The sequence below is a fragment of the Sulfitobacter sp. 1A15106 genome, assembly GCF_043556995.1.
In the GTDB taxonomy this organism is placed as follows: Bacteria; Pseudomonadota; Alphaproteobacteria; order Rhodobacterales; family Rhodobacteraceae; genus Sulfitobacter; species Sulfitobacter faviae.
In genome coordinates, this window is record NZ_JBIFFM010000016.1 from 1 (window position 1) to 42,128 (window position 42,128).

The 42,128-nt window shown below is 56.3% G+C and carries 44 protein-coding genes and 3 pseudogenes; 20 read left to right on the plus strand and 27 right to left on the minus strand.

Translation table 11 applies throughout. From position 1 onward, the window contains the following. Nucleotides 1-620 precede the first annotated feature (620 nt). Nucleotides 621-2,222 (minus strand): ATP-binding protein, encoded by a 1,602-nt coding sequence (locus ACGYKA_RS18480; RefSeq protein ID WP_394439565.1) that lies wholly within the window; start codon nt 2,220-2,222, stop codon nt 621-623. Between the two features lie 794 nt (nt 2,223-3,016). Between ACGYKA_RS18480 and ACGYKA_RS18485 the strand changes: the two genes are divergently transcribed. From ACGYKA_RS18485 to ACGYKA_RS18500, 4 genes are all read left to right on the plus strand, one after another. Continuing rightward, nucleotides 3,017-3,505, plus strand: coding sequence for an acyloxyacyl hydrolase (locus tag ACGYKA_RS18485; RefSeq protein WP_304951534.1), 489 nt, complete (start codon nt 3,017-3,019; stop codon nt 3,503-3,505). 927 nt (nt 3,506-4,432) lie between these two features. Next, nucleotides 4,433-5,272, plus strand: a complete 840-nt coding sequence (locus ACGYKA_RS18490) for a hypothetical protein (protein WP_394439568.1) — start codon at nt 4,433-4,435, stop codon at nt 5,270-5,272. Between the two features lie 230 nt (nt 5,273-5,502). Continuing rightward, a complete protein-coding gene (locus ACGYKA_RS18495; protein ID WP_276155224.1) occupies nt 5,503-5,802 on the plus strand; it encodes a hypothetical protein in 300 nt (99 codons plus the stop codon). A gap of 85 nt (nt 5,803-5,887) precedes the next feature. Continuing rightward, on the plus strand, nt 5,888-6,157 hold the full coding sequence (locus tag ACGYKA_RS18500) for a hypothetical protein (protein WP_304951533.1): 270 nt from the start codon (nt 5,888-5,890) through the stop codon (nt 6,155-6,157). Between the two features lie 359 nt (nt 6,158-6,516). Here ACGYKA_RS18500 and ACGYKA_RS18505 read toward each other — a convergent pair whose 3' ends face one another. Next, complete coding sequence (locus ACGYKA_RS18505) at nt 6,517-7,182, minus strand: 5-formyltetrahydrofolate cyclo-ligase (protein ID WP_304951532.1); 666 nt, start codon at nt 7,180-7,182, stop codon at nt 6,517-6,519. A 288-nt stretch (nt 7,183-7,470) separates the two neighbouring features. Here ACGYKA_RS18505 and ACGYKA_RS18510 point away from each other — a divergent pair, with 288 nt between their 5' ends. Continuing rightward, nucleotides 7,471-7,869, plus strand: coding sequence for a hypothetical protein (locus tag ACGYKA_RS18510; protein WP_394439570.1), 399 nt, complete (start codon nt 7,471-7,473; stop codon nt 7,867-7,869). Nucleotides 7,870-8,232: 363 nt separating this feature from the next. On the opposite strand, the gene ACGYKA_RS18515 is transcribed toward ACGYKA_RS18510, so the two are convergent. Together ACGYKA_RS18515 and ACGYKA_RS18520 are read right to left on the minus strand one after the other, a co-directional pair. Continuing rightward, a complete protein-coding gene (locus ACGYKA_RS18515; RefSeq protein ID WP_346348377.1) occupies nt 8,233-8,406 on the minus strand; it encodes a ribbon-helix-helix protein, CopG family in 174 nt (57 codons plus the stop codon). A 326-nt stretch (nt 8,407-8,732) separates the two neighbouring features. Further along, on the minus strand, nt 8,733-9,413 hold the full coding sequence (locus ACGYKA_RS18520) for a hypothetical protein (protein ID WP_276155059.1): 681 nt from the start codon (nt 9,411-9,413) through the stop codon (nt 8,733-8,735). Nucleotides 9,414-9,910: 497 nt separating this feature from the next. Between ACGYKA_RS18520 and ACGYKA_RS18525 the strand changes: the two genes are divergently transcribed. The 4 genes and pseudogenes from ACGYKA_RS18525 (at nt 9,911) to ACGYKA_RS18540 (ending at nt 13,277) form a co-directional block, all read left to right on the plus strand. Beyond that, nucleotides 9,911-11,206 (plus strand): AAA family ATPase, encoded by a 1,296-nt coding sequence (locus tag ACGYKA_RS18525; RefSeq protein WP_304951530.1) that lies wholly within the window; start codon nt 9,911-9,913, stop codon nt 11,204-11,206. 3 nt (nt 11,207-11,209) lie between these two features. Continuing rightward, nucleotides 11,210-12,337 carry a ParB/RepB/Spo0J family partition protein gene (locus tag ACGYKA_RS18530; protein WP_394439573.1) on the plus strand — a complete coding sequence of 376 codons (1,128 nt, stop codon included), beginning with the start codon at nt 11,210-11,212 and terminating at the stop codon, nt 12,335-12,337. 167 nt (nt 12,338-12,504) lie between these two features. Continuing rightward, nucleotides 12,505-12,680 (plus strand): annotated as a pseudogene (locus ACGYKA_RS18535) (S-(hydroxymethyl)glutathione dehydrogenase); the annotation flags it as partial. 417 nt (nt 12,681-13,097) lie between these two features. Further along, the gene (locus ACGYKA_RS18540) at nt 13,098-13,277 is read left to right on the plus strand and encodes an alpha/beta hydrolase-fold protein (protein ID WP_394387861.1); all 180 of its coding nucleotides are present in this window, start codon (nt 13,098-13,100) and stop codon (nt 13,275-13,277) included. 317 nt (nt 13,278-13,594) lie between these two features. Here ACGYKA_RS18540 and ACGYKA_RS18545 read toward each other — a convergent pair whose 3' ends face one another. Beyond that, nucleotides 13,595-14,704 carry a tyrosine-type recombinase/integrase gene (locus tag ACGYKA_RS18545; protein ID WP_304951528.1) on the minus strand — a complete coding sequence of 370 codons (1,110 nt, stop codon included), beginning with the start codon at nt 14,702-14,704 and terminating at the stop codon, nt 13,595-13,597. A gap of 156 nt (nt 14,705-14,860) precedes the next feature. On the opposite strand from ACGYKA_RS18545, the gene ACGYKA_RS18550 reads away from it, so the two are divergent. The 4 genes from ACGYKA_RS18550 (at nt 14,861) to ACGYKA_RS18565 (ending at nt 18,181) form a co-directional block, all read left to right on the plus strand. Further along, nucleotides 14,861-15,742, plus strand: coding sequence for a DUF1403 family protein (locus tag ACGYKA_RS18550; protein ID WP_304951527.1), 882 nt, complete (start codon nt 14,861-14,863; stop codon nt 15,740-15,742). A 1-nt stretch (nt 15,743) separates the two neighbouring features. Further along, nucleotides 15,744-16,352, plus strand: coding sequence for an SMC-Scp complex subunit ScpB (locus ACGYKA_RS18555; protein ID WP_304951526.1), 609 nt, complete (start codon nt 15,744-15,746; stop codon nt 16,350-16,352). Nucleotides 16,353-16,889: 537 nt separating this feature from the next. Beyond that, complete coding sequence (locus ACGYKA_RS18560; RefSeq protein WP_304951525.1) at nt 16,890-17,243, plus strand: H-NS histone family protein; 354 nt, start codon at nt 16,890-16,892, stop codon at nt 17,241-17,243. 62 nt (nt 17,244-17,305) lie between these two features. Then, entirely contained in the window at nt 17,306-18,181 is an 876-nt protein-coding gene (locus tag ACGYKA_RS18565) for a DMT family transporter (RefSeq protein ID WP_304951524.1), read from the plus strand. A gap of 241 nt (nt 18,182-18,422) precedes the next feature. On the opposite strand, the gene ACGYKA_RS18570 is transcribed toward ACGYKA_RS18565, so the two are convergent. Further along, nucleotides 18,423-19,418, minus strand: a complete 996-nt coding sequence (locus ACGYKA_RS18570) for an HPP family protein (protein ID WP_394387862.1) — start codon at nt 19,416-19,418, stop codon at nt 18,423-18,425. Nucleotides 19,419-19,837: 419 nt separating this feature from the next. Continuing rightward, the gene (locus tag ACGYKA_RS18575) at nt 19,838-20,584 is read right to left on the minus strand and encodes a 16S rRNA pseudouridine(516) synthase (protein ID WP_304951522.1); all 747 of its coding nucleotides are present in this window, start codon (nt 20,582-20,584) and stop codon (nt 19,838-19,840) included. Between the two features lie 190 nt (nt 20,585-20,774). Between ACGYKA_RS18575 and ACGYKA_RS18580 the strand changes: the two genes are divergently transcribed. After that, nucleotides 20,775-21,476: an IS6 family transposase gene (locus ACGYKA_RS18580; protein ID WP_304951521.1), complete on the plus strand. Its 702-nt coding sequence runs from the start codon at nt 20,775-20,777 to the stop codon at nt 21,474-21,476. 65 nt (nt 21,477-21,541) lie between these two features. Next, complete coding sequence (locus tag ACGYKA_RS18585) at nt 21,542-21,826, plus strand: OsmC family protein (RefSeq protein WP_394387863.1); 285 nt, start codon at nt 21,542-21,544, stop codon at nt 21,824-21,826. A 181-nt stretch (nt 21,827-22,007) separates the two neighbouring features. On the opposite strand, the gene ACGYKA_RS18590 is transcribed toward ACGYKA_RS18585, so the two are convergent. From ACGYKA_RS18590 to ACGYKA_RS18625, 8 genes are all read right to left on the minus strand, one after another. Continuing rightward, on the minus strand, nt 22,008-22,736 hold the full coding sequence (locus ACGYKA_RS18590) for a GNAT family N-acetyltransferase (protein WP_394439576.1): 729 nt from the start codon (nt 22,734-22,736) through the stop codon (nt 22,008-22,010). Next, on the minus strand, nt 22,733-23,881 hold the full coding sequence (menC, locus tag ACGYKA_RS18595; protein WP_304951519.1) for an o-succinylbenzoate synthase: 1,149 nt from the start codon (nt 23,879-23,881) through the stop codon (nt 22,733-22,735). The genes ACGYKA_RS18590 and menC overlap by 4 nt, the downstream gene beginning before the upstream one ends. Nucleotides 23,882-23,911: 30 nt before the next feature. Continuing rightward, nucleotides 23,912-24,670: an ABC transporter ATP-binding protein gene (locus tag ACGYKA_RS18600; protein ID WP_304951518.1), complete on the minus strand. Its 759-nt coding sequence runs from the start codon at nt 24,668-24,670 to the stop codon at nt 23,912-23,914. Then, a complete protein-coding gene (locus ACGYKA_RS18605) occupies nt 24,667-25,401 on the minus strand; it encodes an ABC transporter permease (RefSeq protein ID WP_304951517.1) in 735 nt (244 codons plus the stop codon). Before ACGYKA_RS18605 ends, ACGYKA_RS18600 begins: the two co-directional genes overlap by 4 nt. Nucleotide 25,402: 1 nt before the next feature. Beyond that, a complete protein-coding gene (locus ACGYKA_RS18610; RefSeq protein WP_304951516.1) occupies nt 25,403-26,110 on the minus strand; it encodes an ABC transporter permease in 708 nt (235 codons plus the stop codon). 30 nt (nt 26,111-26,140) lie between these two features. Further along, entirely contained in the window at nt 26,141-26,926 is a 786-nt protein-coding gene (locus ACGYKA_RS18615) for an ABC transporter substrate-binding protein (RefSeq protein ID WP_304951515.1), read from the minus strand. Beyond that, nucleotides 26,916-27,842 carry a MurR/RpiR family transcriptional regulator gene (locus ACGYKA_RS18620; RefSeq protein ID WP_304951514.1) on the minus strand — a complete coding sequence of 309 codons (927 nt, stop codon included), beginning with the start codon at nt 27,840-27,842 and terminating at the stop codon, nt 26,916-26,918. The genes ACGYKA_RS18615 and ACGYKA_RS18620 overlap by 11 nt, the downstream gene beginning before the upstream one ends. Before the next feature lie 196 nt (nt 27,843-28,038). Next, complete coding sequence (locus ACGYKA_RS18625) at nt 28,039-28,185, minus strand: hypothetical protein (protein WP_394380203.1); 147 nt, start codon at nt 28,183-28,185, stop codon at nt 28,039-28,041. Between the two features lie 664 nt (nt 28,186-28,849). Between ACGYKA_RS18625 and ACGYKA_RS18630 the strand changes: the two genes are divergently transcribed. Further along, nucleotides 28,850-29,830: an ABC transporter substrate-binding protein gene (locus ACGYKA_RS18630; protein ID WP_394386379.1), complete on the plus strand. Its 981-nt coding sequence runs from the start codon at nt 28,850-28,852 to the stop codon at nt 29,828-29,830. An 86-nt stretch (nt 29,831-29,916) separates the two neighbouring features. Here the strand turns inward: ACGYKA_RS18630 and ACGYKA_RS18635 are convergent, their stop codons facing one another. The 6 genes from ACGYKA_RS18635 to ACGYKA_RS18660 all read right to left on the minus strand — a co-directional run bounded on the left by ACGYKA_RS18635 (nt 29,917) and on the right by ACGYKA_RS18660 (nt 35,268). Then, nucleotides 29,917-30,423 carry a RidA family protein gene (locus ACGYKA_RS18635; protein WP_394380208.1) on the minus strand — a complete coding sequence of 169 codons (507 nt, stop codon included), beginning with the start codon at nt 30,421-30,423 and terminating at the stop codon, nt 29,917-29,919. Beyond that, nucleotides 30,420-30,950 carry a c-type cytochrome gene (locus tag ACGYKA_RS18640; protein ID WP_394387864.1) on the minus strand — a complete coding sequence of 177 codons (531 nt, stop codon included), beginning with the start codon at nt 30,948-30,950 and terminating at the stop codon, nt 30,420-30,422. Before ACGYKA_RS18640 ends, ACGYKA_RS18635 begins: the two co-directional genes overlap by 4 nt. A gap of 4 nt (nt 30,951-30,954) precedes the next feature. Beyond that, complete coding sequence (locus tag ACGYKA_RS18645; RefSeq protein ID WP_394387865.1) at nt 30,955-32,526, minus strand: NAD(P)/FAD-dependent oxidoreductase; 1,572 nt, start codon at nt 32,524-32,526, stop codon at nt 30,955-30,957. A 240-nt stretch (nt 32,527-32,766) separates the two neighbouring features. Then, on the minus strand, nt 32,767-33,639 hold the full coding sequence (locus ACGYKA_RS18650; protein WP_394387866.1) for a LysR substrate-binding domain-containing protein: 873 nt from the start codon (nt 33,637-33,639) through the stop codon (nt 32,767-32,769). Further along, on the minus strand, nt 33,636-34,682 hold the full coding sequence (locus ACGYKA_RS18655; protein ID WP_394387867.1) for a YeiH family protein: 1,047 nt from the start codon (nt 34,680-34,682) through the stop codon (nt 33,636-33,638). The genes ACGYKA_RS18650 and ACGYKA_RS18655 overlap by 4 nt, the downstream gene beginning before the upstream one ends. A gap of 133 nt (nt 34,683-34,815) precedes the next feature. Next, nucleotides 34,816-35,268, minus strand: coding sequence for an Lrp/AsnC family transcriptional regulator (locus tag ACGYKA_RS18660; RefSeq protein ID WP_394387868.1), 453 nt, complete (start codon nt 35,266-35,268; stop codon nt 34,816-34,818). A 99-nt stretch (nt 35,269-35,367) separates the two neighbouring features. Here ACGYKA_RS18660 and ACGYKA_RS18665 point away from each other — a divergent pair, with 99 nt between their 5' ends. The 3 genes from ACGYKA_RS18665 (at nt 35,368) to rnk (ending at nt 38,154) form a co-directional block, all read left to right on the plus strand. Further along, complete coding sequence (locus ACGYKA_RS18665; RefSeq protein WP_394387869.1) at nt 35,368-36,375, plus strand: nucleoside recognition domain-containing protein; 1,008 nt, start codon at nt 35,368-35,370, stop codon at nt 36,373-36,375. Nucleotides 36,376-37,338: 963 nt separating this feature from the next. Next, nucleotides 37,339-37,665, plus strand: coding sequence for a hypothetical protein (locus ACGYKA_RS18670; RefSeq protein WP_394387870.1), 327 nt, complete (start codon nt 37,339-37,341; stop codon nt 37,663-37,665). 51 nt (nt 37,666-37,716) lie between these two features. Next, on the plus strand, nt 37,717-38,154 hold the full coding sequence (rnk, locus tag ACGYKA_RS18675; protein ID WP_394387871.1) for a nucleoside diphosphate kinase regulator: 438 nt from the start codon (nt 37,717-37,719) through the stop codon (nt 38,152-38,154). 61 nt (nt 38,155-38,215) lie between these two features. On the opposite strand, the gene ACGYKA_RS18680 is transcribed toward rnk, so the two are convergent. From ACGYKA_RS18680 to ACGYKA_RS18695, 4 genes and pseudogenes are all read right to left on the minus strand, one after another. Next, nucleotides 38,216-38,452 (minus strand): transposase, encoded by a 237-nt coding sequence (locus ACGYKA_RS18680; protein ID WP_394387872.1) that lies wholly within the window; start codon nt 38,450-38,452, stop codon nt 38,216-38,218. A 61-nt stretch (nt 38,453-38,513) separates the two neighbouring features. Next, nucleotides 38,514-39,118 (minus strand): annotated as a pseudogene (locus tag ACGYKA_RS18685) (transposase); the annotation flags it as partial. 98 nt (nt 39,119-39,216) lie between these two features. After that, nucleotides 39,217-39,780, minus strand: coding sequence for a hypothetical protein (locus tag ACGYKA_RS18690; protein WP_394387873.1), 564 nt, complete (start codon nt 39,778-39,780; stop codon nt 39,217-39,219). Further along, nucleotides 39,773-40,042 (minus strand): hypothetical protein, encoded by a 270-nt coding sequence (locus ACGYKA_RS18695; protein ID WP_394387874.1) that lies wholly within the window; start codon nt 40,040-40,042, stop codon nt 39,773-39,775. The genes ACGYKA_RS18690 and ACGYKA_RS18695 overlap by 8 nt, the downstream gene beginning before the upstream one ends. 546 nt (nt 40,043-40,588) lie before the next feature. On the opposite strand from ACGYKA_RS18695, the pseudogene ACGYKA_RS18700 reads away from it, so the two are divergent. Then, nucleotides 40,589-41,104 (plus strand): annotated as a pseudogene (locus tag ACGYKA_RS18700) (IS6 family transposase); the annotation flags it as partial. Nucleotides 41,105-41,184: 80 nt separating this feature from the next. Here ACGYKA_RS18700 and otnC read toward each other — a convergent pair. Together otnC and ACGYKA_RS18710 are read right to left on the minus strand one after the other, a co-directional pair. Next, entirely contained in the window at nt 41,185-41,823 is a 639-nt protein-coding gene (gene otnC, locus ACGYKA_RS18705; RefSeq protein WP_271689068.1) for a 3-oxo-tetronate 4-phosphate decarboxylase, read from the minus strand. Next, nucleotides 41,820-42,128 (minus strand): nucleotide-binding domain containing protein (locus ACGYKA_RS18710; protein ID WP_394439580.1); only part of this gene is annotated, 309 nt, incomplete at its 5' end. The genes otnC and ACGYKA_RS18710, both read right to left, overlap by 4 nt.

Below are 42,128 nucleotides of genomic sequence, written 5' to 3' on the forward strand. Positions count from 1 at the left end.
TTTATTCAGGACGGAAAGCGCCAAAATGGTCATTTTACACCCCCTGTTACAAACATATTGAATGATTTCAATAACTTGGACTTTGTAACGCATTACGCCCACATATGTCTTTATATTGGCGCACAATGATCAATAGACCTGTCTGTCTCGTATGTACACTTTTTCTATATTTCTGTAACATAGATAGATATATGTATAAATGAGATAGATTTCAGATACTTACGGGTGTTACTTAAAGTGTTACAGAGCCGTAACAGCGTTACATCGTTGTTTTTAAAAGGAAATTTTCTATCTGACCCCCTTCAGAGGCCAGATCTGCCCCTTCGCCGGTCGCAAATGGACGTTTTGCTTCCAACACCTCCGCCCTCGGCGCCATGAACTCGGCGCGTCAGTTGAGGTCCCCGATAGATGTCAGGCCCCTCTCTTGAGAGCTTGGGTTCAGCAGGCCGGACAGCCGGCGGGAGGGAAATCCTAGGGGTCCGGCATTCCCATTGACGAATTCCGCGGACCTCCGCGACCACGAAATCAGGAATTTCAAGGAGGGACTGCCCGCGCACTGGAGGTGCGTGGAAAACAAAAGCGCGCAGTCAAGCCGGGCAGAGCATGGCCCCAAAGCGGCGTTACTCCGAAAGGCCCTCGGAAAGCACCGCCGTTTCAGAAGAATTCAGGGCAGGGAAATCCACGAGGAAGGTCGTCCCCTCCCCTTCGGCAGTCTCAAATGTGATTTCACCGAGGTGCTGGTCAACGATCGCTTTCACAATGCTCATTCCCAGCCCATAGCCCTCATTGACCCGATAAGTGTCCCCCCGCGCAAAGGGCTTGAAAAGGGCCTTCTGAATATCGTGCGGCAATCCTGCCCCCTCGTCTTTTACATAGAAGCCCCGCCCCCTGGTGGCAAGACCCAACTCTACCGTCCCACCCTGTGCGGATGCTTTGATCGCATTTGTCACAAGGTTGGATACCAGCCGTTCCACCCTGCCTTCATGCAATCGCAAAAGCTGGTTCGGTACATCTGAAGGCTTCAATTTGAGACCTACGCCATGGTCTTCGGCATAGGAGGTAAGGGCCTCGATCACCCGAGCGAGCAAAGGCGCAAGGGGGGCGACAGCGAAACCTGATGGCTCCTCCGCACGGAGCTGTTCGACGTCGAGTATGTCAGCAACCATCTCGTCGATACGCTGCGCATTGCGCAACGCGAGACGTAGCAGTTTGGTTTTTGCGTCGTCCAGTCCCGGCTTTTGCGCATCCAGTACCTCTAATGCACCGCAGAGCGCCGTCAGCGGGTTTTTTATGTCGTGGCTTACCGTAGCGATCATCTGATCCTTGGCATGTTCAAAAGCACGCTGTTCAGTGACATCTCTGATAACAGCCAGAAATCCAAGTGTCTCGCCCGCCTCAGTTTCCACTTTGGCAGTAGAAGCAAGACCCTCAAATGTGGATCCATCAGCCCTTCGACAGGAAATCTCAAACTCACGTTGCTTGCTTGAAGTCTGAGGGTTAAACCTTTCCTCTCCCGCGCGCTCATACCCCTCAAGTGAGCCATAAAGCACTGCTGTCTGTCGCCCCCGAATTTGGTGGGGTGCATAGCCAAACAGCGCCTCCACAGCTGGGTTGACCATCGCGACACGGCGGTTGAGATCAGCCAAAACGATTGCTTCGGGCACCGCATCAATCATCGCACTGAGCAACCCACGTTGTTCGCGCAATTCCCGCCGCTCGGCATGCAGCTTGAGTTCATTGCCCAACCAGCGCGCCAAAAAGGCGACGAACTCATACTCCTTCGTGCTGAAGGGTGCATGACGCGGAGCACGGTCAGAAAAGTTCAACGTGCCGAAGAATTCGTCTCCGCGCCGCAATGGCGCCCCGATGTAGCTCTCCAACCCGAAGTTTTGATAGCAGGGATGGGCAGATATCTCTTGCCGCCCCGCATGATGGAATGCGGTCACGTCATCATTGCTCAATGTGTGAAGGCAATAGGTACCACCTACATCAAAGGTGGCCCCAGGCACCGGGGCCCAGTCAGGGCCATGGACAAAAAGGCACTCGTAGATCGGCCTCTCTATCCGACTAACAATTCCAAGTTCGAGGCCCAGGGCATCGGTACTTAAGGCGAGCAACTGCGCAACCTTATCCTCAAAAGCAAGCTCTGGCTCTACTGCGAGCTTATAGAGTTCACGCAGCGGATCATCAAAATTTGCAGGAGCGTTTGGGAACTGGTTCATTGGGAGCTTTACCTGTCCTTCTGTTCTACTGTGAACCACTTCAGTAGTATCACCCCGCGTTCCATCTTACGTAAAGCAAGTCTTTTGGACGAGCAGCGTGATTGACGCAAGGTCAGAAAGCTTGGCCATAATGTGGCTTAGAAGATCAAGGCTTTAGCTGCACCCCACCGATGCCCATGCCGTGTCGATCCTTAAGACGTTGCATGCCTCTTACAGTCGTCGCGTGGAAATCATGCAGGCCCTGGCAATCGCAGGGGGGCGCTGGACCCCTTCGGGCCCTTCCTTCGGGGGTTTGCACCTATCTGTAAGCGCCCGATTGTTAACACCAGCCGCGTGAAGCCATACTCACTTAACTATTGTCGTTATTGTCGTCGTTATTGACGCCGTATGAGATGGGACCAGATATGCATCCTGAAGTGAATGTCAGCGTTGAGCAAAGACGCCGTTGGCGCGAAGATGAAAAGTTATCGATCCTCGGAAAGGTCGGCTTAAATGGCACAGCCTTAAGAGTGCGACCGATCTCACTGAATGAGTTCAGAGCTCAAAGGCTGGCGAGAAAATTGAGTAAAGAGAGGCATGGCCCGCTGAAGTGGAGAAGCTCAACGTCGATGCATTTGATCAAAGCTCTCTGTGTAACAACGCCAGTCAGCTTCCCGTCACAGCAGCGGGGACATAAAGTGTCGCATAAAAACAACTATATCTAGGTCTTTGTACGAAGCGCACAGGTTTATCTATATCATCGAGCTACTTATCCGTAGCTGTCGCCTTGCACCCCTTCGAACCTAGGCCCTTTCATGCAGCATCTGACCACCGCCCTATTCTTTGTGCTTTCGACGTCTGCTGCATACAGCGGCGAAGTGGTACTGGGCTTGGGCGTGGACGACGTGCTCGATCATACCGACACTTCAGCCCCTGCTGTTGTCGCGGAGTATCACTTTTCGCCCTTCTTTGAAGGACGCCAAGCCGCTTATTCTTATGCGGTATCTGCACAGTTCGACAACGATCGGGACATCTTCATTGGCGCAGGGCTATCTGCTCAATGGAGATTGATCGATAGCCCTTGGTTCATTGAAGGCAGCTTCATGCCGGGATTTTATACCAAAGGCACCAATGGGACGCCCCTCAATGGGAAAGTACAGTTCCGCACGCTGATCGGACTGGGGTACGAACTGAATGATACCAGCCGCGTATCATTGGCACTCGACCACAAATCCAACGCCCGCCTTAGAAGCCCGAACCCCGGATCAGAAACCTTAGCGATCCGCTATCATCATAGCTTTTAACATAGCGGGGTCTCAGCCCTTGCCTGTAAATCCAAGCCCCGTTCTTTAGCCACGCCGCTTTACGTGGCACATTCTCCGTAGCGCTTAACCACGCTTCACAGCCCACCATGAGATCTTGTCTGACGTCGCATCGCCAGCTTGAGAACGCCGCACTTATGGGTGCAACGGTCGTTTGGGTTCAATGTAAAGCGATACCGATCAGGAATATGGGCGCGGGTAAGAAACAACCGGGCATTCAACCCATTCCGCTGCGATTAGTTGGCAAAGCACTGTTCCCAGAGGCACGGTGCGCACAGAAGTACAACGAAAGCAACGCCTTACCGAGCGGAGCAAGCAATCCAACGGATTGACAAAAAATCGACGGCGGTCATGTAGCGTCCTCGGGTCCCGTCTCGCGCGCAGTGATAGGCAGACCAAAATAGCGATCGGCAGCGCAAACACTCGATCTCCATCATTCATCGACGGGCGACATTGAACTTCCATGCTGGCGACCTGCGGCCATTCGGTCTTGGCCTGCAGACGAGCCGTGTGTGGCAAGACCCCAAGTGTCGGAAGCGATGCTGCATCCATGCATAAGCTGCATCACCCGAGCAGGAGCCCCGCACGCTATGCGTTCAAACACTCTCTGCGCGGCTCCCTCCCCCAACCCGACGAGCGGACCCTGCCCGCCCAGAGTGTTCGGGTTCCCCATATCCTTACTAAAGAATGACACGGGGGGCGTGGCCCGCCCTTCGCGGGCTCATTCACCACTTTTAAGATCCCCTCTTAAAAACAGAGGCTTAGATGACCTCCGCCAAGGTTATCCACATTAATTAGGGCCCCAAAATTTGCGCCATGCAGATCCGGCGCGCATCTTCGCCTTACCAAGGGCGCCCTACAGCGCTTTCACCGCAAACGCCAAATCGGCAACAAGAAAGAAGAACGACAATGCAGAAACTTAATATGCTCGCCACCGGCGAAAACCTCTCTGATATCAAAGCTGCGGCAAAAAAGGCGGCAGCCCAGGGCGTCACCACCAAGGCCGCAGCGCTTGCCGACGCGGCCGCCAAACACGGCGCTGCCAGTTGGACCGAGCTCAAATCCCGCGGCTGGTCGCTCGACGAGGACGGCGATATCGGCGCGGCTGCGGCCTGCGAGATGCCAGGGAGCAACGTCAAAATCCAGGCCTACTCCGCCCTTATTGATCTCGACGACGAATATATCGATCTCGATGAAGCTTGGAGTGTGAACGTCAGTCTTTCGACGCGCTACACCCCACACCTCTACGTGAGCTTCGTCTCCGCTTATGAAGGCACCAATTTCGATCTGAGCCCGGAGCAGAAAGCGGCCTTCGAAAAAGCCATTGAGACCGGATCAAAGGCCGATGCCATCGTGGCCCAAGCCGCCCTGATCGAAGATGTGATGGGGTGGTTTGACAAAGATTGGGTTGAGATGACCACCAAAGATATCTGCAATCTGCAGCGCCTCGAGCTGGGCATCAAAGATGAAGACCTCTTTTGGCGCCGTCCTGACATTGGCGGCTATGGCAACGGTGAGCAATGTCTCAAGGTCTATGACGCCGGTGACGGCACAATGTTGGTGTGCATCGAAGATTCCTATCTTTTTGAAGAGGAAGAGGCCCCATACGGCTACATCACTTACAAAGAGTACGATGACGTTGAGCACACGCCGGACGATTATGCCAAGATGGAAAAGGCCTTTCTGGCCGCGGCGGGCATCCAGGCCCCCTTTGCGGGCAGCCGCTCGCATATGGATCAGCCCTGGTAAACAGGGGCATTCTACGCTCCTGCCGCGCCCCCTGCCCCCGCTCTTTCTTTTTTAGGCAGAGCGGGGTTTGCCCCAAGCCCCCCCTGCCCCGATGCATCAGCACTGCGCGCACAGACCGTGACGTTATCCACATAAGAAGCCCCCTCCAAACCTATTCATCTCAAAACCAGCGCGTAGCTCCACCCCTTAGAGACCCCAATAAGGAGCCGGCGCACCAGCCGAACATGCCTATGCCCGATCAGATCAAACCCAAACGCCGCCGCTCAAAAGCGGAACGCCAGGAAAGCGCCGCGACCTCCCGCACCTATGATGCGAAGAAACGCGCACAGGGCCTGGTGCGCACCAGTCACTGGGTGGCCAAAGACGACCTTGCTGCCGTCAAATCCTTCGTTGCCACCCGCGCGCAGCTGCGGGCCGACCGCCTGGCGCAGACACAGGCTTTTGCGCAGCTTGAAGCCTTGAAGCCCTTCAAAAAACCCCCGCGCAACCCAAAACACGATCCCCGCCAGGCAAGCTTCGATTTCGACTAGGAAAGCCCGCTACCTTCCCCGAGAACAGTCTGACCGTCTGCACCCATGCCATAATTTGTCCGCATTCCCTTAATAAGGGAACCAAATGACCCAGACCGAAGCGATCGACAGCAGCACCGTGAACCTGCGCCCCCCTCTTGGGCGCAGGCTGCGCATCGGTCTCTCAGGGGGGCTCTTGGCGCTCACGATGTTTCTCGCTGGAAATCACTTGGCCGCTTTAGACAAAGCCTCTGCCATGAAGTCTTCCCGTGCTCCCGCTAAAACGCCTACTCCAAACCCGGATTTGAGCGGCACGACCCAACTGGCCAACCTCGTTTGCACCGATGAGGGCGAGCCCACTCAGTACGCTCCCTGAGGGTCCCGCTTAGTTCCGAGATCTGTCCCGCTCGTGGTTAATCCCAGCACGGGGCATGACGTGTCAGCTCAGCACTGGCATCAACGCAACTGCAAAGCTGGGCGCACTCAGCGAGACCAAGATGCCAGACGAAGGGGATGAGAAACGCCCCACCCCCTTGGGTCTGGGCCAATCGTTGGGGGTATTCACAACGGAACCAGAAGGCAGCATTCCGCGACCGCGACAGCACAACTGTACACTAACCCCCCCAATTGACGGGGTTTGTGTACAGTTAGCATATCTCAATGGCTCAGATCGCAGCCCCGTCTTAAGCGAAACCATGTCAGGGGCCGCAGCTCCGGAGGTAGAGCACCCCCGGTTTATGGGCGGCGCGAGGGACGGTCCCGAACTGATCCATCAGAGAGCACGACTGTGTCCATCGGGATATCCCATGGCATTGGAAAAATAGTCGGAATGAGGCAATTGGAGAAACCGACCCCGATAACCTTCGGCACAGGATCGACCTGCGCTAAGGTCCGATCGTAATACCCACCGCCATTGCCAAGCCGAAAAAAGGCTTCGTCTACGCCCAACAAGGGCGAGATCACGACGTCGGGCACCGCTTCTGCGCCGTGCTTGGGTACCGGAATGTTCCAAACGCCGCGCACCATCGCACACCCCGGCTGCCAAGCGCGAAAGCTCAATGGCGCGTCTCGTTCCACGACGACCGGGAGTAAAACAGTTGCGCCCGCGGCATGCGCCTTGGCCATCCAGTCGCGCAGATCCGGTTCGCCTCGAATTGGCCAATAGGCCGCGATCCACATACCTTTTTGCGGAGCGACGAGGGTCTCGAGCTTTGCGGCCAAAATTTGTGTCTCCTCAGCACGCCGCGAAACCGATAAGTGCCGCCGGGCCTTCAGCAGACGGGCACGCTCAGCCGCCCGGAAACGGGCCACATCCCGCATTCTTATTGGATCGACAGGGGTGCCATCGATCAGCAAATGCGCCATGCACGGGGCCGATCCGCCTGTGTCACCATCCTCCATGATCATCCCCTTCCAGACCCAACATCAGTGATACCTATTAGAGGATCGGGTTTTATGGGCCGCCAGGCAAGAGCATCGATCCAGTCCGTTCGCGAGACAAAACCATCAAGCACCCTGCTCTGAAGCTCACCAAGTCATAGTATTCGGTGGCTGAAGCCTAGGGTGTTTCGCCGGCGCGCCGCGCAAATCAATGAAGTGCCCGAAAAACTTGACTGGTGTTGCGTTTTACAGGACCCTTCAGTTGTAACGCTTACTGGGTGGCGGCAATCCATCTAAGGGAGGTCTTACGTGAACAGCTTCTTTCTCGGCTGCGCAGCCGCGCTCGCCTTTGCGGGTTCTGCTGCAGCACAGGACATCATGGCGGTTTATGACACCCGGCTTGATCCACATGACCTCGTCAACTCAAACGGTCAGCCATTAGGCAGCGTCTGCGCTGCAGTTCAACAAGACCGAGCCAATTACCACAGGTTCAAAAAACGCGGACAGGTCGACGACCCAGACCCGATCTTTGCTAACAGTAACAGAACAATGCGCGCGCGGATCGCCGGTAGTTGCATCATCAAGCCAGGTCATGAACACCTGCACAAAGCCGTGTTCAGTGGCATTGGGTACGGAATTATTGTGCGCGTGCAGGTGCTCAACGATGCCGGGCCATTGAAAGTTCTGGTCAGTGAACGCGCCGGCTAGCTTTTACAGTACAAAGAGCTTTTGAGCATCGATTTGCGCGTGAGCTGGCTGGTCACGGCATCCCTCCGGAGCTCGGCAGCCCCATGCTTGAGGGTGCTCGCGAGATGCACCTCAAACCCAATACGATTAATTGATATCATGTAATCGTCCCGTCAATCCTTCTGCCTGTCTCGGGGAAGCGTCATCGACAAGGCCCCTCGCCCATAAGAGGCTACGCCGGTCAGACCCTAGGCCTTTTCGCCCCAGAAGACGAGGCGCGTTGGTTTTTCTCTCAGCCCCCTTCTGTAGGCCGTGCTGATGTCACCTCTCAGGTCAGCGCTGACATCAGCGCTCTCGTCAGCACTCATCCCATAAACCGCGAAGTTATCGATCCCGCCTCCCCGCAGCCCATTCCTCCAAGATACGTCGGATCAATTCCGGCCGCGTGGGCAGATCCTCCTCCGCCCGACGCGCTTCATCGAGGGCCTCTATCAGCGCTGTCGGCATCCGGACCATAACAGGAGCGGTGTCCGCTTTGGGTCTTCCACGTGATTTCATAATATTACTTATTGACAGATTGATTTCTTAGTATCATATATAAGCGCACGGGTGACGGAGACGCAACTCCAACGCCCGTGCTAACCAAACTCTGACGACGAGGACATCAGCATGGCTGCTAAACCACCTACCACCCCTGCCCGCGCGACTGAACCGCTCAATCAGACTGTTCTCGTGTCCAATCGATATAAGTTAACTCATACCCTCTGGATAAATAAAACCGCCAGTTTTACATGAACTTATAGTCTGCGTGGTGTCGTGCGATAGCGAATCGCTCAATAGGTGTCCTTAGTTAGATACAGCGAAAGCAAATCAAAAGCTTGACTTCAGACGATCACGGAGACTTCGGTCACGTCCCCATCGACTGCCTGACAAGCGCTCAGGATCTGGCGGAGGAGATGGGTCTGTACATAGCTGCCGTGAAACCTGCTCGGAGCCCGCAGGACCAGCCGGCCCCCGGCCCTCTCGACCCGGACAAGGTTACACAGCCAACTACCGTAGAGGTCCGGCGCTTCGGTATAGAGGATCGATTGCGCCAATGCCCACTCGCTCCCATCGCTAAGGTCAGGCGCCGGCACATGACCCCTCACTGGTAACGACACTACGGGGGTTTCATCGGGCTTGCCGCTCATTCGTAGGTCAAAGTCTGGCCCTACGTTGGACCACTCGGCTTCAGTCATGGCCAGGATGCGGTCGATGTCGAGACCATACTCCGTCACCCTGCCCCGCGCGCCTTGCCGCTTGACGACCAACCAACCTAAAGCGCGGAGTTTGGCCGTGTCCCGTTTCACGGTCCGCTCGTCCACCGACCAAAGTCGGGCAATCTCGCGCTGCCCGACGGCAAGTTCATCGCGGGCCCAATTGTAACGTGCCGTTATCAAGGTAACAAGCCGCAGCACCAATCGCTGGTCGTGCTTGTTGCGTGCAAGCGCGTAAGCGCCGAGTGCCGTAATAATATCGTATTTGCGGGCAGCGTCGCGTTGACCTGCCAGTTTGACCAGTTGCATGGATGCCCTCTATCTGCGGCGTGCGCAGTCGCTCTTGTCCTCGCAATGGGTCTTCGTCGGACCCATGGTCGGTTTGAATGACACAACGTCTTTCCGACCTCGGCCCTAATTTGCGTCCAAACAGTTTATTCTGTCAAGAGGTGGTTTTCCTGCGTATCCCAAAACTTGTCTAACGATAATGATTTTCTTGGTATATAGGTATTGGGGGCCATCGTGGATGTCCCACTAAGGAACAGTTCTGTCCCCCAATATGTCGGAAAGGGTGGCAATGCGTCCCCCCATATTATGTGTTTTATGCCCTTTGGAGGGTACTTTCTCGCATGGAGAATCAACGCAGCTGGTCGTACTAAAAAGTGAATTTTTAGCGTTGCCTCATAATAGGCCTTTTCAAAAACACTAATCTCGGCGTAAATCAGGAAAGAGAAATAATTAGCGTCCCGGTAGAAGGTTCCCCGCGGGGAACCTTGGAAAACGGGAGGCGACATTGAGGAAGGCATATGTACACTCATACTGATTTAGCAAAGTTGCAGGCCCAGTCCCTGAAGATGCAAGGGTTCATCCGGCAGCAAACTTACTCCCCGGAGATGGAAAAGACACTACGGCGCTTTTCAAGCTGGGAAGTTGCCGAGCTTATCCTGAAGATCAACCCCTCCACACTGCGCAGCCGGCTGGCGGCAGACCCGTCCCTGCCCGAGGGGGCAGTTGAGGAAGAAGGACGTCAGCGCTGGTACGCGTTGGAGGAAATTAACGAACTGAGGCGCAAGCTAAAAATCAAGGGAAAGTCGCTGTTGCCGAAACGTCCGGCGGGAAAGCGGGCGATCCGTGCGGCAATCGCAAACTTTAAAGGCGGTGCAGGCAAGAGCACTGTCGCGCTGCATTTTGCCCATGCCGCTGCTCTCGATGGCTACCGCGTGCTGGCGGTGGATTTCGATCCGCAGGCGACCTTGAGTCATTCGATGGGATTGTCGGATGTGTCCGAAGAGGTGACGGTCTGGGGGATCATGGCCCGCGATCTGATCCGTGAGACTGAGCGGATGAATGCTACGGCGGGTGGTGCTGAGAGCGGGACCGCCCTGCCCCAGCGAAAATTGCCGCCCTCGGTCACGGGCATGGGTTTGAACGATTTGCGGGTGATGGATTTCATTAAGCCGACAAGCTGGCCGACCATTGATATCATTCCAAGCTGTGCGAATGCAGCGTTTGTCGAATTCGCCAGCGCACAGTACCGACATTTAAATCCTGAATGGTCGTTCTTCGCGGCTGTTTCGCGTTATCTCGATCAACTTCCGGCGGATGCCTATGACCTTGTGATCTTCGATTGCCCGCCCGCGATCGGTTACCAATCTATGAACGCCGTCTTCGCGGCTGATGTGCTTTATGTGCCCTCTGGTCCGGGCTATTGGGAGTATGACAGCACGACGAGTTTTATCGGCCAGTTAGCCGAAGCGCTGGAAGACCTGGGTCGGTTCCGGGGGCGGCTGCCCTCTGGGACGGACCCGGACAAAGTTTTCGCCGACCTGCGGTTCCTACTCACACGATACGAGCCGAACAACGATTTGCACCGTGCGATGCAGTCAGCCTTTCATCAGGTTTTCAAGTCGCATGTGACCGAGCATCCGATTGAGATGACCCGCGCGGTTGAGCAGTCTGGGCGGTTCCTCTCGTCGATTTACGAAATGGATTACCGACAGATGACGCGCGAGACTTGGCGGCGCGCTCGGATGTCGTTTGATCGCGCTTATTACGAATTCCAAACCACGCTCGTTAACGCGTGGGATAATCTTGAGGATTGATAGATGGCAAAGAAGCGTTCTGTTTTCGATATTAATTTCGAGCTAGATGCCGAAAAAGAAGCCACCGAGTTCCCCGCAGGGAACCGCACTCTGGATACTAAATCCAACAATGTTCAGGGGCATCCGCAACAAAACTATGAATCGGCGCCCGCGCGCCGTGGCCCAATGGCAAGCGCGATCGCGGAAACCGCCGAGGCGACACGCGAGCGTGCGGATAAGGAGGCAACGATCCGTGCTGAGAACGACGCATTAGCGCATGAGCATGTGAGGTTGAAGAAGCTGGGGTTGATCACCGATCTTATCCAGACTTCAGACGTGAAGACGTCAAAACTTACGCGGGACCGCTCGGCCAATATTGACCCCGAGCTTGCAGAGCTGAAAGAGTCTATCAAGGCGGTTGGGCTTTCAAACCCGATCCGGGTTGAGAAAACTGATGAGGGGTACGAGTTAGTCCAAGGGTTTCGCCGCCTTTCAGCGTTTCAGCAATTGGCTGAAGAGACGGGCGATCCGCGCTATACGCGTATTCCTGCAGCGATGGTTCCCCGCGGGGAACCTTTGGTTGGCCTCTACCGGAAGATGGTCGATGAAAATTTGATCCGGAAAGACTTGTCCTTCGGTGAAATGGCACAGCTAGCGCTGTCCTATGCCAAGGATGAGAACATTCCAGTAGGCGACGCGGTCTCTACGCTCTACGCTTCAGCTCTTAAACAGAAACGGACCTATATTCGCCAATTCGCGCGGGTGTTAAAGGCTTTAGAAGGCACCATCCGTCACCCGGAGGCAATACCACGGGCTTTGGGTTTGAACCTTTACAAGTTGATCGACGCTCAGTCAGAGAGGGCAGGGGAGATCGCAGCGAGCCTGCGCGCTTTGCCGGATCGGGATGCCGAAGCTGAGATTGCAGTCCTGCAAAGCGCTTTAGCGCCAGAAAAGCCTGCCTCTACCCGCGTGTCTAAATCTACGTCTAAAACATCACTTAGAATGGGCCGCCCAGAAGGGGAAGCTAGAGTGACTGCGTCCGATGGAAAGGTCGAATTGCGGCTGGAAAAAGATTTTTCGGCAGTACCAAGGGCGCGATTGCAGCAGGGGATTGAGGCTTTTCTGGCAGTCTTGGACGAGACTGATAGATAACGTCGCTTGCCGCATAATGTTAAATCTTAAGTCTGCGACCCCACATCTTGTGGTCGCGGTTTTCACTAAAGGAATGCCAGTTCGAGAGTCGACCGTTTGCCCTGCGCCTTCCACCAGATAATCTAGCAGAAATTGGATCTCCAGCGACAGGTGTCGATTTTATGGACTTTGGCGGGGTCAGGGAGCTGGCCGAGCTGTCTCACTATACCGAACGCTACATGGCGGGTGAGTTCAAGCTGAACCATTTCATCATCCAACCATGGGGCTGGAGGACAATAACGAGGTTTTCGACCTGATGCATGAGATCAAGAGCATCCGCTCGGTTGTTCATTTCAGCAGCTAAATCTATGGGCTGCGCTTTGCCAAAGCGCGGCCTACCAAACCATTCTACGAGGTGTCCTATGACCCTTCATATTACCCGCGCCGCAAATGGCTATGGCGGCTAGACCAAACACTATAGCCATCATTCCAACCTGCTGAACCGCGACATGCGGTATCCAATCTACCTGCCGCCGCAGACGGCGGAGCGTTGTGCTGCGGAACTGGGGGTGCCGCTGGTACGTTCCGTACACCAGCCCGCGCGGCGAGGAACTAGCCGGTGCCGATAGCTATGCTTTGGGGCCGGGGGTCGGGGTCGATGTTAAGGCTGCAGAAGCGCCGTGAGACTTGCACTACCAGATGTATGACTATCTAATGCACGAACTGCCGAAGCTGATCGAAGAGACCTTTCCGGTGAGCGGTCAGCGGTCGATTATTTTTGGTGTTCCTTGTTTGGCATGGGGCTCTGGTCTTGGCGCTGCGCGGCCCCAAGCGCTACAATTCTTTCCCGGCCTTTAGCCCGACCTGTAACCCGGCGAACTGTTCTTGGAGGAGAAGGCGTTTTCCGCCCATTTGGGAGAGGGTCGCAAAACCTGTGAGGCCTCTGACGCCAGCCTGCTGATGCGCGGAGCCAAGGGAGGATCTCTAGCGCCGGTAGATTTGGGTGAGGCGGATGATTTATTGGCCGAGCAGTTGAAGTCGAACGCGCTGGATGCGACGGCCGGAGGCCTATGAACACAGGTGTTACTTCATCTCAAGCTGAGTAAATGATTACATGCGTTCATGCGGACCATCTTGGTCACTGACGCTTACTATGTCGCTTACGCTTTGAGCGGGAATGGCGGCATCTTTGATGGATTAAAAGCGTCATATTCCATTTAACCAAGCCGTCTAGTTGAGTAGGGTTAAGAAGTCCGGCCGCAACAATCGCAGACGCTGCTACAGCCCGGCAGCCTTCGTCAGGTTTACCCTAAAACGGTCGCGCCGGCGTTGATAACGGCGGGTCATTTCGGCGGAGGCGTGTCCGAGCTGCTTCTGGACATAGCGTTCGTCAACTTCGGCCGAACTCGCCAGACCGGCGCGCAGCGAGTGGCCGGAGAACAGTGCCAGGCGTTCCTTTTCGGGCAGGTCGGATCGGATGCCGGAGTCCTGGACGGTGCGTTTGATTAGCCGGGCCACATGTTTGTCGTTGAGCCGTGTTTCCGTTGCGCGTTTTCCATCCCGCGACGTGCCGACGAAAACTGGCCCGAAGTTGATCTTTGCAAAGTGCAACCATTGCTCGAGTGCATGTACGGGGCAGCTCGGTTCCTTGGTACCACGGCCGATCTCGACTTCGCGCCAGCCGGTCTTGGCGTTGAGGGTGAGGAGGGCGCCTTTGCCGAAGATCTCGATCCAGCCGCCGGAATCCGGCGTGTCGTCCTTGTGGACGTCCAGGCTGACAATTTCCGATCGACGCAGACCGCCTGCATAGCCGAGGAGCAGGATGGCTCGGTCTCGCAGACCGCGCAGGTCGAAGGGCAGGGTGGCGACCATCGCCAAGATATCCTCAGGCAGGATCGCCTCTTTCTGCGCCGGCGGGCGCGCGTGTTTGCGTTTGATCCCGGCGAGCACTGTCGCGATGTGCCTGTCCTTGCGGTCAAGCGTAAAGCCGCGCTGCGCATAGTTCCAGGCAAGCCCGGATAGGCGGCGGTCGATTGTCGAGACCGATAGGGGGCGGGATGTCGACTGCGACGCGGAGGGGCGTGAGCCGGACGCCAGGTCGGCGAGGTAAAGGCCGATCATCTCGGGCGACGGAGGCAGCGCTTCTGTGCCCTTCATCCGGCACCAACGTGCGAAGTGTGCCCAATCCTTCGCATAGGCCTTGAGCGTATTCTCAGACACTGACGCCCGGGCATAGTCTCGGGCGGTGTCCACCAGTCGATTGAGCGTACCGGACCCCGCGACATGAGAGGGCAGGGCGATACTGTGGTCCTGATCTCTCCCCTCGACGCGAGCGTCATTGAGCTCATCAGAGGGCGCTGATCGCGATTTCTCGGTCTCTGAAGGCATTTTTCACTGGATCCGATGCTGAATTTGAACTGTTTGGCAACATATCTACATATGTCCGATAATGTAAACTTATTGGACATAACCAGATCGCACAAGCTGGGGCGGTTTTTGCTTTCATAGATAGCCTTAACCGCCGCGATGAGGTAGCGTGATTATATGGATTCCCCCCGCGCCCTCGACATTGATCATTCTAAGATAATACCGCGCATGCCCTCTTGGGTTACCGCGGCGCCCGCCGAAACACTTGAAGATATGGCCTTTTTATCCGGCGCGGTCTTGCACCACCTGCATCTCCTGATGGCGCGGGACGACGTGCCTAAGACCCTGCTGCGCGCCCGGCTGGCCCTGCGCGCGGCAGAGGCTTGCGTCAGGTTTTCCGGTCGGCCAGAGCGGGCAGGGGCGCTGCGCGATACGGTTCACTTTCTGCGCCCCGGGGATCTGCCGGGACCGGCAGGAGAGGTCTATCTGTCTTGGCTGGGCGCTGTGGCACGGGCGGTCTCGGTCAGGTCTCTGGGCCGGGCACTGCCCGCTGTCGACGAGGACCGGATCGCCGACTGTCTCAACGCGGGGCGGGGGGCGCCGGTCAGCCGGGCGGGGAGGGTGCTGGAGGCCATGATGGCGACAGTGCGGCAGGAAGTGCCGGCGCTGATCTTAGCGGATGCCGCCTTGAGCCAAGCGCTTGGTTTGGACCATGTAACGCCTCTCTTGGCAGCTGGGTTGAAGCGCGCGGACCTGCGCAAACGCGGAGATGAGCTGCGCCGCGCCTGCCATCGCGCCGTCGTGGCTTCGGCGGTCGAGACGGCACGCCTCGCGGCCGATCTCACGCGGCGGGCAGAACATGTGAACGCGGTCGCGCCAAAGCTGCGCGCCAAGGGGGCAGGAGAAGCCGTGGAGATGTTTTTGACCCGCGACGCCGTCGCAGCAGCAGCGCTGCCGCTGCCGCCCCGTGCGGCACGGCGGCTGTGCGACCGGCTGGTGGAGCTCGGGGCCGTGCGCGAACTCACCGGTCGCGACACGTTCCGGCTCTACGGAGTATAGTGTGGCCAAACAACACTCTGAACCGGAACTGGACCGCGAGCTGGCCGATCTTCCGCCAGCGCTGCGCTGGCGGGAATGGATGCGCAGGATCGAAGCGGTGCTCTTTGCCTCGGCTTCCCCTGTGACGCACACGGATCTGGCGCGGGTGGTGGGGAAAGATGCGTCGGTCGATCTGCTCATTGAGGACCTGGCCGCGGAGCTGGAGGGGCGCGCATTTGAAGTTGCTAAGGCGGCGGGGGGCTGGATGATGCGCACGCGGTCTGCCTACGCTCCCGCGATCCGCGTGGCGGCGGATGCAGGGGATCAACAACTCGACCTGAATGAATTCGACTTCGCCGTGCTGGCGGCCATCGCTTACCATCAGCCGATCACCCGTGACGGGCTGAAGGATATTTTTGGCAAAGAGGTCAACCGCGATTTGATTGGCCGCTTACACGCGCGCGATCTGATCGGAACGGGTCCACGATCACCTCAGAGAGGGGCACCTTATACCTTTGTGACGACAGAGCAGTTTTTGATCGCGTTTGATCTTGAGAGCTTGCGAGACCTTCCGGACAAGGAACAATTGTTAGATGCCGGTTTAAGCGTAGAAAACGCGGAAGCTGGCTGAATAGATGTTACTCGAACTGTTTGCTTTGTGAATGGTTTTGGCATAAGCAACTTTAGAGTGTCGGGTGACGCCCTGTTCTACTGAGGCTTGAATTTCCCATGGGCCTCGCCAAACTGCGGCGGCTTCCGTCCATTCCCTGGCATCTGGGGTCGCCGCTTTTCTTAATCCCTTCTTATGGGAACGTCTGATCTACCTCATTGCTTGCGCGTATTTTTTTATCTATCGAGCTTCGATTTCGCGAGTTAGGTCTGACCTGGCGCCCACTTTTGACTCCCACAGCGGAAGTCAGTTCACGCTTCATTGCCATCGATGATGGATGCTTCGACCATCGCTCGACGTGATCCAAGGGTAGTTCGAGCATTTTAGCACAGATTACGCCTTCAGATTAAGCGATCTTCTTGTCACAAAATATATGCCTGCTGCGGGGTGATTTAAAATGTAATCCAACTTCGTCGGCATCGATACATTGAATAGCTAAATGATCAAGCATATGAAGCTTCTCAAGTATTTAGCCCCGCAAACAAATGGAAGAATTGCATGTTCGATAAGAGTGAGTTGAAAGCGATGCCGCGCAAAGAGCTCGAAAAGCTGCTGGCGGACGTCAAAAAAGCACTGGCGTCTGCAAAGGCTCGGGATCAGCGAGAGGCCAAAAAAGCCGCGGCGAAGGCGGCTGCGGAGTTCGGTTTTTCGCTAAACGATATTGCTGAAACCGCAGCGCCGCTTCCCAAGAAGAAAACCAAAACAAAGGCGGCCAAGAAGCCATCAAAGCCGGTTTTCGCAAATCCGGAAGACGCGACACAGACTTGGACTGGGAAGGGGCGGCAACCGAACTGGTATCGTGAACAGGTTGCTACCGGCACGGATCCCGAGACGATGCGCATTAAAAATTGACGAGAACTTCGGGCTCGTAGAGGGGACGAGCCCGTTCAGGGCACCTGTCGGAGGGGCGTATTATGCAGGCAACCCGAACGTTTTCTCACTCCGGATCTGGAATCTTTCTCATGTGCGCGGGCATTGCATGCATCGCAATTAACGATGCGTTCGCGAAAGTGCTGACCGAGGGATATGCACCCGTTCAAATCTTGTTCCTGCGTAACATCCTTGCCCTTCCGTTCGCATTGGTCGTGGTTCTTCTCCTGCGAGGTAAAACAGCGGTTAGTTCGCGTCGGCCATTGGCGCATTTGTTGCGGGGTGCATTCTGGACTTGTGCAGCGACGTTCTATTTTACGGGTCTGAAATATCTGAATCTCGCCGAAGCGACCGCCCTGACATTTTCTGCCCCCATCTTCATAATCTCGCTTTCAAGCCTTTTTCTCGGAGAGCACGTCGGCTGGCGACGCGGGACGGCGGTCATCATCGGCTTTGTTGGTGTGCTGATTGTCGTACGGCCAGGAAGTGCTGCTTTTCAGCCGGCGGCGCTTTTCCCGGTCGGAACGGCGCTATTTTATGCTTTACTAATGATCGGATCACGCTGGGTGGACCCACGTGAAAGTGTTTGGACCGTCATGCTTTGGCTCGTCGGCGCAGGCGCGCTGATAAGCGCTCTGTTTGCGCCGTTTTATTGGACGCCAGTCCAATATGAAGATCTCTGGCGGTTCGGGGCGATTGCGGTGTTTGGCACAGCTGGCATGACCCTAATCACTCAGGCTTTTCGTTTCTCTGAAGCCTCTACCGTGGCGAACTTCGAGTATACTGGTCTAATATGGGCTACCCTGTTGGGGTGGCTTATCTGGCGTGAGGTACCTGACCTCGCAACATTTGTCGGGGCTGCGGTCATCGTATTTAGCGGAGCATTTATCGTATACCGCGAAGGTCAGATGAAGGTTTGATCGCCCCGCGGTGCCGTCAACAGGTATGACATCGCTTAAACACGTCGGGCGAAGATGTTCTTTCGCATCAATCCGCACCCCCGTTCTCAGTGACAATCAACACGCGGCGCACAGTAGGCAGGCGCTGCCGGTGGAAGGGCGCGAGAAGTTCGTGCCGCTGCCGGATATCTCCCCTGTGGCGGTCACGCTCGATCCGCGCACGCGGGCGAAGAAAGGACTCCCCTTGCCGGTTTGGATCGGCCTAAGCAGCGACGCGCTCCTTCGACCCTTGCAGCAGCAGTCGCATGATGTCTGTCCGCGTCAGAATGCCGACAAGCTGCGTGCCTCTCACGACGGGGATCACATCACTGCCCTGCTCAGCCAAGCGGTTCAGCAGGACCCCAACCGGCAGGTCATGCGGCACCGCCCTGTTTGCCGAATGCATAACGTCCCCCGCAGTCTGCCGTGCCTGCTGTTTGCGTGACAAGGGGCGGCCTTGCGCGGCTATCATGCCGAGCAGATCAGCCTGTAAGATCATCCCGCGCAGGCTATCCCCAGCGTCGACAACCGGCAGGCTCTTGATCCGATGCTTACGGAGCAACTGCGCCGCTTCCTTGAGGGATGTCTTAGGGCCAACCGTGATCAGATCGCTGGTCATGATATCTGCGCAGGTCGTGCCGTCAAAACGATGCTGCGCCGCTTCGGCCTCGGCGGCGGCAAGAAGACGACCCAGATCGGCCACGCCGAGGTTCGTGGTCTGATTGTAGCGCTCCAGCAATTCGCTAAGCTGGTCCGTCGACAGCCCCAAACGCGGCGGCACTTCATTCGGCTCTTCTTTTGGCAATCGAAACGGATACTTCCGTCCCGTCAGACGGTTATAGGCCGTGGCGCAGAGCACAAGAACCACCGTCGCCGCCCCAAGCGGCACCAAGGTAAACCACGGCCCAGCCTCGCATGCCAACTCGGGGTTGAGTGCGGTCAGCAAGGCTGCCGCCCCGCCCGGCGGATGCAAGGCGCGCAGAAACATCATAGCAGTGATCGCGCTCCCCACCGCGATGCCAACTGACCAAGGACCGGGAATGTACCAAACCGCGATCAAAGCCACCAAAGCAGCGCTGATGTTACCCACTACGGCCGACCAGGGCTGCGCCAAAGGAGAGTTTGGCACGCAAAAAAGCAACACCGCCGTCGCACCTAAAGGGGCCACAAGATAGAAAGATGTCAGTCCAAAGAGCGCACCGAGATAGGCCAGCCCCACACAAACGCTGATACCAATAAGCGCGCCAAGACCCGCCCGCAGCGGCTCGCCCCCGTGGAACCGGGGCAGCGCTGGTTCGAGGTGGTGCCATATCCGCATTTTCACTTCTCCCTAGCCTCTGGCACGCGACGCGCCGGTGCAAAGCCAATAGCCTGCCTATGGCGGTTTGCACGGGAAAACTGAACAGCGCAGCTTAGAAAAAGGGCGTGGCTTCTGAGTTCTCGCGCGAGGAGAGAACAAGATGACTGCGCGATGAGGGGTAAGGCGAATGTCCTGCTCCCTACCTTTCACGGGTTCAGGCGTAATCACCGCGACGATCTATTCGCGCCCAAAACGCGAGAATCAAATCGTGTCCGAATAGCTCGAACGCAGACAGTTCAGACCGCGTGATTCGATCAAAGATACAGGTATCGTCCAGACTAGCTCCGCGATTCTACAAAAACTTTAGAAATGTCATCCGCAGTCACAAGGCGCCACCCCCCTGCAGACAAATCATCGGGCAATGTAAGATCGCCTATAGCTTCACGGTGCAAAGCCGCCACGTGATTTCCCACCGCGGCAAACATACGTCGCACTTGATGATATCGGCCTTCGGTGATGCTCAATCGCGCCTCAGCGGGTGCGATAATGTCGAGCTTGGCCGGATGAAGTGGTGTCTTCTCTCCGGTCAAAAGCAATTCACCCGAGGCGAAAACCTCTGCCTCCTGTCCCTCAAGTGGGCGGGCAAGGGTGACGTGATAGGTCTTTTTGACAGCGCAGTTGGGGCTCGTGATGCGATGTAGCAAATCACCGTCGTCGGTAAGAAGAAGCAGCCCAGAAGTTTCCTTGTCTAGCCGACCTACAGGCGAGAGCATGGGTTTGCGCTTCCGCCATCGCCCTGGCAGAAGATCATAGACCAATGGCCCGTTGTCCTTGCGGGAGCATATATAGCCGACGGGTTTGTTCAGGATCACCACCATGCCTGGCAGCGGATCTAGCGCGGCGCCATTGACGGTCATGCGCTCGGCCAGATCGGGGGGCATGGGAATGCGTTTGGCTACGTTCTTCACGCGCACCCCGTCCAGCCAAATCTGATGCGCATGCGCGAGCTGCGCGATCTGACTGCGCGAGCCATAGCCGAATGAGGACAACAACCTGTCGATCCGGGTGGTCGGAACGTTGGTCATCTGGTCGGACCTCTCTCATCATGCAGCACCGACCTGTTGTGCGGCGGCAAGAATGCAAAAGCAAGCGGCAGGCGAATAACCGGCCGCGCCGTCATGTCGAAGAGTTTTGTCAAACCGGTTCTCGCAATGGTGTTGTCACGTTAACGAGCCTTAGGTTGCTGGTGCATTGATCTGGGCGTAGGCGGTGTCGATGCAGGCATTGAAAATCAGCTACAAGCGCCATCGGTTTCCACCTCAGATCATTGCTCATGTTGGCTGGCTCTACGCCCGGTTCAACTTGAGCCTGCGCGAGGTCGAGGAGTTGATGCTGGAACGTGGCGTGGACGTTTCGTATGAAACGATCCGGCGCTGGATCGTCAAGTTCGGCCCGCTGATCGCCCACGTTCTACGGCGACGGCAGCCGCGCCCCGGCGATGTCTGGCATCTGGACGAAGTCGTCGTGAAGATCGCGAAGCAGTCATACTGGCTCTGGCTCGCCGTCGATCAACACGGTGTCGTTCTTGAGGAAATCCTTCAACCGAGGCGAGACAAGCGCGCCGCAAAGCGGCTTTTGATCAAGCTAATGAAACGTTGGAGCTTCGTGCCCAAAAGGATCATTTCGGACAAATTGCGATCCTATGGTGCTGCAAAACGTGAAGTCGCGCCCGGCCTTGATCATTGGTCCCACAAGGGGCTCAATAACCGTGCAGAAAACAGCCATCTCCCTTTTCGAAAACGAGAGCAGGTGATGCAGGGTTTCCGATCGCCTGGTAGCTTACAACGCTTCGTCTCGATGCAATCTGAAACCCGTAATTCCTTCTCCGTACCAGGCCGCCGTCGTTCCGCTCTCATCATCCGCTACCATCGGCTAGAAGCATTCGAGGCGTGGAAATCTGCTGCAAACGTCGCCTAATCAACGATCGGCATGCCAACTTGCAAGCTCGGCGAGTTAACGTGACAACACCTACTGGATGCATCATGACCCAAATCAGGGCTTTCGCGAAGCGTATGGACGTGAAAATCGATGATCTCTCGGTAAACGCAGAAGCCAATTGGCAGTGGACGCCCACGGGCCGCATTTATGAGACTGCACCTAAGTCTTTCCATCTTGACGTCCTGCTAGAAAGCTCGTCACCTTTGAAAGATCAAATCGCGTTGATCCAGGCAGCTAGGAAGGGTTGCTTCGTCGAGCAAACGTTGGGCCGAGCCAACTCTATCACTCATCGTATCAGAACTGATACGGGTTTAATGCCCGTTGATTGATATGCGTTCTTTCGCACCAAAATATTGACCGGGGGTCGTGCCGCTTTCGCCAACCGGATCGACACGACCCTAGTCAGTGTAAGTTCTCTGGTATCTTACAATCGTTGGAGGTGAAGCAGGCTGACGACTTGCTAACGGAAACTCCGCTACCTTGCATCGATGATGACCATGGTCGGGGAGATCAAGCTCCAGTAAGAATGTATGCGCTGATGGTAGGGTTAAAGCCGGTAATTAGGTAGCCTTTGTTAAAGGCAGCTGTCATCTCATCACGCACTCTTTGTCTTTCGGAAATTGCCAGATCAAGATCATTTAAAAGAAGATCGTCGACGTTCTGTGGGATTTTAAGGTGAAGTGAATCTGTCGGGTTCTCATTCTCGCCGCCAATTTCTTTGGCGAGCCGTTTTACTCGTGTCTCCTCTAATAACCAGTCCGCCACTATACGGTCCGAGGTCACGCCAGCATTGATGCCCTCCATTTTGCCGTAATAGTCGGGCAGGTAGACTTTGGCCGTCGCTCCGAGCCGCGCGATGTTAAGATTGGCATTGATGCGGCGCAGGGGGTCGAAGGTCCAACGGACGGAAGTAATCCCGCGCGCCAGACACCAATCGCGTTGATACCATTTCAGCCGCGCGCCCAGCCCCATCCCCCGGCTGTCGGGGTGGACGGCGAGGCGGTGAGAATGCTGAACCTGCGGATCCTTGGTGGGAAACCCAAAGAGAAACCCGAGCATCCGCCCTTCGACAAAGGCACCGGCTACCAATCCGCCTTCGTGCTGGATCGCAAGCATCAGGTCGGAATTGTCCGCTGGATCATCCGCGCCCCAAACGGTGCGCTGGAACTCCTCAGCGCGTTTGAGTTCCGCCACGCCGTTGAGTTCACGCAGCTCAACTTCGGTATTCATGGCAATCATGGGCGGATCATCTCACTATGGCTGGTGACAGTTTTTATATAGTCCCGATCAAGAGTGACCCCGATCCCCGCGCCGTTGTTTGGCACTGGCATCTCGCCATTGGCAGCCTCAAGTGGCTCGTTCACGATGTCGCGTTTAAAATAGCGGCTAGCGCTGGATGTATCCCCCGGTTTGGTGAAATTCGCGAGGGTGGCGAGGTGGATGTTATGCGCCCGGCCAATCCCGGCCTCCAGCATCCCGCCACACCATACCGGCGCGCCGAAGGAGGCGCTGACGTCATGGATCGCACGGGCAGCGGCAAAACCGCCAACGCGGCCAACCTTGATGTTGATGACCCGCGCCGCCCGCATCTCAAGCGCCTTGCGTGCGTCGACGGCGCTGCGGATGCTCTCATCAAGGCAGATCGCCGTGTTCAGCGCTGCCTGCACCTGCGCGTGGTCGTGGATGTCGTCAAAGGCCAGTGGCTGTTCGATATAGTCGAGGTCGAATTCGTCGAACTGCCGCAGCAAGGCGAGGTCTTCCAGCCCGTAATCGGTATTGGCGTCGACCGTCAGCTTGATGTCGGGGTAGCGCGCGCGCACGGCGTCGAGCAGCGCTAGGTCATGGCCCTTGGCGATCTTCAGCTTAGTGCGTTTGTAACCCGCTGCCTGCGCTTCCGCGATGCGGTCCAACGTCACGTCAATGCTGCCGATGCCGATGCTGACACCCACATCCACCGCACCGCGCACCCCGCCGAGTGCCGCCTTAAGCGGAAGCCCGAGGCTCTTTGACCAAAGATCCCAAAACGCCATTTCTAACACCGCTTTGGCCATCCGATTGCCGCGCCACGGGGCGAGAATTGGCTCCAACTCATAGGGCGACGCGAAGCGCTTGCCGACGATCCGCGGCAGAAGGACATCGCGCAGAAAGGCCATAGCGGCGGGGATTGTCTCTTCGAGGTAGTCGGGTATTTGGTCCATCACCGCTTCGGCGATGCCCTCGATCCCCTCGCCTTTAAGCACCAGCAGCGGGAAGGTCTTGTCGGTCAAAGTTTGGTTGGAGATCACGAAAGGGGTGATCAGCGGCAGGCTGACGATGTGCAGCTCGGCCGCTTCGATCATGATGCCGCCGCCGGTAAATGTGGGGTTTATATTGTGCTGTGACATGGAAACTCGCTGGATCAAATGGGCAGGGCGTTACTTCACATTCGCGATGAAACGCTGAAAGACTTCGGTTTGCGGATTGGTGAACATCTGCTCAGGGCTGCCGCGCTCGGCGATGCGGCCCTCGTGCAGGAACACGACATCGGAGGAAATATCGCGGGCGAATGCCATCTCATGGGTGACGACGATCATCGTGCGCCCCTCGGCGGCGAGCGATTGCATGACCTTTAGCACCTCGCCCACCAATTCGGGGTCAAGCGCGCTGGTCGGCTCATCGAACAAGATCGCATCCGGCTCCATCGCCAGCGCCCGCGCAATGGCCACGCGCTGCTGCTGGCCACCGGACAGCTGGGAAGGATACATGTCCATCCGGTCCTGTAGTCCGACCCGCTGCAAGAGTGCTTGGGCAGCGGTGCGAGCGATCGCTTTGGGCGTGCCTTTCACTTGCACCGGGCCTTCCATCACGTTGTCCAAGGCGGTGCGGTGGCTCCACAGGTTGAACTGTTGAAACACCATGCCCAAGCGGCTGCGCACCGTTTCGATATGACGGGCGTTCAGGGGCTTGCCATCGCGCACCTGAATTTCTTCCCCATGCACGGTGACCGTGCCAGAAGTCGGGGTCTCGAGGAAATTCAGACAGCGCAGAAAGGTGCTTTTGCCAGAGCCGGATGAGCCGAGGATCGAGATCACATCGCCCTCTCGCGCTTCGAGCGAGATGCCCTTGAGCACCTCCACAGCGCCGAAGGATTTGCAGATATCTTCGGCTTTCAGGATAATGTCGGCCTCGCTCATGGCTTTGGTCCTTCCGGAGGGGAGAGAATAGATCGGCCCGTGTTGCGCGGACCGATGTGACGGCTCAGACGTGTCTCGCCCTGTCTCCAGAGCAGCACAAAGATCGCGGTGATGCAGAGGTAAATCAGCGCGGCCCAGAGATAGATCGAGAAGTCGAATGTGCGCGAGAAGATCTGCCGCGTGCGGCCCATGATGTCGAAGACGGTGACAACGCTGGCCAGTGCGCTGGCCTTCATGAGCAGGATGATCTCATTGCCGAGCGCCGGCCACGCAATGCGGTATGCATGGGGGAAAGTCACCCGGCGGAGGATTTGAAGGCGGGTCATGCCGATAGCCTTGGCGGCCTCAATTTCTCCGCGTGCTACGCCCATGATGCCGCCGCGCAAGATCTCTGTCTGATAGGCTGTCGAGTTCAGCGCAAAGGCCAGGAGCGCACAGTTGAACGGATCACGGAAAAACCCCCAAAGGCCCCAGTCCTGCAAAAAGGGGCGGAACTGGCCGGAGCCGTAGTAGATCAGAAAGAGCTGCCCCAAGATCGGCGTGCCGCGCATGAAGGAGATATAGAGCCGCAGGGGAGCCTGCGCGACAGGGTGTGTATTGGCGCGGATCAGCGCAAGGCCGGGGGAGAAGAGCGCCGCGAAGAAGGCGCCCAGAAAAGTTAGCTTGAGTGTCATCAAAGTGCCATCAAGCAGGCGTGGCCAATATTCCACGACGATGTCAAACGGGTTCATCTCAGACCCTCCGGATGCCGCGATTGGCGCCGCGTTCCATACGGGCCAGCACCACTTCCGACAGGACGCAGAGCGCCCAGTAGATCAGACAGGCCAGCAGGTAGAAGGTGAAGGGCTGTTTGGTCACACCCACAGCTACTTTGGTCATGCGCATCAGGTCGTCCAGTGCGATGATTGACACCAGCGCTGTGTCTTTCAGCATGTTGATCCATAGGTTCCCAAGGCCGGGTAGGGCAAATCGCCAGACCTGCGGTAGGCGGATACGAAAGAAGATTTTGCGCGGCGACATGCCGATCGCTCGGCCCGCTTCCATCTGGCCCTCGTCGAGCGATTGAAAAGCGCCGCGCAGCACTTCGCCCGCAAAGGCGCCAAAGACCATGGCAAGCGCTGTCACCCCGGCGGCAAAGGGGCTGAACTCAATGTTGGTGCCGCCCGGATCCCACCAGACAGCCAGTTTGTTCAGCAAAAGCCCGACACCATTGTAGACTACGAAGAGCGTTAGGATCTCCGGCAGGCCGCGCATGATTGTGGTGTAGCCAAAGCCAATGGCCCGCAGCCCCGCATGGCGCGACATGGAGGCAAAGGCCGCAACAAAGCCGATCAGCAGACCGATGGGAAGCGTCACGATGGCAAGCTGCATCGTGATCGCCAAACCCGCGAGGATTTCATCCCCCCAGCCGGCATCGCCGTAAGAGAGCAACTCAAACATACAGGATTTCCAATTGGGGGGAGGCTTTCATCATTTCATCGTGTAAACGTCGATGTTGAAATACTTGTCGTTGATGGTTTTATAAGTTCCATCAGCGCGCATTTCGGCCAAGGCGGCGTTCAGCTTTTCACGCAACTCGTCGTCTTCCTGGCGCAGCGCGATGCCCACGCCTTCACCGACAAAGGCCGGGTCGGTGATCGGCTCGCCGGCCAATTCGCAACAAGCGCCGTCTTCGGTTTTGGTTGTCCAGTCCAACATCGGCAGCATGTCACCGACCTGCATATCGATCCGTCCGCTTGCCATGTCGAGGTTAACTTCATCCTGCGTTGGATAAAGCCGCACATCCGCATCCGGGTAGGTTGCTTCGATATAGTCGGCCTGCGTGGTGCCGGACTGTGCGCCGATGACCTTGTCGGCAAGGGCTTCATTGGTAAATTCAGTGATGTCAGACCCTTTTGGCACAACATTCGTCATCGCGGCGAGGTAGTAAGGGTCCGTGAAAGCCACCTGCTTCTTACGCTCTTCTGTGATGAACATCGACGCGATGATGAAGTCGTATTTGTTCGCCAGTAGCCCCGGAATGATCCCATCCCAATCCTGCGCAACGACTTCGCATTCTTCGCCGATCCGCTTGCAAAGTTCCTGACCGATCTCGACATCGAAACCGGCGATTTTGCCGTCAGCTTCAATGTAGTTAAACGGGGGGTAGGCGCCTTCAGTCCCCAAGCGCAGGGCCTCGGCAAAAGCGCCGGTAGAAAGGCTGGCGGCAACGGCCAGCGTCGAAAGCGCCGTGGCCAGTTTGAGTTTAGCTGTCATCGTGTTCACTCCTGTTGGGTTTTTCGGTGTCGTTTGTCCGTTTGGCCCCCTGGCGTGCAGGGCGGTCAACATGGCCGGTAAAGCGACCATAGAGATCGGCGATCCGGTTGAGCCTGCCCTCCACCTCGGACCCAAGCTGTAAAAAGACGCTGTGGATCAACAGGTTAGACAGGTTTGCCATCTGGGCTGTCGAATCCCAGAATTGATTGAACTGCGTGGGCACCGCGAAAACCTGATCCGCCGCGTCATGGCCCCAGTCGCAAAAGACATCCGTGATCAGCGTCACCGTCACGCCCGCCGCGCGGGCCTCTTCGGCAAGGCTTTTGGCCAGAACCGAATAGCGTCGAGCTTCAAAGATCACGAGATGGGCGGGGTGGTCGGTCAGCAAGACTTCGGCGAAGTTCCCGCCTGCGAGATCCAGTAATGTGACCCCGCCGCGCAGATATTGCATTTGGTTGGCGAAATACTGGGCGAGGCCACGTTCTGTCTGAAAACCGACGACGAAGACATGCGGGGACTTCGACAAACGTTCCGCTTCTTGGTGCCATTCGGAACTGTTTGCCAACTCATAGATGCCGACAAGCGCTGCGATTTCGAGCTGCAGCCCTTGATTAAGTTGCGCACTGTCCACACCGCCATCCTTGCGCATCTCTTGCAGGCGATCGGACATCAGCCATGGGTCATCTCCCATATCGTGCTTCAAATGGTCCTTTAGGTCGCGAAAGCTATTGTATCCGATCGACCGGCAGAACCGCCCAACCGTTGCTTCGCTGACCTTTACCGAGCGAGCAATGCTCGCGCCGGTCTCGAATGGGAGGCCGGCCCAAGAATCCAACATGTAACGCGCCAAAAGGCGGTCTGCTTTGGAGCCGTGTTCTAGAGCTTCTTCGAGCTGTGATTTGATCGAACGCTGCAACGGGTGGCTCCAAAGTAGTGCTGAAAGCAAACTGAAATATAAATTTCATGTTGTCAATGATGAAAGAAATTATGCATTTTGCGCCCTGAGGGCTCAATTTCCGGCAGCGTGACATTAGAAAGCTTCACGCCGGATACCGTTACGGCGATGACCCGTTGAACAGTCAGTGGTAATCGAGCCGAACGATCTCGGTGTGTTAGATCGGCTTGAGGCGAAACGACACAACAGGTTCTTCAACCGGCGGTAAGCTGACGTCAGTCATGTCATCGTCGAACGGCGGTTTCTTTTTCCCAGTGCGGATCACCATCATCGTGAAAAACTTGGCAACATTTTTCCGTGTCATACAGGTTTAGCATCAGAACGACGTCAGCTTGGCCAGTGAGGACATAGGCTTGGATGCCATTAATAGACAGCTTGAGTGTCCAAAATTTAAGGAAGCACGAGCTGACCACTACAACACATGCCTAAATTTTAGGCGCTTCTTATTTGGCTTTAAAAACAACGCTGGACTAAGGTTACTAACAGTTTGATCCCCACTTATAGTGGATAAACTGAACGTAGCATAAAATTCGCGGCGGCCTGCAACTAGTGCAGGCCGCCGCAGTTCAGTCTTGTGACGGGGAGGAGGTCACCGGACAGATGGACATTTTTTTGCCCATGTTTAAGAGATAGGTATGGTCTGCGGGAAAGCAAACTCTCAGTTGTCCCGGAAAGCCTGAAGACTTGCGAGATGACCAATCGGTGTAGGGCTATGGCCCCTTAGCCGACCAGTTCTAAAGCGCCTCGCCCCCCAAGCGCACAATGTTGTCGGCCCCTTCATGCTACAGAAGGTCTACATTGACTATAGAAATGGCGCTTGATCGGGGCGGATAGCAGTTCTTTGAAAGCTCAATGGAATTATGCTTAAACCCAACCGTGCCACAGAACGAAAATGGTCAGAGAGCGGCCCTGTCGAGGGTTTGCGTGCCACCTGCCAGGAACGTGTAGACAAACGGGAGAACACTAAAATGAAAAATCTGAAACTCTGGCTTTCAGCCGCAGCGATCGCGACCACCGCGCCCAATATCGCGGCTGCCGAATGCGGAGAGGTCAGCATCACCGAGATGACGTTCTCGTCTGCAATTATCACGACAGAGATTGCATCATTCCTGATGGAACAGGGCTACGGTTGCACCGTCACCCGGGTACCGTCTGATACAATTCCCGCCCTTACATCACTTGCTGAAAACAATGAGCCGGATATTGTGACCGAACTTTGGGTCAACTCTGCAGGCAGCGCTTACGAAAAGCTCAAGCAGGATGACGTGATCCAGGACATGACACAGGTGTTGCAGCCAGGCGGGCTCGAGGCTTGGTGGATCCCCACCTATCTTGCAGAAGAGCATCCAGAACTTAAAACGATCCAAGGCATCTTGGACAACCCTGAGCTTGTAGGGAACCGTTTCAACAACTGTCCTACAGGAGGATGGGTCTGTAGCACGATTAATCGCAATATTGCGCGCGCATATGGTTTTGAAGAAGCGGGCATTGAAGTGTTTGATCACGGGGGCGGCGAAACCTTAGCCGCGTCCCTTGCCTCAGCATATGAAGCCAAAGAGCCATGGTTTGGGTATTATTGGGAGCCTACGGCGCTTATGGGGCGCTTTGACATGACCATGGTTGATATCGGGGGTGTAGACCTCGCTGCTCACAAAGCCAACTTAAACGCTGATGTCGCAGACCCAAAGCCAAGCGCCTATCCTCCCAGTTTGGTGTACACGGTTGCGACTACGGACTTTATCGATGAGTACCCGGAGGTCGCTAAGTTGATGAGCAATATTAGCTTCGAGACCTCCGAAATGAGCGCGCTGTTGGCTTGGAAGGACGAGAACAACGCGTCTACGGAAGAAGCCGCTGTGCATTTTTTATTGAATAATAAGGATGTTTGGCGCGACTGGCTCAACGAAGACGCGCGCCGGAAGCTATCCGCAGTCTTGGAAGATAATTGAGGGTCAGCTACTAGCGATCCGTTCAAAATAAGCGACGGCCGATACGGGCCGCCGCTTTACCTTCTCTCAGAAGGTACAACTGGTATTCAAGAACCCTGTCTTACAGCCACTACCTCAATCTCTACCAGCCATGCGGGGTTTGCTAATCCTGCGACCTCAAAGACCGACCGAGTAGGGAGCTCAGGCTGTTCTTCGGTACCAAAGTACTGAGTGTAACCCTCCATAAAGCCTTGGAAATCCATCCCATCGCTACCCTCGGGGGCAACAAGGTAGGCCTGCATTTTGATGACGTCCCCCATATCAAGGTCGAGCCCGGCAAGCTTTTTCTCAATTGAAGCGAGAACACTGGCGGTTTGGGTTGCCGTATCGCCGAAATATTCAGGAGAGCCCTTCTCGGCCGCCTCATCGGCGACCGTCGGCACGGTGCCGCTAAGGTAAACCAAGGTTGCATCCGCGGGCACTTCCACAGCTTGCAAGATCGGGAAGTCTGAATCCGGCAAACCATGGCGAACAACTTCTGAGCCTTGAGCGTATACGCTCGTGGTCATAAGTGCTGCGACAGCGGCGAGGGGGGCGATAAATTTGCGGATCATTCGTGTTCCTCCGTGTTCTGATTTACGGGTTCAGCCGGCCGGGCGTCGGCCACGGCGTCGAGCGTACCATCGGCCTCATAGTCATTGCCAATGTTGGTTTGAATATAGTCAGTGATAGCCAACACTTGTTGGTCATCGAGAAAATGCCCAAGGCTTGGCATCGCAGCTTGGCCATTGATGATGATGTAGGTCGCATAGCCGGCATATTCGAGGTTGGGGTTGCCACTAAGAGCAGGGTACTTCCCAGCCCCGATGGCCCCTGACCCGTCAGCCATATGACAGCCAGAGCAGAGCGTTTGGTACAACTCTTCGCCATCTTCGCTGACATATTCCTCGACCCATTCACCGCCATCCGCCATAGCGGTTATGTCACGCTCTTGTGGACGGGCTTCGCCTTCGGGAGAGGTCTCGCCGGTTTCAGGCGCCGTGGCTTGCGCCGCGCGCGTGTTTGCGTCGTTGTCTTGGGCATAGAGCGGCAGAGCGCCGAGAATGCCTACGATCGTCGCTGAGAAAAATATCTGTCGCATGGCTTCACCCGTTGATTACTTTGTCATGGAGGCGCGAGATCGCATCAAGCGAGGAGAGGATCGCCCCTTCTTGCCACGCAGGCAGGTATGAAAGGTGCTCCCCGGCGCAGACGACGCGATTGTCGATCTTGATGGCGTCCTCGTAATTGTCGCGATTTTCCCAAACGCCCGAGCATCCAAGAACCCATGGCACCTTGTGCCACACAACGCTAACGCCGGTCTTAAACTCATCCCGATACTGAGGGTGGATTTTGGCACCCTGTCTTACCGCCCATTCCAAGCGCTCTTCAGGCTGCATTGCGTTGAACTTGTAGGAGTTCTCTCCGCGCCATGTATAACCGCCCAGCAACACGGCCGGTCCATCGGAGAAATAGCCTGTCGAGGGGTAGCTGATCTGACCAATGGCGAGATCGGTATAGCTGATACCGCCGTAGATATCTTCATCCTCTTCCCAGAAGCGACGTTTGAACTCGAGGCCCCACTTCGTCGATCCATTATAATACATCGAACTGATCGCATTGGACAAATCACCCGAGAGATTGTGGTCGATCTGCCCGAGAATGGAGAAAGGAATGGTACAGACACAATAGTCCGCTTTGCTGGTCTGCTGGCCTCCACCGGCCGTGTCTTCCCATGTCACCGTCACACCATTTTCGTCCTGCTGTAGCGAAACAACTTTGGCGTTATAGGTAATGAGATCTCCAACCTCGCGCTCGAACCCTTTGGCGATACCATCCATCCCGCCTACCGGCTGAAACATGGGTGCTTGGTGATCCACTGTCTCATGCGTGGCGAGATATTCCCAGAGGCGCGACTGCAGCACCTCCTGCGGGTTAAGCAGATCCGAAGCTTCAGGTGCTGCCCCGACACCGCCGCCCGGCTGCTTTGCGTAACCCCGGTAGTGACTGGTGTCCAAGCTCTTCACGTATTCATTCTGCTCGCTCAATACGCCGAAGGCCCGCAGGCTTTCCAGTAGGACTTCTCGGTCCTGCGCGGTGACTAGCTCATCGAGTCTTCCCTGATTTACGGCCTTAGCCAACAACTCCGAGATATGTCCGCGATAGTCGGTTTTGATGTCTTTCAGACGCTGCGGCTTACCGCCATAGGCGTCCGAACGATGAAGATAAGAATTATAGTTCAGTTGGATAAATGGCTCGAGAGGCACTTTAAGCCGCTTACAGTAGTCTAAAACGGCATGGTGGTTATGAGGTAGGCGCCATGGGCCAGGGTTGATGTAATTGCCTTCGGCGAAATCGACGTTCTGGGTCGCGCCGCCAAGTTCCGTATAGCTGTCGCCCGAGCGCAGGGTCCAACATCGTCCGCCCGCCTTCTCACGGAACTCTAGCACTTCGACCTCATAGCCGGCTGCCCGCATTTCATAGGCGGCGGTGAGCCCGGCCAAGCCGGCGCCGAGAACCAGCACCTTCGCTCCCTGCGGATCTCCGTCTAATTTAATAGGTCCGCTATAATCAGAGGGTGCTGCAAAACCCATTGAAGTCATGGCATGATACATAGCGGCACTGCCTGCGGCAGTTCCGATCATCGTTAGAAGATTGCGGCGTGTGATTTCACTCATGGAGCCCCCTCGTCGTAAAAACGATAAGCGCTCTCGATCACTGCGACACGAGCGCGCTAGTTCACGAATTAAGTAATTCTACAGAGCCAACCGTTCGCAAAGGTGCAGGGTTCCAAGTAATCAGGTTTTCTTTTTCTGAATGCCGTAAAAAATCCTTCTATCTGATTCTCCGAGAGCATTTCGAGCGTGCAGCGTCGTGGGTAACTAAAAGCGCGAGACCACTTCTGGAACGGTGCGATTTCAGAGAAGGTCAAGAAATCTCTGCTCGGCCAGGGAAAGATGTCGTTCCTTATGGCGCAAGACATAGAACGGGCGCTGCGGTAGCTTGAAATCCACTGAAACTAGCCGGTTTGCATTGACCGCCGGGCCGACGACGAGGGTCGACAAAATCGCAGCGCCAGCTCCAGCTTCTACTGCCACGCAAAGCGCTTCGTTCGATGGCAGCTCAAACGCGACTTCCACATCTTCGGTGCTTAACCCCTGATCCATGAGGACCTTCTCGCAAGCCGACCGGGTACCGGAGCCTAGCTCTCGCATCACCCACGGACTTGTCTTCAGGTCTTCGGCATCAGAAGGCGGGCAATGTTGCCAAGCATGCCCCGGGGCCACGACGAGCGCCAGTTGATCCCCCTGCAAAATTTGGCTGATAAGTGCCGCATCTGTGATCTCCCCCTCGACGAAGCCGAGGTCAATGGTGGCGTCATGGACCATCTGGGCCACAAGGGTGGAGTTACCAACTGCGAGCTCAAGTGCAATGCCCGGGTGTTGCTCTCGAAAGCGCTGCATCAAAGGTGGCAACCAGTAGTTTGCGATTGTCTGGCTGGCGCCCAAACGCAGGGTGCCACGCTTCATTCCGGCGAGATCATCCAGCAAACGGTTTGCCTGTTCAGCGCGCGCCACAACGGCGCGGGCTTCGCTCAGAAACAGCTTGCCTGCGTCCGTCAGAACAACACGCCTCCCAACCCGGTCAAACAGACGAACAGCGTGGCGCTCCTCCAGCGCTGCCACTGCAGCACTGGTCGCGCTTTGGGTCAGGTTAAGATAGGCCGCCGCCTGGGTGACATGCTCACGTTCAGCGACAGCGATAAAAATTCTAAGTTGTTCAAGCGTCATGTCAGTAGAAGAACCAGACCGAGGCTGAAAACGGAAATGAAAACCCAAGCGCCAGCCCCCAATAGCGCGGGTCGGATACCTGCGGCTGCCAGTTTGCGCATGTCCGTTTCTAGCCCCATTGCCGCGAGAGCCATGGCGAGCAGAAATTGCGTGATGCCGGATGTGTAGGGCGCTGTGGCCTCGGGCACCCAGCCGGTGCTGGCCAGCCCGACCATGGCAACAAACCCGAATACGAACCATGGCAGCGGTGTCTCTGCGCGGTTCGCCGCGCCACCAGCGCTGAGCCGTTTGCGGGCAGCAAGAAAGCCAAGGCCCAGCACAACGGGCGCCAGCATCATGACACGTGTTAGCTTCGCAATGGTACCGAATTCGCCAGCTTCCTGTCCGCGCGCATAGGCAGCGGCGACGACCTGCGCCACTTCATGGATCGACGCGCCGGTCCACAAGCCGTAGGCCTGCGGCCCCATGTTAAACAGGCCGGCAATCACAGGCATCAGTATCATGGAGAGCGAGCCGAAGATCGTCACACAGGCTACGGCATAGGCCACATCCTCATCATGGGCGCGGGTCACGGTATTTGTGGCAATCACGGCAGAAGCACCGCAGATCGAGCTGCCAGAAGCGATCAACTGCGTTAGCCTTGCATCCACCTTCAACACCCGTCCTAACCAAGTAGTAAAGGCGAATGTGGCCAACAGCGTGGCAATGATAAGCGCAACGCCGAGACCGCCCACGGCGATGACCTGCTGAACGGTCAGTTGTAGCCCAAGCAACACGATACCGGTGCGTAAGATACGTTTGAGGCTGAAGGCGACACCAGCCTTCGCAATTGCGGGCGTCCCGATCAGGTTGTGAAAGGCCATGCCGATTAGAATTGCCAAGATGAGTGGGCTAATCTGATGGACCCCGGGTAAGTGGCGCAGGCCGAATGCAAGCGCCGCAATCAACCCGGCAAGGAAAAGGCCAGGGAACACACTGTGCGCTTTCGTCGTTTGCTGCCGCCTCAGCCCAACGCCACCTTCGTGGATGCTGAAATATGCCATGTAAAGTCCCCTCGTGATTGTTGCAGGGGTATCGTTAGGTGGGCCGCAAATATAATAAAAACTGTTTGTCTGAGTAGAAACCATCGATTTTGCCGAATGGTCAGGCCGCGGTGACAACAATAGGCGGGCGCAGTCAAATCCGAACAGCGGTTTCTTCTTTCGCAGTGCGGATCACCATCATCGTGAAAAACCTGGCAACATTGGTCTGATCCCGGAACAACCTATCGCAAAGCGCGTCGAATTCTTCCATGTCGTGCAGATTTAGCATCAGAACGACGTCGGTCTCGCCCGTAACGGCATAAGCTTGGGATACGGCGTCCTCTGCCACCGCGAGGTCTAGAAAGCGGCGCATGTGCTGTTCGCCATGAAGTTTGAGTTCGACAGTGACCAGCGCCTTTAGTGGTCGTCCCGTTTTCGCAGGGTTCAGGATCGCGACAATGCGGTCGATGATCCCGGTCTTGTGCAGCCGTCGAACCCGCCGAAGGCAGCTAGAGGGAGACAATCCGACCTCTTCTGCCACGCTGACGTTTGACCGTGACGCATCACGCTGCAAAAGGTTCAAAATCTTTCCGTCGAGTTGATCCATGTGTCAGCTTTTCGGTCGGTCCAATTTGCAATAATATTGCACAAGAATGCAATATTTGACCACATATGCGTTATGGGACGCAGTAGAAGGGCCAGGATCATGTTATGGGAATTTTTTTTGATGCCGATCTTCCGCGCCGCTTACCTTAAGACTTTAGAAGCACTGGAAATATACTGGGTGCTACTCCGAGTTATGGTTCCGATCACAATCATCACGGAACTGCTGTCACGCATGGGGGTGATTGAGGCGATCGCTCCTACATTCGCGCCTTTGATGAGCCTTGTCGGGCTGCCCCCCGAGCTTGGTTTGGCATGGCTGAGCGGGATGCTGGTCGGCATCTGGGGGGCGGTCCCTCTGCTCTTTGTTCTTGTCCCGATGGACAGCTTGAGTGTGGCGGATGTGACAGTATTCTCGGCTTTGCTTCTTTTTGCGCACGCTCTGCCGATTGAGCAGAAGATCATTCAGCAGGCCGGGCCTCGAATGCTAACAACCACGGCTCTGCGCATCTTCGGCGGGCTGCTTTATGCCTTCTTGTTGCACAATTTTCTGATTGTCACTGGCTGGCTTTCTGAGCCGGTGAACCCTGCCTGGATTCCGATGAACGCGACTCCGGATTGGGTCGGCTTTTTCATAGGTCTTCTTGAGGCGATGGTTGCCATGTTCTTCATCCTCCTCGCGTTAACTTGGGGTCTTGAGATACTGAAGGTCACAGGCATCCTTGAGCTCGTTATGAAAGGACTCGCGCCTTTGTTGCAGTTGGCCGGAATACGCGGTGAGGCAGGGCATTTGACGGCGGTCGGCCTTTTCTTGGGGATTTCTTATGGCGGAGGCCTCCTCATTCGGGAAGCACGGTCGGGCTCGGTCTCGCCCCGCCAGATCTTCATCTCATGTGTGTTCATGGGGTTTGCACATAGTGTCATCGAGGATACCCTGATTATGGTCGCCATTGGTGCGGACCTTAGTGCCGTGCTCGGGGGGCGGGTCATTTTTGCGGTTGTTGCGACTGCTGCAATTGCGTGGCTCGTTCGGAACGTTTCAGACAGTGCTTTTGCGAGATGGGCATTCAGAACGTCAGGCTCGCATTCAGCTGTCCAGCAAGGAGCGTAGTGATGACTGCCGTTTCTGCGGAGTTAGCCGGCGATTAGCCTCCTGGCTTATCCTCAAAAGGGGCGAGCGAGCTTCAAAGGAGCGATACAAATGAGAAAGGCCATATGGCTGATTGTAGGTGTGGTCGGATTGGGAGGCGCAATGGCCTCCTGCTCCAATAGCCAACGTCTCCTTTGCTTTAACCCAACCGGTTATTGTGGGAGCAGTAGCACGCCAGATCCCGATCGCATCGGAGGTCCTGCTTGGTTTCTCTGGCAGTCGAGCGCCGAGGAACGAATGGCCTATTACCGAAAGGAATGCGCGACCGGTAGTTTGCTGATGGTATCCGATGATGTGACGACATGTGCCCTAAAGCGGATAAAATCCCAGACCCATTCAAATTGCGTTCAGTATTACCTGCCTCCAACCAGACCGAAGGATGCGGCAGAGGAAGCAGAGCGAGACAGGCGTTTTGAAAGCTGTAAGGGGGAGGTTTTGGGGCAGCACGGATTATAAAGAACCACCATGAATACTCAAAATTGTTTGTCCAGCCGTTTGGGTTCCAGGGCGGCATTGGGTTCCCGCTCTTCATACATTTTACAGTTCCCTATTGTAGTGAAGAATTGGCACTTCGTTTGTGAACCCACCATAGAAGTCAGATAGGTATAGCACGCCCACCGAGAGCGTTGACAATCTAAACTCCCAGGGTACGCTTGCTCTATGGTTACGCATGAAAATCATTTCCGGTTTCTGCTTCTGAACCGCCCCCATCCCCGGGGGGCGTACGCTTAAGCGTATCTAAAACCCCCGGGGCCATCTCAAACCTTTCATTGAGACAGCGATCTTTTCTGGGGGACCATCATGTACATCACTAATTCGAAGTATATGCCTACAGGCATTGCCTATCGACCATCTTTCAAATGCCTACCGCTCAAAGGCAGGGTCCAACTGACACGCGCTGACCGGATCGGAGTTGAGCGCTTGTTGAGTCTTGGGCTTACGGAGGAATGCCCGAACCCGACGCTGATCGAGGGTTTTCTGCGACACAAGCTGCGCATGGCGCGGCCCGCGCCCGAACTCACGCCAGCCAACCTCGTCGTGGCAGGCCGGCTTGTTTCCTTTATGGTCAACGGCGGCAAGGCGCGCAGCGGCATGCTGACTTTGGTGCCCGGCGACGATGCAGGATGCATCTCCGTGACGTCCTTCTTGGGGGCGACCATGCTGGGCATGCAAAAGCTGCAGAAAGCCCCTCTGCTGCGCGAAGACGGCTGGATCGACACGCTTGTCGTGCTGGACGTCTGTGGCGCTTAAACGCGCAGGACCTCGGGCGTCTCAAACTTATCAATTCCGAAGGAGTTTTCCATGTCCATCCTATCCAAACCAAGTAGACCCGCCCGTAAGCCCAAGATTGTGCTTAGTAGCACCCGGCTGGCCGAGCTGGAAGCTCTGTCCGAAGGGATGATGCGCCGTAATCCGGAGTTGGCTGAACAACTGGTCGAAGAACTGGGGCGCGCGCGAATTATTACTCCGCAGCGTCTGCGTGCTGATGTCGTCGACCTAGGACGCGAGGTGAAATATCATGACGCGGCAACTGGCAAAGACCATATAGTCACTTTGGTCCTACCACAGGACGCCGACATCTTTAAGGGTCTCGTTTCGGTCATAACCCCCATCGGCATCGCGCTCATCGGCCTGGCAGAAGGCGCTGTGTTTCATTGGGAAACACGCGACGGGCAACGGCGTGAGTTAAAGATCCTTAAGGTTGCACCCGTCGAGGAAGAGACCTTGCAAAGTGTCTAATATGAGAGAGCCAAACATAAGGGTGCGTCAAAACCATGCGCAGCCCGTGCGCGCAGTTCCCTTAGATAAGGTGTTCCGTTCTTCGTCTTTCCCATGACCCAGTATCCTTACTTCTGGGTCTCCGGCAAACAAGGGGCGGTTCAGTTTCGATGTCTTCGAGTTCCAACTCATATTGGGCTGGGTCAATCTTCTCGGATTTCGACTTAAAGAGCGCCTTCTTCAAGGAAGCGATCAATGCCTCAAGCCGCGCTTCGAAAATATTCGGGTTTATCAGAAAATTTTTTGAAAGAAACCCCAAGCAAACGAAGAAGGGCGGCGATTTTTATCGCCGCCCGTGTCCTGCAGCTCGAAATACCGCATGCATCTGCCAAGGCCTTTTCCATTGCCTTCAGCCGCGTGATTTCCTGCCGGATACGGCCATAACGACGGACGAGATGGGCGACCTTTTTCAGTCCGTGCCTCGCCCTCCTCCTGGCTGTCGATACGGACAATCTTGTTGATATAGCGCTCAACGTCGGTCTCAAGATGCGCCAGGAGGAAGGTGATCTTGTTCTTCGTGAAGTTGCGATCGCGGTTGTTCACCGCCTTGCATTTGGCTCACCGTCGATAGCAACGCAATTGCCCTTCAGCACTCCGACCGCCGGCACAGCTCCACGAACTGCGCGCAGGTTCTACAGATCGCTGGCCAGTTGTCGCGCCGGAAATTGGCGATGGTCTTGTGGTCGGTCACCAGGCGGCCGCTCAGCCACATCAGCTCGACATTGCGACCCCTTCGCACTCCAGCCTGCGGCGGGACGGGATGCGGTTCAGATAGCCATAGACGAAGAGCTTCTGCAAGAACAGACGGGTGGTACGGGCCTGTGCAGCAGGGTAAGACGGCCCGATCGTGTCGGCCGAAGCCCCACGCGGCACCACCCAGATGATCCGGGCACACGCCGAGCTCCAAGCGGGGCGGTGATCGGATCGCCTCTTATAGACAAGAAACAAAAATTGTCTCTAAGCCACCGCGTCCGGGCGCTCTCTCAAGAATGAAGAAGGCCGACCCCAGGGGCCGGCCCTTTCTCATGGACGCAGGAGGACGGGCTCTTCCTTCTCCGACCGCGGCGATCGTTCAATTGTCGCTGGATCAATCTCGCACATCGTCAGCTGTGCATTCACCTTTCGTGCGGCCATTCCAGCCCGGAACCACTTCGACGCTTCAGCAATGTTCATCCGCGCGCGCCTCTGGCCTTTTTTCGGCTTCGAGGCCTCCATCACGGCGGCGGCCATCTCATCGATGCGGTATAGCCCACCAGAGACCGGCAGTGGCATCTTGCGCTGTTGAAGGGCCTGACGCTTGACCTCCAGCTTCTCCGCCACGTCGGCCAAGCTGACCAGGTCAGGGCGAACCTCGCGCAGGACAGTGCCTTGCGGCAGCGCCTTGATCAATGCCCGCGCGGTATCGAGGATCACGACCTCTGCGTCGTCCCCTTCAACCTCCAGCTCCACGCCGACCAGGCCAGCCTGGCCTGTGCCCACAAGGGCATCTTCAAAGCCGGCCTCGAAGACGGCGTCGGACAGGGCAAATGCGTCGTGCTCTCCTTCGGGGAGCGCGAAGACCAATTCGAATTCGAATTCTTCAGCCATCGGCTTTCCCTTTGTCCTTTTTCTCAAGCCTCACGCAGGACAGGGCCTTCTGCCTGACCTTCTTCGCGTGCTGCTGCGGGTTCTTGGGTGTGGACCACACCGACATGTTGCAGAACGTGCCGCAGCGGCACTCCTTATCGTTGGCAGGACAGCGGAGAATTCCCCATACGTGCCCTTTGCCTTCAATCAGATTCCATCCGAGAGCTTCCAGCTCCTGGACGACAGCCTCGATTTCCTTCGAAGTGTGCTTCTTTCTTGGCACTGAAGATACTCCCCCCCCTCTTAAATTGTCAACCGACAAGTTAGAAGGCCGACAAAAACGTCGCTCCAGATCGCAGTCAGGCTCCAGTACGTCCCACAGCGGTTCACGGGCAGGCCATTGGCGCTATCATCGATTCCGTAAAGGGATACCGGACGGAAGTCTCAGACATCAACGCCCATCGGACCGTTTAAAATGCTGCGGCCTGAATGAATGGCCGGTCGGGGTAAGCCGCTCTGCAGCGTTGGGCCTGCGGGCGAATGTCCGGAGAGGGCCGATGGTGCCGCGATGATAGTATGGGCCGCAAGCTGTCATTTCGGGACTGTTGCATTAACGAAGCCACTTGGCGACGATCATGATTTGGAGGTCGAGCATGCCACGTAAATCACCGTTCAAGCGCCATCGCTTTCCCCGGGAGATCATTCTCTGCGCTATTCGTTGGTATCTGCGATATCCGTTGTCCTACCAAGATGTTGTTGATCTCCTGCGGTCGATCGATCAACAGTCTTCCGCTGGGTCCAGAAGTTCTCGCCTGAACTAACGAAGCGGACTGAGAGGCATCTGCGTCGCGCAAGCGTCGATTGGCACGTTGACGAAACCTACATTCGGGTCGGTGGCAAATGGCGCTATCTCTGGCGCGCCATTGATGCAAACGGTCAAATGGTTGATTTCCGCCTCACCGCCCGGCGGGATGCAAAAGCAGCAAAGGCCTTTCTCAACAAGGCGATCGAGCGCGTGAGACTTCATCGGCCGGTCACCATTGTCACAGACAAAGCCCCGACCTACCGGCGCGTCATCCGCGAGATCAATCATCTATATGACCCGCATTTTGACAGCATCCGGCACATCGACCGAAAGTGGCGCAACAACCTGATCGAAAGCGATCATGCGGCCACCAAACGGCTCCTCGGATACCACCAGAGCTTTCGTTCCTTGCGAACCGCCAGAACGACGCTGAGCGGCATCGAGACCATCCGAACGATCAAGCGAGGTCACATCCACTACAAGCAGCCGGGCGTTCGAGGGGAGATCCAGTTCATCAGCGAACTGTTCGCGGACGCATAATCCAAGGCTCTTCCCTACGCATTCATGGCCTTCGCAAATTAACGCAACAGTCCCGTTCGGAGCACTGCTCGATCGCCGCATCAGGTTTGCGTGGGAAACCGCCGCTGTAGATCCGCAACCTGTTCAGCTGTGAGGGGCCGCGTTTCCATCGCTTGGAGTGCGAGGAATAGTTTTGCGGTCTCCTCCAGCTCCTCGGTTGCATAGACCGCGTCGGACAGCGATTTCGCCGATACAACTGGTCCGTGGTTCGCCAGCAGAACAGCATGATGGTCCGAAGCCATTTCGCCGACTGCTTTTGCCAGTTCGATATCCCCCGGAGCGAAATAGGGAATGAGGGGGAGCTTGCCGACACGCATGACGTAATAGGCCGTTAGCGGCGGAAGAACATCCTTATGGTCAATGCATTTCAGGCAGCTTACGGCGACAGAATGGGTCGAGTGTAAATGCACGATGGCCGATGCGCCGGAGCGTTTTGCATACATCGCCATATGTAAGAACGCTTCTTTGGTGGGGGCGTCACCTGAAATGTGGCGGCCGTCGGGGTCTAACAATGACAGGCGCGCTGGATCGAGGTCTCCCATGGAGGAGCCTGTTGGGGTCATCAGCCAACCGTCGTCGACCCGTACACTGATGTTCCCAGAGGAGCCAAAGCTCAGCCCCCGGTTATAGAGCGACGCTGCACGGCGCACGATGTCTTCTCTGATTTTCGCATCACTCATGGCAGCACCTTCAAGGCATCTTCGAAAAAGCTGGGTTGACCAAAATTTCCAGACTTCAGCGCTAATGTTAAGGGCCGGTCCAATGCTTGGGTCCACGGCACGCCCGGCGCGATCTCGGGGCCAATCTCAAGCGTTTTGATTTGAAGGGCCGAGACAACCGCGCCGGAAGTTTCTCCTCCTGCGACCACCACTCGATGAAAGCCCGCCTCGGTAAGGCGCAGAGCAAGGGCGCTTAGAGTGTCTTCCATCATTTGCCCAGAGGCGGCCACGCCGTAGCGTTTCTGGATACCGGCCACTTCTTCTGG

Coding starts and splice junctions, on each gene's coding strand:
- ACGYKA_RS18690 (WP_394387873.1), bottom strand. CDS start 39,780: ATGGCTGAAGAATTCGAATTCGAATTGGTCTTCGCGCTCCCCGAAGGA.
- ACGYKA_RS18585 (WP_394387863.1), top strand. CDS start 21,542: ATGACCCAAATCAGGGCTTTCGCGAAGCGTATGGACGTGAAAATCGAT.
- ACGYKA_RS18640 (WP_394387864.1), bottom strand. CDS start 30,950: ATGCGACAGATATTTTTCTCAGCGACGATCGTAGGCATTCTCGGCGCT.
- ACGYKA_RS18505 (WP_304951532.1), bottom strand. CDS start 7,182: ATGGAGGATGGTGACACAGGCGGATCGGCCCCGTGCATGGCGCATTTG.
- rnk (WP_394387871.1), top strand. CDS start 37,717: ATGTCCATCCTATCCAAACCAAGTAGACCCGCCCGTAAGCCCAAGATT.
- ACGYKA_RS18495 (WP_276155224.1), top strand. CDS start 5,503: ATGCCCGATCAGATCAAACCCAAACGCCGCCGCTCAAAAGCGGAACGC.
- ACGYKA_RS18565 (WP_304951524.1), top strand. CDS start 17,306: ATGCAGGCAACCCGAACGTTTTCTCACTCCGGATCTGGAATCTTTCTC.
- ACGYKA_RS18480 (WP_394439565.1), bottom strand. CDS start 2,222: ATGAACCAGTTCCCAAACGCTCCTGCAAATTTTGATGATCCGCTGCGT.
- ACGYKA_RS18485 (WP_304951534.1), top strand. CDS start 3,017: ATGCAGCATCTGACCACCGCCCTATTCTTTGTGCTTTCGACGTCTGCT.
- ACGYKA_RS18550 (WP_304951527.1), top strand. CDS start 14,861: ATGGATTCCCCCCGCGCCCTCGACATTGATCATTCTAAGATAATACCG.
- ACGYKA_RS18600 (WP_304951518.1), bottom strand. CDS start 24,670: ATGAGCGAGGCCGACATTATCCTGAAAGCCGAAGATATCTGCAAATCC.
- ACGYKA_RS18515 (WP_346348377.1), bottom strand. CDS start 8,406: ATGAAATCACGTGGAAGACCCAAAGCGGACACCGCTCCTGTTATGGTC.
- ACGYKA_RS18590 (WP_394439576.1), bottom strand. CDS start 22,736: ATGATTGCCATGAATACCGAAGTTGAGCTGCGTGAACTCAACGGCGTG.
- ACGYKA_RS18575 (WP_304951522.1), bottom strand. CDS start 20,584: ATGACCAACGTTCCGACCACCCGGATCGACAGGTTGTTGTCCTCATTC.
- ACGYKA_RS18610 (WP_304951516.1), bottom strand. CDS start 26,110: ATGTTTGAGTTGCTCTCTTACGGCGATGCCGGCTGGGGGGATGAAATC.
- ACGYKA_RS18645 (WP_394387865.1), bottom strand. CDS start 32,526: ATGAGTGAAATCACACGCCGCAATCTTCTAACGATGATCGGAACTGCC.
- ACGYKA_RS18660 (WP_394387868.1), bottom strand. CDS start 35,268: ATGGATCAACTCGACGGAAAGATTTTGAACCTTTTGCAGCGTGATGCG.
- ACGYKA_RS18500 (WP_304951533.1), top strand. CDS start 5,888: ATGACCCAGACCGAAGCGATCGACAGCAGCACCGTGAACCTGCGCCCC.
- ACGYKA_RS18635 (WP_394380208.1), bottom strand. CDS start 30,423: ATGATCCGCAAATTTATCGCCCCCCTCGCCGCTGTCGCAGCACTTATG.
- otnC (WP_271689068.1), bottom strand. CDS start 41,823: ATGAGTGATGCGAAAATCAGAGAAGACATCGTGCGCCGTGCAGCGTCG.
- ACGYKA_RS18580 (WP_304951521.1), top strand. CDS start 20,775: ATGCAGGCATTGAAAATCAGCTACAAGCGCCATCGGTTTCCACCTCAG.
- ACGYKA_RS18650 (WP_394387866.1), bottom strand. CDS start 33,639: ATGACGCTTGAACAACTTAGAATTTTTATCGCTGTCGCTGAACGTGAG.
- ACGYKA_RS18520 (WP_276155059.1), bottom strand. CDS start 9,413: ATGCAACTGGTCAAACTGGCAGGTCAACGCGACGCTGCCCGCAAATAC.
- ACGYKA_RS18625 (WP_394380203.1), bottom strand. CDS start 28,185: ATGACACGGAAAAATGTTGCCAAGTTTTTCACGATGATGGTGATCCGC.
- ACGYKA_RS18545 (WP_304951528.1), bottom strand. CDS start 14,704: ATGCCTTCAGAGACCGAGAAATCGCGATCAGCGCCCTCTGATGAGCTC.
- ACGYKA_RS18490 (WP_394439568.1), top strand. CDS start 4,433: ATGCAGAAACTTAATATGCTCGCCACCGGCGAAAACCTCTCTGATATC.
- ACGYKA_RS18615 (WP_304951515.1), bottom strand. CDS start 26,926: ATGACAGCTAAACTCAAACTGGCCACGGCGCTTTCGACGCTGGCCGTT.
- ACGYKA_RS18630 (WP_394386379.1), top strand. CDS start 28,850: ATGAAAAATCTGAAACTCTGGCTTTCAGCCGCAGCGATCGCGACCACC.
- menC (WP_304951519.1), bottom strand. CDS start 23,881: ATGTCACAGCACAATATAAACCCCACATTTACCGGCGGCGGCATCATG.
- ACGYKA_RS18525 (WP_304951530.1), top strand. CDS start 9,911: ATGTACACTCATACTGATTTAGCAAAGTTGCAGGCCCAGTCCCTGAAG.
- ACGYKA_RS18665 (WP_394387869.1), top strand. CDS start 35,368: ATGTTATGGGAATTTTTTTTGATGCCGATCTTCCGCGCCGCTTACCTT.
- ACGYKA_RS18560 (WP_304951525.1), top strand. CDS start 16,890: ATGTTCGATAAGAGTGAGTTGAAAGCGATGCCGCGCAAAGAGCTCGAA.
- ACGYKA_RS18655 (WP_394387867.1), bottom strand. CDS start 34,682: ATGGCATATTTCAGCATCCACGAAGGTGGCGTTGGGCTGAGGCGGCAG.
- ACGYKA_RS18605 (WP_304951517.1), bottom strand. CDS start 25,401: ATGAACCCGTTTGACATCGTCGTGGAATATTGGCCACGCCTGCTTGAT.
- ACGYKA_RS18530 (WP_394439573.1), top strand. CDS start 11,210: ATGGCAAAGAAGCGTTCTGTTTTCGATATTAATTTCGAGCTAGATGCC.